The sequence below is a fragment of the Streptomyces sp. NPDC015661 genome (assembly GCF_043077765.1).
GTDB lineage: Bacteria > Actinomycetota > Actinomycetes > Streptomycetales > Streptomycetaceae > Streptomyces.
Window position 1 is genome coordinate 1 of sequence record NZ_JBIBST010000008.1, and the last position, 55,718, is coordinate 55,718.

53 protein-coding genes (1 of these 53 running past the window's edge) are annotated in these 55,718 nt (G+C 72.3%); 32 read left to right on the plus strand and 21 right to left on the minus strand.

All coding sequences use genetic code 11. From position 1 onward, the window contains the following. The first annotated feature begins 233 nt into the window (after nt 1-233). Genes ACF07V_RS21975 through ACF07V_RS21985 form a run of 3 tightly spaced genes read left to right on the plus strand, consistent with a single transcriptional unit; the run spans nt 234 to nt 3,658 of the window. A complete protein-coding gene (locus ACF07V_RS21975) occupies nt 234-1,256 on the plus strand; it encodes a carbohydrate ABC transporter permease (protein ID WP_392156442.1) in 1,023 nt (340 codons plus the stop codon). Nucleotides 1,257-1,288: 32 nt separating this feature from the next. Further along, nucleotides 1,289-2,125 (plus strand): carbohydrate ABC transporter permease, encoded by an 837-nt coding sequence (locus ACF07V_RS21980; RefSeq protein ID WP_392157045.1) that lies wholly within the window; start codon nt 1,289-1,291, stop codon nt 2,123-2,125. A 9-nt stretch (nt 2,126-2,134) separates the two neighbouring features. Next, nucleotides 2,135-3,658 carry a glycoside hydrolase family 3 protein gene (locus ACF07V_RS21985; RefSeq protein WP_392156444.1) on the plus strand — a complete coding sequence of 508 codons (1,524 nt, stop codon included), beginning with the start codon at nt 2,135-2,137 and terminating at the stop codon, nt 3,656-3,658. 66 nt (nt 3,659-3,724) lie between these two features. On the opposite strand, the gene nagB is transcribed toward ACF07V_RS21985, so the two are convergent. Together nagB and ACF07V_RS21995 are read right to left on the minus strand one after the other, a co-directional pair. Next, nucleotides 3,725-4,510, minus strand: a complete 786-nt coding sequence (nagB, locus tag ACF07V_RS21990; protein WP_392156445.1) for a glucosamine-6-phosphate deaminase — start codon at nt 4,508-4,510, stop codon at nt 3,725-3,727. A 183-nt stretch (nt 4,511-4,693) separates the two neighbouring features. Continuing rightward, nucleotides 4,694-5,458 (minus strand): SDR family oxidoreductase, encoded by a 765-nt coding sequence (locus ACF07V_RS21995; RefSeq protein WP_392156446.1) that lies wholly within the window; start codon nt 5,456-5,458, stop codon nt 4,694-4,696. 83 nt (nt 5,459-5,541) lie between these two features. Here ACF07V_RS21995 and ACF07V_RS22000 point away from each other — a divergent pair, with 83 nt between their 5' ends. After that, nucleotides 5,542-6,138, plus strand: coding sequence for a TetR/AcrR family transcriptional regulator (locus ACF07V_RS22000; RefSeq protein WP_392156448.1), 597 nt, complete (start codon nt 5,542-5,544; stop codon nt 6,136-6,138). A 454-nt stretch (nt 6,139-6,592) separates the two neighbouring features. Then, a complete protein-coding gene (locus ACF07V_RS22005) occupies nt 6,593-8,059 on the plus strand; it encodes a sensor histidine kinase (RefSeq protein WP_392157047.1) in 1,467 nt (488 codons plus the stop codon). A gap of 150 nt (nt 8,060-8,209) precedes the next feature. Here the strand turns inward: ACF07V_RS22005 and ACF07V_RS22010 are convergent, their stop codons facing one another. Together ACF07V_RS22010 and ACF07V_RS22015 are read right to left on the minus strand one after the other, a co-directional pair. After that, a complete protein-coding gene (locus ACF07V_RS22010) occupies nt 8,210-8,467 on the minus strand; it encodes a WhiB family transcriptional regulator (protein ID WP_003953983.1) in 258 nt (85 codons plus the stop codon). 316 nt (nt 8,468-8,783) lie between these two features. Beyond that, on the minus strand, nt 8,784-9,752 hold the full coding sequence (locus ACF07V_RS22015; RefSeq protein ID WP_392156449.1) for a diacylglycerol/lipid kinase family protein: 969 nt from the start codon (nt 9,750-9,752) through the stop codon (nt 8,784-8,786). A gap of 125 nt (nt 9,753-9,877) precedes the next feature. Between ACF07V_RS22015 and ACF07V_RS22020 the strand changes: the two genes are divergently transcribed. Continuing rightward, on the plus strand, nt 9,878-10,300 hold the full coding sequence (locus tag ACF07V_RS22020) for a hypothetical protein (RefSeq protein ID WP_392156451.1): 423 nt from the start codon (nt 9,878-9,880) through the stop codon (nt 10,298-10,300). Nucleotides 10,301-10,306: 6 nt separating this feature from the next. Here ACF07V_RS22020 and ACF07V_RS22025 read toward each other — a convergent pair whose 3' ends face one another. From ACF07V_RS22025 to ACF07V_RS22035, 3 genes are all read right to left on the minus strand, one after another. Then, the gene (locus ACF07V_RS22025) at nt 10,307-11,254 is read right to left on the minus strand and encodes a SigB/SigF/SigG family RNA polymerase sigma factor (protein WP_392156453.1); all 948 of its coding nucleotides are present in this window, start codon (nt 11,252-11,254) and stop codon (nt 10,307-10,309) included. A 77-nt stretch (nt 11,255-11,331) separates the two neighbouring features. Further along, nucleotides 11,332-11,745: an anti-sigma regulatory factor gene (locus ACF07V_RS22030; RefSeq protein ID WP_019889334.1), complete on the minus strand. Its 414-nt coding sequence runs from the start codon at nt 11,743-11,745 to the stop codon at nt 11,332-11,334. 260 nt (nt 11,746-12,005) lie between these two features. Continuing rightward, on the minus strand, nt 12,006-12,266 hold the full coding sequence (locus ACF07V_RS22035; protein ID WP_329851676.1) for a UBP-type zinc finger domain-containing protein: 261 nt from the start codon (nt 12,264-12,266) through the stop codon (nt 12,006-12,008). A 41-nt stretch (nt 12,267-12,307) separates the two neighbouring features. Between ACF07V_RS22035 and ACF07V_RS22040 the strand changes: the two genes are divergently transcribed. Then, the gene (locus ACF07V_RS22040) at nt 12,308-13,900 is read left to right on the plus strand and encodes a Na+/H+ antiporter (RefSeq protein WP_392156455.1); all 1,593 of its coding nucleotides are present in this window, start codon (nt 12,308-12,310) and stop codon (nt 13,898-13,900) included. Here the strand turns inward: ACF07V_RS22040 and ACF07V_RS22045 are convergent. Further along, nucleotides 13,897-14,793 carry a 1-aminocyclopropane-1-carboxylate deaminase/D-cysteine desulfhydrase gene (locus ACF07V_RS22045; protein ID WP_392156457.1) on the minus strand — a complete coding sequence of 299 codons (897 nt, stop codon included), beginning with the start codon at nt 14,791-14,793 and terminating at the stop codon, nt 13,897-13,899. The genes ACF07V_RS22040 and ACF07V_RS22045 overlap by 4 nt on opposite strands. Before the next feature lie 323 nt (nt 14,794-15,116). Then, nucleotides 15,117-15,707, minus strand: coding sequence for an N-acetylmuramoyl-L-alanine amidase (locus tag ACF07V_RS22050; RefSeq protein ID WP_392156459.1), 591 nt, complete (start codon nt 15,705-15,707; stop codon nt 15,117-15,119). A gap of 253 nt (nt 15,708-15,960) precedes the next feature. On the opposite strand from ACF07V_RS22050, the gene ACF07V_RS22055 reads away from it, so the two are divergent. Next, the gene (locus tag ACF07V_RS22055; protein ID WP_392156461.1) at nt 15,961-17,376 is read left to right on the plus strand and encodes a family 2B encapsulin nanocompartment shell protein; all 1,416 of its coding nucleotides are present in this window, start codon (nt 15,961-15,963) and stop codon (nt 17,374-17,376) included. Nucleotides 17,377-17,480: 104 nt separating this feature from the next. After that, the gene (locus tag ACF07V_RS22060) at nt 17,481-18,524 is read left to right on the plus strand and encodes a family 2 encapsulin nanocompartment cargo protein polyprenyl transferase (RefSeq protein ID WP_392157049.1); all 1,044 of its coding nucleotides are present in this window, start codon (nt 17,481-17,483) and stop codon (nt 18,522-18,524) included. An 11-nt stretch (nt 18,525-18,535) separates the two neighbouring features. Here ACF07V_RS22060 and ACF07V_RS22065 read toward each other — a convergent pair whose 3' ends face one another. Next, nucleotides 18,536-19,111 (minus strand): TetR/AcrR family transcriptional regulator, encoded by a 576-nt coding sequence (locus tag ACF07V_RS22065; RefSeq protein ID WP_392156463.1) that lies wholly within the window; start codon nt 19,109-19,111, stop codon nt 18,536-18,538. A 103-nt stretch (nt 19,112-19,214) separates the two neighbouring features. Between ACF07V_RS22065 and ACF07V_RS22070 the strand changes: the two genes are divergently transcribed. Genes ACF07V_RS22070 through ACF07V_RS22080 form a run of 3 tightly spaced genes read left to right on the plus strand, consistent with a single transcriptional unit; the run spans nt 19,215 to nt 20,555 of the window. Next, complete coding sequence (locus tag ACF07V_RS22070) at nt 19,215-19,796, plus strand: dihydrofolate reductase family protein (RefSeq protein WP_392156464.1); 582 nt, start codon at nt 19,215-19,217, stop codon at nt 19,794-19,796. Nucleotides 19,797-19,853: 57 nt separating this feature from the next. Next, on the plus strand, nt 19,854-20,093 hold the full coding sequence (locus ACF07V_RS22075) for a hypothetical protein (protein ID WP_392156466.1): 240 nt from the start codon (nt 19,854-19,856) through the stop codon (nt 20,091-20,093). 42 nt (nt 20,094-20,135) lie between these two features. Continuing rightward, nucleotides 20,136-20,555: a DUF6304 family protein gene (locus ACF07V_RS22080; protein ID WP_392156467.1), complete on the plus strand. Its 420-nt coding sequence runs from the start codon at nt 20,136-20,138 to the stop codon at nt 20,553-20,555. A 117-nt stretch (nt 20,556-20,672) separates the two neighbouring features. Here ACF07V_RS22080 and snpA read toward each other — a convergent pair whose 3' ends face one another. Further along, a complete protein-coding gene (gene snpA / locus ACF07V_RS22085) occupies nt 20,673-21,326 on the minus strand; it encodes a snapalysin (RefSeq protein ID WP_392156469.1) in 654 nt (217 codons plus the stop codon). A 184-nt stretch (nt 21,327-21,510) separates the two neighbouring features. On the opposite strand from snpA, the gene ACF07V_RS22090 reads away from it, so the two are divergent. After that, the gene (locus tag ACF07V_RS22090) at nt 21,511-22,479 is read left to right on the plus strand and encodes a LysR family transcriptional regulator (RefSeq protein ID WP_392156471.1); all 969 of its coding nucleotides are present in this window, start codon (nt 21,511-21,513) and stop codon (nt 22,477-22,479) included. Then, on the plus strand, nt 22,476-22,952 hold the full coding sequence (locus ACF07V_RS22095) for a GNAT family N-acetyltransferase (RefSeq protein ID WP_392156473.1): 477 nt from the start codon (nt 22,476-22,478) through the stop codon (nt 22,950-22,952). The genes ACF07V_RS22090 and ACF07V_RS22095 overlap by 4 nt, the downstream gene beginning before the upstream one ends. Before the next feature lie 15 nt (nt 22,953-22,967). Here ACF07V_RS22095 and ACF07V_RS22100 read toward each other — a convergent pair whose 3' ends face one another. Further along, nucleotides 22,968-23,378, minus strand: coding sequence for an SgcJ/EcaC family oxidoreductase (locus ACF07V_RS22100; RefSeq protein WP_392156475.1), 411 nt, complete (start codon nt 23,376-23,378; stop codon nt 22,968-22,970). 140 nt (nt 23,379-23,518) lie between these two features. On the opposite strand from ACF07V_RS22100, the gene ACF07V_RS22105 reads away from it, so the two are divergent. The 5 genes from ACF07V_RS22105 (at nt 23,519) to ACF07V_RS22125 (ending at nt 27,746) form a co-directional block, all read left to right on the plus strand. Then, nucleotides 23,519-24,511, plus strand: coding sequence for a sigma-70 family RNA polymerase sigma factor (locus tag ACF07V_RS22105; protein WP_392156477.1), 993 nt, complete (start codon nt 23,519-23,521; stop codon nt 24,509-24,511). A gap of 134 nt (nt 24,512-24,645) precedes the next feature. Beyond that, nucleotides 24,646-25,878, plus strand: a complete 1,233-nt coding sequence (locus ACF07V_RS22110) for a PP2C family protein-serine/threonine phosphatase (RefSeq protein ID WP_392156478.1) — start codon at nt 24,646-24,648, stop codon at nt 25,876-25,878. A gap of 114 nt (nt 25,879-25,992) precedes the next feature. Continuing rightward, nucleotides 25,993-26,445: a DUF6325 family protein gene (locus ACF07V_RS22115; RefSeq protein ID WP_392156479.1), complete on the plus strand. Its 453-nt coding sequence runs from the start codon at nt 25,993-25,995 to the stop codon at nt 26,443-26,445. Between the two features lie 33 nt (nt 26,446-26,478). Then, nucleotides 26,479-26,769: an SHOCT domain-containing protein gene (locus ACF07V_RS22120; RefSeq protein ID WP_392156481.1), complete on the plus strand. Its 291-nt coding sequence runs from the start codon at nt 26,479-26,481 to the stop codon at nt 26,767-26,769. A 179-nt stretch (nt 26,770-26,948) separates the two neighbouring features. Further along, complete coding sequence (locus ACF07V_RS22125) at nt 26,949-27,746, plus strand: leucine-rich repeat domain-containing protein (protein WP_392156483.1); 798 nt, start codon at nt 26,949-26,951, stop codon at nt 27,744-27,746. Here the strand turns inward: ACF07V_RS22125 and sodN are convergent. Continuing rightward, the gene (gene sodN, locus ACF07V_RS22130; RefSeq protein WP_041131199.1) at nt 27,700-28,095 is read right to left on the minus strand and encodes a superoxide dismutase, Ni; all 396 of its coding nucleotides are present in this window, start codon (nt 28,093-28,095) and stop codon (nt 27,700-27,702) included. The two genes, ACF07V_RS22125 and sodN, sit on opposite strands and share 47 nt — an antisense overlap. Nucleotides 28,096-28,257: 162 nt before the next feature. Here sodN and sodX point away from each other — a divergent pair, with 162 nt between their 5' ends. After that, nucleotides 28,258-28,692, plus strand: a complete 435-nt coding sequence (gene sodX, locus ACF07V_RS22135) for a nickel-type superoxide dismutase maturation protease (protein ID WP_392156484.1) — start codon at nt 28,258-28,260, stop codon at nt 28,690-28,692. Here the strand turns inward: sodX and ACF07V_RS22140 are convergent. Then, nucleotides 28,596-29,225 (minus strand): CGNR zinc finger domain-containing protein, encoded by a 630-nt coding sequence (locus ACF07V_RS22140; RefSeq protein WP_392156485.1) that lies wholly within the window; start codon nt 29,223-29,225, stop codon nt 28,596-28,598. The two genes, sodX and ACF07V_RS22140, sit on opposite strands and share 97 nt — an antisense overlap. Nucleotides 29,226-29,331: 106 nt before the next feature. Between ACF07V_RS22140 and ACF07V_RS22145 the strand changes: the two genes are divergently transcribed. Beyond that, the gene (locus ACF07V_RS22145) at nt 29,332-30,081 is read left to right on the plus strand and encodes a class I SAM-dependent methyltransferase (protein WP_392156487.1); all 750 of its coding nucleotides are present in this window, start codon (nt 29,332-29,334) and stop codon (nt 30,079-30,081) included. Nucleotides 30,082-30,173: 92 nt separating this feature from the next. Here the strand turns inward: ACF07V_RS22145 and ACF07V_RS22150 are convergent, their stop codons facing one another. Genes ACF07V_RS22150 through ACF07V_RS22160 form a run of 3 tightly spaced genes read right to left on the minus strand, consistent with a single transcriptional unit; the run spans nt 30,174 to nt 32,882 of the window. Next, nucleotides 30,174-30,941, minus strand: a complete 768-nt coding sequence (locus ACF07V_RS22150; RefSeq protein WP_392156489.1) for an amino acid ABC transporter ATP-binding protein — start codon at nt 30,939-30,941, stop codon at nt 30,174-30,176. Beyond that, nucleotides 30,938-31,888, minus strand: coding sequence for an amino acid ABC transporter permease (locus ACF07V_RS22155; RefSeq protein WP_392156490.1), 951 nt, complete (start codon nt 31,886-31,888; stop codon nt 30,938-30,940). The genes ACF07V_RS22150 and ACF07V_RS22155 overlap by 4 nt, the downstream gene beginning before the upstream one ends. Nucleotides 31,889-31,919: 31 nt before the next feature. Next, nucleotides 31,920-32,882, minus strand: a complete 963-nt coding sequence (locus tag ACF07V_RS22160; RefSeq protein WP_392156492.1) for an ABC transporter substrate-binding protein — start codon at nt 32,880-32,882, stop codon at nt 31,920-31,922. A 536-nt stretch (nt 32,883-33,418) separates the two neighbouring features. Here ACF07V_RS22160 and ACF07V_RS22165 point away from each other — a divergent pair. From ACF07V_RS22165 to ACF07V_RS22175, 3 genes are all read left to right on the plus strand, one after another. Further along, nucleotides 33,419-34,630, plus strand: coding sequence for an NADP-dependent malic enzyme (locus ACF07V_RS22165; protein WP_392156493.1), 1,212 nt, complete (start codon nt 33,419-33,421; stop codon nt 34,628-34,630). Nucleotides 34,631-34,899: 269 nt separating this feature from the next. After that, nucleotides 34,900-35,865, plus strand: a complete 966-nt coding sequence (locus tag ACF07V_RS22170) for a zinc-binding dehydrogenase (protein ID WP_392156494.1) — start codon at nt 34,900-34,902, stop codon at nt 35,863-35,865. A 93-nt stretch (nt 35,866-35,958) separates the two neighbouring features. Next, entirely contained in the window at nt 35,959-37,323 is a 1,365-nt protein-coding gene (locus tag ACF07V_RS22175; RefSeq protein WP_392156496.1) for a cellulase family glycosylhydrolase, read from the plus strand. Between the two features lie 494 nt (nt 37,324-37,817). Here the strand turns inward: ACF07V_RS22175 and ACF07V_RS22180 are convergent, their stop codons facing one another. Further along, nucleotides 37,818-38,732, minus strand: coding sequence for a helix-turn-helix transcriptional regulator (locus ACF07V_RS22180; RefSeq protein WP_392156498.1), 915 nt, complete (start codon nt 38,730-38,732; stop codon nt 37,818-37,820). 1 nt (nt 38,733) lies between these two features. Beyond that, nucleotides 38,734-39,609, minus strand: a complete 876-nt coding sequence (locus ACF07V_RS22185) for a DUF4097 domain-containing protein (protein ID WP_392156500.1) — start codon at nt 39,607-39,609, stop codon at nt 38,734-38,736. A 150-nt stretch (nt 39,610-39,759) separates the two neighbouring features. On the opposite strand from ACF07V_RS22185, the gene ACF07V_RS22190 reads away from it, so the two are divergent. After that, entirely contained in the window at nt 39,760-40,575 is an 816-nt protein-coding gene (locus ACF07V_RS22190) for a hypothetical protein (protein ID WP_392156502.1), read from the plus strand. 21 nt (nt 40,576-40,596) lie between these two features. Here ACF07V_RS22190 and ACF07V_RS22195 read toward each other — a convergent pair whose 3' ends face one another. Continuing rightward, the gene (locus tag ACF07V_RS22195; protein ID WP_024761804.1) at nt 40,597-40,782 is read right to left on the minus strand and encodes a DUF6104 family protein; all 186 of its coding nucleotides are present in this window, start codon (nt 40,780-40,782) and stop codon (nt 40,597-40,599) included. Between the two features lie 99 nt (nt 40,783-40,881). Here ACF07V_RS22195 and ACF07V_RS22200 point away from each other — a divergent pair, with 99 nt between their 5' ends. The 7 genes from ACF07V_RS22200 to fxsT all read left to right on the plus strand — a co-directional run bounded on the left by ACF07V_RS22200 (nt 40,882) and on the right by fxsT (nt 53,047). Next, nucleotides 40,882-41,505: a CU044_2847 family protein gene (locus ACF07V_RS22200; protein WP_392156504.1), complete on the plus strand. Its 624-nt coding sequence runs from the start codon at nt 40,882-40,884 to the stop codon at nt 41,503-41,505. After that, nucleotides 41,502-43,535 (plus strand): trypsin-like peptidase domain-containing protein, encoded by a 2,034-nt coding sequence (locus ACF07V_RS22205; RefSeq protein ID WP_392156505.1) that lies wholly within the window; start codon nt 41,502-41,504, stop codon nt 43,533-43,535. Before ACF07V_RS22200 ends, ACF07V_RS22205 begins: the two co-directional genes overlap by 4 nt. A 614-nt stretch (nt 43,536-44,149) precedes the next feature. Next, nucleotides 44,150-45,166, plus strand: a complete 1,017-nt coding sequence (locus tag ACF07V_RS22210) for an AAA family ATPase (RefSeq protein WP_392156507.1) — start codon at nt 44,150-44,152, stop codon at nt 45,164-45,166. 7 nt (nt 45,167-45,173) lie between these two features. After that, on the plus strand, nt 45,174-48,314 hold the full coding sequence (locus ACF07V_RS22215; RefSeq protein ID WP_392156508.1) for an SAV_2336 N-terminal domain-related protein: 3,141 nt from the start codon (nt 45,174-45,176) through the stop codon (nt 48,312-48,314). Nucleotides 48,315-48,404: 90 nt separating this feature from the next. Next, a complete protein-coding gene (locus ACF07V_RS22220) occupies nt 48,405-48,614 on the plus strand; it encodes a hypothetical protein (RefSeq protein WP_392156510.1) in 210 nt (69 codons plus the stop codon). 78 nt (nt 48,615-48,692) lie between these two features. After that, nucleotides 48,693-49,970: an aKG-HExxH-type peptide beta-hydroxylase gene (locus ACF07V_RS22225; RefSeq protein WP_392156511.1), complete on the plus strand. Its 1,278-nt coding sequence runs from the start codon at nt 48,693-48,695 to the stop codon at nt 49,968-49,970. Nucleotides 49,971-50,029: 59 nt separating this feature from the next. Next, the gene (gene fxsT / locus ACF07V_RS22230) at nt 50,030-53,047 is read left to right on the plus strand and encodes an FxSxx-COOH system tetratricopeptide repeat protein (RefSeq protein ID WP_392156513.1); all 3,018 of its coding nucleotides are present in this window, start codon (nt 50,030-50,032) and stop codon (nt 53,045-53,047) included. Between the two features lie 76 nt (nt 53,048-53,123). On the opposite strand, the gene ACF07V_RS22235 is transcribed toward fxsT, so the two are convergent. Then, nucleotides 53,124-55,718, minus strand: the 3' portion of a protein-coding gene (locus tag ACF07V_RS22235; RefSeq protein WP_392156515.1) for a multifunctional oxoglutarate decarboxylase/oxoglutarate dehydrogenase thiamine pyrophosphate-binding subunit/dihydrolipoyllysine-residue succinyltransferase subunit. 1,191 nt of this gene lie beyond the right edge of the window; the window shows 2,595 of its 3,786 coding nt (coding positions 1,192-3,786); its start codon lies off the right edge, out of view; the stop codon is at nt 53,124-53,126.

Sequence of the window (55,718 nt, forward strand, 5' to 3'; positions counted from 1 at the left end):
CGAAAAAATTCACCTTGCTCCTGCGGGGTGCGCCCCCCACGCGGGCGGGCGCGGCGCCCCACACGCAAAACACCGCCCCAAAAACCCCCAATAAACCCGCCCCCCGGGGGGGGCGGCGGGGGCCCCCCCGCCCCCACCACCGGCGCGTTGCAGCGATGCAGTGATCAGCGGCCCGCTCCCCCGGGCCGTGCCCCGGTGGGCGCGGGAGCCCCAGAACCGCGAGGAATAAGACCATGACCGTGGACTCCCAGGGGACGGCGACCGCCGGTCCCCAGGACGCGCCCGGGAGGGCGGCAGGGAAGTCTCAGACTCCGCCTCCCTCTTCGGGCCCGAAGGAAGTCCTTCAGCCTCCACGCGGCAGGCGCTCCCTGCCCAGCGGGGTGCTGCCGTATCTGCTCGTCGCGCCCGCCCTGCTGTCCATGGCGGTGCTGCTGCTCTACCCGCTGATCCGCAATGTGATCCTCTCCTTCCAGGAGCTCAACCGGAAGGAGTTCATCACCCGCGAGACGGTCTGGACCGGCTTCGACAACTACACCGAGCTCCTCGGCGACGGGGACTTCTGGACCGTCGTCGTCCGAAGCGTCGTCTTCACCGCCGTCAACGTCGCCCTCATCATGGCGATCGGCACCGGCATCGGCCTGCTGCTCAACCGCCTCGGCAAGAAGATGCGACTGGTCCTCTCGCTGGCCCTGATGTTCGCCTGGGCCATGCCGATCGTCGCCTCCGTCACCGTCTTCCGCTGGCTCTTCGACGAGCAGTTCGGCGTCGTGAACTGGCTGATGCGCACGCTGGGCTTCTCCGGCTACGACCAGCACAACTGGTTCGAGACCGGCTTCTCCACCCTCGTCATCGTCCTGATCCTGCTCGTCTGGGGCTCCGTCCCGTTCGTCGCCCTCAACATGTACGCCGGCCTGACCACCATCGGCTCCGAGCTGTACGAGGCCGCCAAGATGGACGGCGCCAGCGGCTGGCGCACCTTCTGGGCCGTGGTCTTCCCGAACCTGAAGTCCTTCTTCATGATCACGACGTTCCTGGAGATCATCTGGATCTTCAAGGCGTTCGCCCAGGTCTATGCCATGAACCTCGGTGGCCCCGACCGCGGCTCCGAGACCCTCCCGGTCTTCGCCTACATCGAGGGCGTCGGCCAGTTCCACTACGGTGTCGCCGCCGCCATCTCCATCCTGACGATCGTGATGCTGATCGCGGTCATGTCCTTCTACTTCCGCCTGATCCTGAAGGAGGAGGAGGAGCTGTGAGCGCCGCCACCACCACCCCGACTCCGCAGAAGCTGCGCACCAGGAAGCCGCTCACGGTCGCCGCCGTCGCCAAGAACCTCGGCGCCCTCGTGCTCGCCGTCGTGTTCATCTTCCCGGTCTACTGGATGTTCTCGTCCTCGCTGAAGCCGCAGCACGAGATCATGACGAAGGACCCGGTCTTCGTCTTCACCCCGACCTTCGAGAACTACTCGACCGCGACCGGCGTCGACCTGTTCTGGACGTACGTCACCAACAGCCTCACGGTCACCATCGGCGCCGTCCTGCTCGCCCTGGTCGTCGCCCTGGCCGCGAGCTTCGCGATCGCCCGCCTCCGGTTCCGGGGACGCAAGGGCATCGTCCTGGTCGTGATGATGGCTCAGATGGCCCCCTGGGAGGTCATGGTCATCGCGATGTACATGATCTCCCGTGAGAACGACCTGCTGAACAGCATCCCGATGCTCACGCTGATCTACTTCGTCATGGTCCTCCCCTTCACGATCTGGACCCTGCGCGGCTTCATCGCCGCCGTCCCGGTCGAGCTGGAGGAGGCCGCGCAGATCGACGGCTGCACCCGGGGCCAGGCCTTCCGCAAGGTGATCTTCCCGCTGCTCGCCCCCGGCCTGATGTCGACCTCGCTCTTCGGCTTCATCACCGCCTGGAACGAGTTCGCCATGATCCTCATGCTGAACAAGGAGAAGGAGTCGCAGACCCTGACGCTCTGGCTGACCCAGTTCCAGACCGCGTTCGGCAGCGACTGGGGCGCCACCATGGCCGCCTCCACCCTCTTCGCCCTCCCCGTGCTCGTCGTCTTCCTCTTCCTCCAGCGCAAGGCCGTCGGCGGCATGACCGCCGGCGCGGTGAAGGGATAACGGACCCCCATGACCACACTCGTACACGGCTCGGACACCCTGACCCGTGACGCGCTCACGGTCCTCCAGCCCGGCTTCGTCGGCACCACCGCCCCCGACTGGCTGCTCCGCCGCATCGGCGAGGGCCTGTCCTCGGTCGGCCTCTTCGGCCGGAACATCGTCGACTCCCAGCAGCTCGCCGCGCTCACCGCGCAGCTGCGCGCCGAGCGGGACGACGTCCTCGTCGCCATCGACGAGGAGGGCGGGGACGTCACCCGCCTGGAGGTCAAGCAGGGCTCGTCCTTCCCCGGCAACTACGCGCTCGGCAGCGTCGACGACGTCGAGCTGACCCGGGCCGTCGCCCGCGAGCTCGGCCGCCGGCTCGTCCAGTGCGGCGTCGACCTGAACTGGGCCCCCTCGGCGGACGTCAACTCCAACGCCGAGAACCCGGTCATCGGCGTCCGCTCCTTCGGACCGGACCCGGACCTGGTCGCCCGGCACACCGTGGCGTACGTCGACGGCCTCCAGGGCGTCGGGGTCGCGGCCTGCACGAAGCACTTCCCCGGACACGGCGACACCAACGTGGATTCCCACGACGCGCTGCCCCGGATCGATGTGGACCTCGCCACACTGCACGCCCGTGAGCTGGTACCTTTCCGCGCGGCCGTCGCCGCGGGTACCAAAGCGGTCATGAGCGCGCATATTCTGCTCTCCGCGCTCGACCCCCATCGTCCGGCCACCCTGAGCCCGCAGATCCTCACCGGTCTGCTGCGCCAGGAGCTGGGCTTCGAGGGGCTGATCGTCACCGACGGCATGGAGATGCAGGCCGTCGCGGCGACGTACGGCATCGAGCGCGGATCCGTACTCGCGATCGCCGCGGGCGCCGACGCCATCTGCGTCGGCGGCGGGCTGTGCGACGAGGACACCGTGCTGCGGCTGCGCGACGCGCTCGTCAACGCGGTACGGACCGGTGAACTGCCCGAGGAGCGGCTGGCCGACGCCGCGGCGCGCGTGCGCGCCCTGGCGGCCTGGACCCAGGCGCACCGGGCCAGGGGGGCTGGATCGGTGCCGGGCGCGGCAGTGCAGGAGGGGACCGCGCCCGGCACCGACATCGGACTCGTGGCGGCCCGCCGGGCCCTGAAGGTGACCCGCGGGGCGCACCCCCACACGCCGATGACCGACGCCCCCTATGTGGCCGCCTTCACCCCCGTCGCGAACTTCGCGGTCGGCGACGAGACGCCCTGGGGCATCGCCGCCGAGCTGGAGCGCCTGCTCCCCGGCACGGAGACCGGCTCGTACGACGAGTCGTCCGTGGCCGACGTCCTGGCAGCCGCGGGGGAGCGGCGGATCGTGGCGGTCGTACGGGACGCCCACCGGCACCCGTGGATGACCGAGGCCCTGGACGGCCTCCTCGCGGCCCGCCCCGACACCGTCGTGGTCGAGATGGGCCTCAACGAGGCGGAGCCCCGCGGGGCCCTGCACATCGCCACGCACGGCGCGGCCCGGGTCTGCGGCCGCGCGGCCGCGGAGGCCGTGGTCGGCACCGGCGCCTGAGAGCGACGACGAAGGGGCCCGGCACCTCGATCAGGTGCCGGGCCCCTTCCGTACGTGCACGGGGTCCTAGATGCCCTGCCAGGACGGCTTGTTCGCGAAGGTGTGCCGGAAGTAGTCCGCGAGCTTCAGCTTGGAGGCGGCCGCCTCGTCCACGACGACGGTGGCGTGCGGGTGCAGCTGGAGCGCGGAGGCCGGCACGAGCGCCGCCACCGGGCCCTCGACGGTCTGCGCCACGGCCTCGGCCTTGCCCTCGCCGGTGGCGAGGAGCACCAGGTGACGGGCCTCCAGGATGGTGCCGATGCCCTGGGTGATGACGTGGTGCGGCACCTGCTCGATGTCGTTGTCGAAGAAGCGGGCGTTGTCCACGCGGGTCTGCTCGGTGAGCGTCTTGATCCGGGTGCGGGAGGCGAGCGAGGAGCACGGCTCGTTGAAGCCGATGTGCCCGTCGGTGCCGATGCCGAGGATCTGCAGGTCCACGCCGCCGGCCTCGGCCAGCGCCGTGTCGTACGCCTCGCAGGCCGCCAGGACGTCCTCGGCGGAGCCGTCGGGGCCCATGAACGCCTCGGGGGAGAGTCCGAGCGGCTCGACGACCTGGCGCAGGACGGTGGAGCGGTACGACTCGGGGTGCCCCGCGGGCAGGCCCACGTACTCGTCGAGCTGGGCGATCCGCGCCCGGGAGGCGTCCACGGCGCCGGCGGACACCAGGGCGACGAGGGCGTCGTAGATCGGGATCGGAGTCGAGCCGGTGGCCACGCCGAGCAGCGCGTCGGGCTTGCGGCGCAGGAGGTCGGCGATGCCGTCCGCGATGAGCTCGCCGCCGGCCTTGGCGTCCTTGACGATGACAACTTCCACGCTGTGCCTGCCGATCTGGTGAGGGGCTGCTGAAAGGACCGTGTGGTATAGACCAATCTAAGTCCAAATCTAGCAGAGGGGAGGCCTTCCCCTCATGCCGTTCCGCCCCGCGGACGGCACCGTCTCCATCGTCGGCCGCCCCCGACCCACCAGCCACTCGAACCCCGCCCCGGGCGCCCCGCGTCAGGCCAGCGAGCCTCCCGTCACGTCGATCCAGTCGCCCGTCACCCAGCGCGCGTCGTCGGAGGCCAGGAAGGCCACCACGTCCGCTATCTCCGGCGGTGTCCCGACCGCGCCCAGCGTCGCCATCGCCGCCGCCCCGGCCCAGGCCTCCTCGTTCCCCCGCAGCCACCCCGCGTTGATGTCGGTGTCCACGATCCCCGGCGCCACCGCGTTGACCGTGATCCCTCGCGAGCCGAGCACCTTCGACAGGTAGCGCGTGAAGACGTCGAGGGCGCCCTTCGACATCGCGTACGCGATGAGGTCCGGCATGGCCGCCGCCCTGCTCAGGCCGGTCGAGATGTTGATGATCCGGCCACCGTCCCGCAGCCGCTCCGCACCCAGCTGCGCCAGGAAGAAGGGCGCCTTCGTGTTGACCGCGAAGATCCGGTCGTACTCCTCGTCGCCGATCGTCGCGAACGGCTGCGACGCCCCGATTCCCGCGTTGTTCACCAGGATGTCCAGGCCGTCGGCGTGCGCGTCGAACGCCCGCCACAGCGCCGCCGCGTCCCCCGGCACCCCCAGCTCCTGGCCCAGCGCGAAGGCGGAACCGCCGGCCGCCTCGATCGCGGCGACCGTCTCCTTCGCCGCCCCCTCGTTGCTCCCGTAGTGCACCGCGACCCGCGCCCCCTCGCGGCCGAGCCGCTCGGCGATGCCCCGCCCGATGCCCCGGCTGCCGCCCGTGACCAGTGCCGTCTTCCCGGCCAGCTTTCCGTCGAGCACGCCCATGGCGACGCCCCCCTAATTCTGTAGCGGTCGTTACGCAAAGACCGTACCCCACGATCCGTAGTGACCGCTATAGAATTCACTCCATGGTGACGAGACAGCGCGGCCGCCCCCGCTCCTTCGACCGGCTCACGGCCCTGGAGCAGGCGACCCTGGCCTTCTGGGAGCACGGCTACGAGACGACCTCCGTCTCCGACCTCACCCGAGTGATGGGCATCAGCGCCCCCAGCCTCTACGCGGCCTTCGGCGACAAGAAGACGCTGTTCGAGGAGGTCGTCGAGGCGTACGCGCTCGGCTACGGGGCCTACGGCGCCCGCGCCTTCGCCGAGGAGCCGACCGCCCGCGACGCTCTCGGGCGCATGCTGCGCGAGGCCGCCGTCCTCTTCACGGAGCCCGGCCATCCGCACGGCTGCCTGATGATCTCCGCCGCGATCAACTGCTCGACCCCCGAGGTCGAGGAGGCGCTGCGTGACCGCAGGAACGAGAACCTGGCGTCTTTCGAGGACCGCATCCGCCGCGACGTCGAGTCGGGCGAGCTGCCGGCCGGTACCGACCCCCGGGCGCTCGCCCGCTTCAGCGGCGCAGTCCTCCAGGGCATGTCCCAGCAGGCCCGGGACGGTGCGACGGCGGAGGAGCTGACGGCGGTGGCGGAGGCGGCGATGGGGGCCTGGCCGCAGGCCTGAGCCGGGGCGGCTCGGCAGGTGGCCTGGTCGGGCAGGCTCGGCAGGAGGTCCGAGCCGTCTGAGTCGGGGGAGGGGGCCAGGCCGGGGGAGGGGGTCAGGCCGGGGGAGGGCCCCAGGTCGGGGGAGGGGCCCGGAAAGACCCGCGGGCCGCGGCGCCCGGCGGGACCCTCAGCCCGCCCGGCACCGCAGCCCGGAGTTGCCCGGCCGGGGGTGTGCGGTCCCACGGCCGTGTGGGAGGTCTCGGCGCAGTCAGGGCAGAGAGCGCCGGGTACCTCGTTCCATCCTCCTGTGCGGGGAGGATGGAGGCTCTGTTGCATTCATTGTGGACTAGACCATTCTTGTCTGTCCATCCACAGGAACGCGGTCTTTCCCGGCCCATCCTCCAACACGGAGCCCCGGAGATCCAGGTTCGCAGCCCCTGTAATTCCGCAGGTACGCTCGCATCGTGCCCTCCATGAACGACCTCGTCCGCCAGCACACCGCTCTGAGCGACTCCGACCTCGAGTGGCTCCATCTGCTGGTGTCGGAGTGGCAGCTGCTCTCCGACCTCTCCTTCGCCGACCTCGTGCTCTGGGTCCCGACCCTCGACGGCACGCGGTACGTCTCCGTCGCCCAGATGCGGCCCAACACCGGCCCGACCTCCTACCAGGACGACATGGTCGGCCATCTGGTCCCGCGCGGCCGCCGCCCGCTGCTCGACGCCGCCCTCGACGAGGGCCGGATCGTCCGCGAGGGCGACCCGGAGTGGCGCGAGGAGGTCCCGGTGCGGGTGGAGTCCATCCCCGTGCGCCGCGAGGGCCGGGTCCTCGGCGTCATCGCCCGCAACACGAACCTGCTGACCGTCCGCACCCCCTCCCGCCTGGAGCTCACCTACCTCCAGTCGGCCTCCGACCTCGCCCAGATGATCGCCGCCGGAACGTTCCCCTTCCCCGGCGAGCAGGTCGACATGGACTCCTCGCCGCGCGCCGGCGACGGCCTCGTCCGCCTCGACGCCGAGGGCGTCGTCCAGTACGCCTCGCCGAACGCCCTCTCCGCGTACCACCGGCTCGGCCTCGCCGCCGACCTGGTCGGCCAGGACCTCGGCCAGATCACCGCGGAACTGGCCCCCTCCCGGGGCCCGGTGGACGAGGCCCTGGTCAAACTGGCCTCCGGCTACGCGCCCCGCGAGTTCGAGGTCGAGGGCAACGGCGGGGTGATCCAGCTGCGGGCGATCCCGCTCAAGCCCAAGGGCACCCGCATCGGTTCGCTCGTCCTGCTCCGGGACGTCACCGAACTGCGCCGCCGCGAGCGCGAGTTGATCACCAAGGACGCCACCATCCGGGAGATCCACCACCGGGTGAAGAACAACCTCCAGACGGTGGCCGCCCTGCTCCGCCTGCAGGCCCGCCGGATGGACTCCGACCGCGGCCGCGAGGCCCTCAACGAGGCCGTGCGGCGCGTCGGTTCGATCGCGATCGTCCACGAGACGCTGTCCCAGAACCTGGACGAGCGGGTGGAGTTCGACGAGATCGCCGACCGCGTCATCGCGATGGTCGCCGAGATCTCGCCGGGCAAGGTCACCTGCCGGCGCAACGGCCGCTTCGGCATCCTCGACGCCGAGGTCGCCACCCCGCTCTCCATGGTCCTCACCGAGGTCCTGCAGAACGCCCTCGAACACGCCTTCGCGCAGGGTGAGCAGGGCACGGTCGAGGTCAGCGCGGTCCGCGGCGAGACCCGGGCGGACGCCCGGCTCCTGATCACGGTTCAGGACGACGGCCGCGGTCTGCCCGAGGGCTTCGACCCGCAGCGGGCCGGCAACCTCGGCCTGCAGATCGTACGGACCCTGGTGGAGGGGGAGTTGGGCGGTTCCTTCGACATGCTGCCGGGCGCCGAGCGCGGCACGAAGGTGGTCCTCGACATCCCCGTACGGCCGCAGAAGTAGCCGTACGGGCAAGCGCACAGCAGCGAGCCCCGGACCGAAGGGAATCGGTCCGGGGCTCGAATGCTGTGGGTTACTGCTGCGCGCTGCGGCTCGGGGGCGGTGATTGCGTACGCGGTGTACGCGCCGCGTGCCTCAGGCTGTGCAGGTGGCTCAGGCGCTGGCGTTACGCGCCCGGTTGCGAGCGGCACGGCGCTTCATCGCGCGGCGCTCGTCCTCGCTGAGGCCACCCCAGACGCCGGAGTCCTGGCCGGACTCGAGCGCCCACTGCAGGCACTGCTCCATGACGGGGCAGCGGCGGCAGACGGCCTTGGCTTCCTCGATCTGCAGCAGCGCAGGACCGGTGTTGCCGATGGGGAAGAACAGCTCGGGGTCTTCCTCACGACAAACGGCGTTGTGACGCCAGTCCATGGCTGCTACCTCTCTCAGTGTTACGTGCGAGTTGCTTGTGAATGTGAACGCTTTCACGAATCCCCCCGCAAGGGAAGGGCCGACTGCCAGGTGAACTGGTGTGGTCCGTTACTGAGGAGGGGTTCTGGCTCTCAGTGGAGGCCGGTCTTGCGGGCCGTCCCGATCGCCAAGAAGAGACTCCCAAACCCCAGGGGCGGATACAACCCCTTCCGGAAAGTTTTTTTTGATTCCTCGGTGTCGGCTAGGTCACAGCCGTACTTCGTAGGGGTGGATGCGCGCCTAAACGTTCGAGTGAAAGGACTTTGGGCCCTTCCACTCACACAATCACACGCAGTGCACGGCGAACGCCTGTGAACGTCACGCTCGTACGCAGTCCGAGGTGGTCTCCGTCCATCTGCAGGGGGAGGGGCACCTTCGAATGCAAGGTGAAGTCGGTCAGGTCGTGCAGAGACACGGCATGCTTGCCGCGCGGACCCCGTTCCGGGGTCGAGGTGAGCAGCTGAGTGCCGTAACGGGCCACCGCCGGAGTGGAGAGCCGGCGCAGTCCGAGGACGTCGAGCGCGGTCTCGAAGGACGCCTCCGGGGACGCGTACACCGGACGATTGCCCAGGTAGGTCCAGGGGGAGGTGTTGCAGATTATGGAGAGGACCAGGTCCTCGACCGGCTCCGCGCCGGGGCGCTCCAGGGTGATCGTGCCGTGCCGGCGGTTCGGCTCCTCCAGGAACTGGCGCACCACCTGGCGCAGATAGAGGGCGTGGGTCGATCTCTTGCCGCGCTCGCGCTGCTGTTCGACCCGGCCGATGACGCTCGCGTCGAAGCCGAGTCCGGCACAGAAGGTGAACCAGCGTTCGGGTACGGATTCGTCCTCGGTGCCCGGCGTCCCGGACGCGAGCCCGAGGCTCACCGTCCGTGTCCGCCGCTCACGCAGCGCGTCGAGCAGGGCGCCGGTCGCCTCCACGGCGTCGTTCGGCAGTCCGAGCGCGCGGGCGAAGACGTTGGTCGAGCCGCCGGGGACCACCGCGAGGCTCGGCAGCCGGTCCGGATCGGGCCCCTCGTGCAGCAGTCCGTTGACGACCTCGTTCACCGTGCCGTCCCCGCCGAGGGCCACGACCAGGTCGATGTTCCCGGCGTCGGCGGCCCGCCGGCCCAGGTCGCGCGCGTGTCCCCGGTACTCGGTGGTCACCGCCTCCAGCTTCATCTCGCTGGCCAGCGCGTGGATGAGCACGTCACGGGTGCGGGCACTGGTGGTGGTGGCTGCCGGGTTGACCACGAGAAGTGCGCGCATGGTCGCCAGCGTACCTACCCGGCGGTACCGGGCGCAGTCCAGCCCAGCCCCCGGACACCTCCGCCGGAGCCCCCGGCCGGGGTCCCGGACCCTGCTCTCCGGCCGCCCCCGTTACGCTGCCCTCCATGAGCAGTACGGAGCAGACCCCCCGCCCCGCCCGCCTGGCCGCCGCCGCGGGCGTGGCCCTCGTCGAGGCCCTCGGGCTCCTCGCCGGAGGCGTCTACATGCTGGTGCGGGCCCTCCTCGACGGGGGCTCCGGCGGCGGAGACCTCACCAGCGGGGTGACCGGCGGTGCGACCGTGATCGCGCTCGGCCTGATCCCGCTCGCCGCCGCCCGCGGCCTGTGGCGGATGCGCTCCTGGAGCCGCGGCCCGGCCGTGATCACGCAGATCCTGGCCCTGCCGGTCGCCTGGCAGATGCTCCAGACCGACGGCGTGATCCCCTACGGGATCGCCGTGGCCGCCCTCGCCGTGACCGGGCTCGTCCTGCTCGTGAACCCGGCCACGACCGAGGCGCTCGGCATCCGGCGCCCCGGTCAGGAAGCCTGACGAGGACTACTCCTCCACGAGGAGCTTCTCCCTCAGCTGCGCCAGGGTCCGGGCCAGCAGCCGGGAGACGTGCATCTGTGAGATGCCCACCTCCTGGGCGATCTGCGACTGGGTCATGTTCCCGAAGAAGCGGAGCAGCAGAATCCGCTTCTCCCGGGGCGGCAGGTCCTCGAGCAGCGGCTTGAGCGACTCGCGGTACTCGACCCCCTCCAGGGCCTCGTCCTCCGCGCCCAGCGTGTCCGCCACCGCCGGCGACTCGTCGTCCGTGTCCGGGACGTCCAGGGAGAGCGTCGAGTAGGCGTTGGCCGATTCCAGACCCTCCAGGACCTCCTCCTCCGAGATCCCCAGCCGCTCCGCCAGCTCGTGCACCGTCGGCGAGCGACCGTGCTGCTGAGAGAGCTCCGCCGTCGCCGTGGTCAGCGAGAGCCGCAGCTCCTGGAGCCGCCGCGGCACCCGGACCGCCCACCCCTTGTCACGGAAGTGGCGCTTGATCTCGCCGACGACCGTCGGCGTCGCGTACGTGGAGAACTCCACCCCGCGCTCCGGGTCGAACCGGTCGACCGACTTGATCAGGCCGATCGTCGCCACCTGCGTCAGGTCGTCCAGAGGCTCGCCGCGGTTCCGGAAGCGCCGGGCCAGATGCTCCACCAGCGGCAGGTGCATGCGCACCAGCCGGTTGCGCAGCTCGGCCTTCTCCGGGGAGCCCTCCGGCAGCTCGCGCAGCTGGACGAAGAGGGCGCGGGCGCCGCTCCGGTCGTGCGGGTCCGGGACGGCGTGGGCGTCCGGACCCTCGTCGTCCTCCTCGGCGTCGTCGGCCTTCTCCACCACCTCGGCCTCCTCGGCGTCGTCGGCGGTCAGCGCCTCGGGAGCCTCGGAGGAGCCCTCGGAACTCGCGGGGGCCTCGGAGACTCCTGGTGTCTCGGGAACCTCGTGGTGCTGCTCGTGCTCGCTCATGTGGTCCGCCTGCTCCGTAGCGACCCTGTTCGGCCGCGCCTGCTGCTCAGGGATGCCGGCCGTCGCGTCCCCGCTCCTCACGCCGGGCCTGGCCCCGCGCCGCGCTGTTTGTACAGGCTGATCGAAACCGTACGGTCATCGGCCACCGACGACTCCACCTTCCCGGCGAGGGCCGACAGCACGGTCCACGCGAAGGTGTCCCGCTCGGGCGCCCTGCCGTCCGTCGTCGGGGCGGAGACGGTCACGTCGAGGGAGTCGTCGACCAGCCGGAAGACACAGCTGAGGACGGATCCCGGTACGGCCTGCTGGAGCAGGATGGCGCAGGCCTCGTCGACCGCGATCCGCAAGTCCTCGATCTCGTCGAGGGTGAAGTCCAAGCGCGCCGCGAGGCCGGCCGTGGCCGTACGCAGCACGGACAGATAGGCACCCGCAGCGGGCAGCCGGACTTCCACGAAGTCCTGGGTCCCGGGCTCGCCTGCGATCTGGGACACCCTCACCTCCAAGGTGGCACAAGCTCATTCGGGGTCCGGGGGGAGAGGCCCCCGGACCGGGCGGTACGCAGGGAGCCTGCGCGGTCCGCCGTGACGCTATCGCGATCCATCCTGCCGTGTCGCCGGGAGCCCCGGAGACCAGGTGGTCCCTCGCCCCCGCCCCCGGCGGCCGCGGAGAACCCGCGGAGGGGTGACGTACCCAGCGTCCGGGCGGTCGAACCGTCGGTGACCGTGCCGGCCGCGGAGCGGCACACCGGCCGTCAGACGATCGAACCGTCGACGAAGCACCAGCGCCAGGCCTCGCCCGGCTCGAAGGTCCGCATCACCGGATGCCCGGTCGACGAGAAGTGCCCCGTCGCGTGGCGCCCCGCCGAGGAGTCGCAGCAGCCCACGTGCCCGCAGCTCAGACAGAGCCGCAGCTGGACCGGGTGTGTACCGTCCGCGAGGCACTCGGGACAGGTGTCGGCCAGCGGCGCCGGTTCGGGGCGCGGCATTTCTGCTACGTGCGGGCACTCACTCATGATGGCCAGGTTACGTTGCGGCACGGGACGGGGTCGGGAGCATGGACGCACTGCAGCTGGTGGCACTGGTGGCGGCGAGCGCCGCCGTGGCCGGGTTCGCCCGCAGGACCCCGGTGCCCGCCCCGCTGCTCCTCGTCGCCGTCGGCCTCGCCGCCTCGTACCTCCCGGGGGTCCCCGACTACACCCTCGACCCGCACATCGTGCTGCCGCTGATCCTGCCGCCGCTCCTCTACACGGCCGCCGTCGACTCCTCGTACCTCGACCTGCGGGCCAACATCAGGCCGGTCGCGCTGCTCTCCGTCGGGTACGTCCTCTTCGCCACCGTGGCCGTGGGCTGGCTCGCGTACGTCCTCGTGCCCGACCTGCCGCTCACCGCCGCGCTCGTGCTCGGCGCCGTGATCGCACCGCCGGACGCGGTCGCCGCCACCGCCATCGCCCGCAGGCTCGGCCTGCCGAACCGGATCACCACGATCCTCCAGGGCGAGTCCCTCGTGAACGACGCCACCGCGATCACCGCGTACAAGGTCGCCCTCGCGGCCGCCGTCGGCGAGGGCATCAGCTGGGCCGGCGGCCTGTGGGAGTTCGTCCTGGCCTCGGTCGGCGGCATCGGCGTCGGCCTGGTCCTGATGGTGCCGATCCACTGGCTCCGCACCCATCTGCGCGAGGCCCTGCTGCAGAACACCCTCTCCCTGCTGATCCCCTTCATCGCGTACGCCGCCGCCGAGGAGGTCGGCGCCTCCGGCGTCCTCGCCGTCGTCGTGGTCGGCCTCTTCCTCGGGCACAAGAACTGGAAGGTCGACTTCGCGACCCGGCTCCAGGAGGAGGCCGTCTGGAAGATGGTCGCCTTCGTCCTGGAGTCCGCCGTCTTCGCCCTGATCGGCCTCCAGCTGCCGTACGTCGTCAAGGGACTCGGCCGGTACGGCATGGGGGAGGCGGCCTGGTACGCGGTCGGGGTCTTCGTCGCCGTGGTCGTCGTCCGGTTCGTCTGGGTCTACCCGGCGACCTTCCTGCCCCGCTGGATGTCCCCGCGCATCAGAGAGCGCGAGCCAGAGGTGGACTGGCGGGCCCCGCTCGTCGTCGGCTGGGCCGGCATGCGCGGCGTCGTCTCCCTGGCCATCGCCTTCTCCATCCCCGTCGTCACCGACGGCGTGGAGTTCCCGGCCCGCAACCTCGTCCTGTTCCTCACCTTCACCACCGTGATCGGCACCCTCGTCGTGCAGGGCCTCACCCTGCCGCCCCTGATCCGGCTCCTGAAGCTGCCCGGCCGCGACCGGTACGCCGAGACCCTCGCCGAGGCGCAGGCCCAGAGCGAGGCCTCGCGGGCCGCCGAGGAACGCCTCGAAGAGCTCCTCGCCGACGAGCGCAACGCCCTGCCCAAGCCCCTCGCCGACCGGCTCCGCACGGTCATGGAGCGGCGCCGCAACTCCGTGTGGGAGCGCCTCGGCGCGGTCAACGAGGTCACCGGGGAGACCGCGGACGACACCTACCGGCGGCTCTCGCGCGAGATGATCGACGCCGAGCGCGCCGTCTTCGTGCAGCTGCGTGACGCCCGCCGGATCGACGACGAGATGATGCGCACCCTGCTCCGCCGCCTCGACCTGGAGGAGGCGGCGGCGTACCGGGAGGCGGACTAGCCGGTGACCTCCGGCGCGCCCGTGATCACCGCCGCGAGCCGGGTGCCCGGCGGGAAGGCGCCCTCCTCCGCGAGGGTCGTCAGGCCGTACAGCATTTTGGCGACATACAGTCGCTCGATGGCGAGTCCGTGCCGCGCCTCGAAGTCCTGTGCGAACGCCTCCAGGGCGGGAGGCACGCGCGCGTAGCCGCCGCCGTGGAAACGCTCGTCCAGGGTCCACTCCCCGCGCGGGCCGCCGAAGGCCGTCTCCTGAAGGGTACGGACCTCCCCGCCGAGGAAACCGCCCCTGAGGACCGGGACACCGAGGGTCCGGCCCTCGAATCCGGCGGCGAGCCCCGCCAGGGTGCCGCCCGTGCCGCAGGCGACCGCGACCGTGTCCGCCGCACCGGCGAGCTCCCGGCCCAGCTCCACGCAGCCGTGGACGGCGAGCACGTTGCTGCCGCCCTCCGGGACCACGTACGCGCCCGCGGGGGCGCGCTCCAGGAGCGCCGCGCGCGTGGCCGGGTCGTTCTTCGCGCGGTACGTGGCCCGGTCCACGAACTCGAGCCGCATCCCGTCCGCCGCGCACCGCGCGAGCGAGGGGTTGAGCGGCCGCCCGGCCAGCTCGTCGCCCCGGACCACCCCGACCGTCGGGAAGCCGAGGAGCCGGCCGGCGGCGGCCGTCGCCCGCAGGTGGTTGGAGTAGGCGCCGCCGAAGGTGAGCACGGGCCGGCCGGCCGCCTCGCGCAGGTTGAGCGCGAGCTTGCGCCACTTGTTGCCGGGCAGGTCGGGGTGGATGAGGTCCTCGCGCTTCAGCAGCAGCGTCAGCCCGCGCCGGGCGAAGCGCTCGTCCTCCACCGGCTCCAGGGGCGAGGGGAGCCGGGGCCGCAGACGGGAGAGGTCGAACGCGTTCACCCGGCCATTCTCGCCGGTCGAAGGCGTTCACCGGCTGCCCGCCCCGCGGGCCCGGCGCGGGAGGCCCGCCCCTTCGGAGCTCGGCTGAGGGAGGTCCGCCCCTTCGGAGCTCGGCTGAGGGAGGTCCGCCCCTTCGGGGCCCGGCGCGGGAGGCCCGCCCCTTCGGGGCCCGGCGCGGGAGGCCCGCCCCGCGGGCCCGGCGCGGGAGGCCCGCCCCTTCGGAGCTCGGCTGAGGGAGGTCCGCCCCTTCGGAGCTCGGCCGCGGGAGGCCCGCCCCCTCGGGGCTCGGCCGCGGGAGGCCCGGGGCGCCGGCCTCCCGGAGCTCAGCGCAGCAGGTCCGCGATCCGCTCGCGCATCGACGCCATCGTGAAGCCGCGCGGGTCCACCTTGCCCGGCTGCCACTCCAGGTGCCCGATGACCGAGCGGTGCGTCCAGCCGTGCGCCCGGCAGACGGCGGCCGCCGCCTTCGCGATGGCCTCCAGCTGGACCTTCGGCCACGGGTCCTCGCCGTTGCCGAGGTTCTCGCATTCGAAGCCGTAGAAGTGCCGGTTGCCGTCCGTGGTGGCCTCGTCGTCCGGCGGCAGGCGCCGCTCGGCGATGACCGCCCGGAGGACCTCGTCGTCGCCGAGCCCCGCGTGGTTGGCGCGACCGTAGCCGACGAGGTGGACCGTGCCGTCCTTGGCGATCACGCCGTGACAGAGCGGCCCCGGCAGGGCCTCGTAGCCGTCCCGGCAGATCCGGACGGTGTTGGCGGTGCCGCGGGTCACGGTGTGGTGGATCATCACGCCGTGCACCGGGCCCCAGGGGCCCTTGTGGTTGCGGTTGTGGGTGGACCAGTCGCCGACCTGGACGACCGCGAGGCCCTCGCCGCGCAGCGCGCGGAGAAACCTGTTCGCGGACATGGGTGAGGCCATGACCGACTCCTTCCGGAGGACGGGGTGAACCTCCGGAGTACCGGAGTCCGCCACTCCGCTGCCATGCGTTCGGGCCGTGTGCGAGCCGATCCAGACAGATCGTCAGGGGACGGGTGGGGCTGCGCTGTTCGGATGGAAATCGTGCGACATACCCCGAAGATCGTCGAACAGTCCCACCCGAATGTGTAATGGCGGCGACACGCTCCGTGCTGAAAGGCTTCTCGCGCAACTCAGTCATACGAGAGGGAGTTCCATGTCCGTTGGTTCGGTTGACGGCGAGGTCCGCGCGGAGCAGCAGGCCCCGCAGCAGAGTCTCGGCACCGCCGCCGCGCGGAACCTCGCCACGACCACCAAGTCGGCCCCGCAGATGCAGGAGATCACCTCCCGGTGGCTGCTGCGGACACTGCCGTGGGTCCAGGTGCAGGGTGGCACGTACCGGGTGAACCGCAGGCTCAGCTACTCCGTGGGTGACGGGCGCGTCACCTTCGTCCAGACCGGAGAGCGCGTCGCGGTGATCCCCGCCGAACTCGGCGAACTCCCGGCACTGCGCGGCTACGAGGACGAGAGCGCGCTGACCGAGCTCGCGGCCCGATGCACCCAGCGGGAGTACGCGGCGGGCGAGATCATCGCCGTGGCGGGCGCCCCCACCGACCGGGTGTACCTCCTCGCGCACGGCCGCATCGAGCAGATCGGCGAGGGGCCCTACGGCGACGAGGCCGTGCTCGGCGTCCTCGCCGACGGTGCCTACCTCGGCGAGGCCGCGCTGGTCGGCGCGGACGCCACCTGGGACTGGACCGCCCGGGCCGCCACCGCCTGTACGGTCCTGGAGCTGACCCGGGACGACGTCCGGAACCTCGCGGACCGGGCCGGCTCGCTCGCCGCGCACCTCGCGGGCGTGGCCTCGGCGCCGGACCGCAGTACCAACACGTACGGCGAGGCCGCCATCGACCTCTCCGCCGGCCACGTCGGCGAGGCGGTCGTCCCGCACACCTACGTCGACTACGACGCCTCGCCCCGCGAGTACGAGCTGAGCGTCGCCCAGACCGTGCTGAAGGTCCACAGCCGCGTCGCCGACCTCTACAACCAGCCGATGAACCAGACCGAGCAGCAGTTGCGGCTCACGGTCGAGGCGCTCCGCGAGCGCCAGGAGCACGAGCTCATCAACAACAAGGAGTTCGGCCTCCTCGCCAACTGCGACTACGGGCAGCGGCTCCAGCCGCACGACGGCGCCCCCAGCCCGGACGACATGGACGAGCTGCTCTCCCGCCGCCGGGGCTCCAAGATGTTCCTCGCCCACCCGCGCGCGATCGCCGCCTTCGGCCGCGAGCTCAACAAGCGCGGCCTGGTGCCCGAGACGATCGAGATCGCGGGCAACCGCATCCCGACCTGGCGCGGTGTGCCGATCTACCCGTGCAACAAGATCCCGGTCTCGGACGCCCGGACCACCTCGATCATCTGCATGCGTACCGGCGAGGCCGACCAGGGCGTCATCGGTCTGCACCAGACCGGCCTCCCCGACGAGATCGAGCCCAGCCTCTCCGTCCGCTTCATGGGCATCGACGAGCAGGCGATCATCTCCTACCTGGTCACGGCCTACTACTCGGCGGCGATCCTCGTCCCGGACGCCCTCGGCGTCCTGGAGAACGTCGAGGTCAGCCGCTGGCGTTGAGCCCTCGATGCCCGGGGGCGGGGCCGAACCCGCCCGCCCCCGGGCACTCCCGGCCGATCGCCGAGCGGACCGCCGCGAAGGATGCGAAGGAAATGACCGTGACCATGACCAGCGTGGACGCCGTCGCCGACGGACAGGGCGCCGTGACGCTCCTGGACCGGACGCGCACGGCCGTCAATCCCCGACTGCGCTCGACCATCGAGTCCCTGCCGGCCTCCGTACGGCGGGTGGCGATGTACCACTTCGGCTGGGAGCGCGCCGACGGCAGCCCCGACGCCGGGCAGCCGGGCAAGGCGATCAGGCCCGCCCTGGTCCTCGCGGCGGCCCGCGCCCTCGGTGCCGACGACGACCGCGCCGTGAACGCCGCGGCGGCGGTGGAGCTCGCGCACAACTTCACCCTGCTCCACGACGACATCGTCGACGAGGACCCGACCCGGCGGCACCGGCCCACCGCCTGGACCGTCTTCGGCATCCCGGACGCCCTCATGGCCGGGGACGCGATGAGCGCGCTGTCCCTGCGGCTCCTCGCCGAGGACCCCCACCCCGCCTCCGCGGCGGCCTCCGCGCGCCTCGCCGCCTGCGTCATCGAGCTCTGCGCCGGCCAGCAGGCCGACTGTGCCTTCGAGCAGCGCGATCCGCGCGAGGTCTCGCTCGACGAGTGCCTGGCCATGGCCACCGCCAAGACCGGTGCCCTGCTCGGCTGTTCCTGCGCCCTCGGCGCGCTCTACGCGGGCGCGGGGGAGGAGGAGGTCGCGGCGATGGACGCCTTCGGCCGGGAGGCCGGTCTCGCCTTCCAGCTGATCGACGACCTCATCGGCATCTGGGGTGACCCGGACCGCACGGGGAAGCCGGCCGGCGCCGATCTCGTCGCCCACAAGAAGTCGCTTCCGGTGGTGGCGGCGCTCACCTCCGGCACCCGCGCGGGGGAGGAGCTGGCCGAGCTGTACGCGCTTCCGGTCCTCGACGCGGCGGCGGTACGGGCGGCGGCCGACGCCGTCGAGCGGGCCGGCGGCCGCGACTGGGCCCAGGCCCAGGCGGCCGAGCGCATGGGCCGCGCCGTCGAGCACCTGGCCCGGGCGGTGCCGGACCTGGCGGCGGCGGAGGACCTGCTGGCCCTCGCGGAGTTCGTGACGCGGCGTACGCGCTGACGGCCCGGTCCTCACATGTCGGGGACGATCCGGGTGACCACGGTCTCGATCATGTCGTCCAGGTCCCGGTCGCCGAGGAGGCCGGGGACGGTGAAGTGGTCGAGGAGCAGCCCGGTGAGGGCGACGTAGAGCACCCGGACGGTGTCCGCGTCGCCCGGCATGCCGGAGTCGAGGTGGAGCCGGATGTTCAGGTCGAGGTCGGCCCGGAGCACCTCGGTGAACCGCTTCTGCAGCTCGGGGCGGCGCGCGGCCTCCAGGCGGAGCTCGAAGAGGCCCAGGTAGCAGGTGCGCTCGGCGGTCATGCGCCGGGCGAGCCAGCGCATCAGCTCGACGACCAGCGCGCGGCTGGGCGTCGGCAGCAGCGCGGCGTCGATGGCGCCGGGCTCCGGGGTGAGCCGTACGAAGATCCGGTCGGCGACCTGGGAGAGCAGCTGGTCCCGGTCGCTGAAGTAGTTGGACGAGGTGCCCGTGGGGACCCCCGCCCGGGCGTCGACCGCCCGGAAGGTCAGCCCACGGGCGCCTTCGTCCGCCAGGACCTCGATCGCGGCGTCGAGCAGTGCCGTACGGCGCTCCGGGTTTCTCGCCATGTTCGGACTCCTTCTGAAAAAGTCTTGCGCAACCACTACACCTGAAGCACTATAACTGTCGTGGTTGCGATCGCGGCCGCATCCCAAGACGAAGAGGACCGGTTTGCGCAAGCTCACCTACTACATCGCCTGCACCATCGACGGCTTCATCGGCGACCCCGAGGGCGATGCCGCCTCCATGTTCAAGTACGCGGAGGGGGCGTACATGGCCTGGATGGGCGCCGAGTACCCGGAGACCATTCCGACGCAGGGCCGGGAGATGCTCGGCGTCGACGGCGCGAACAAGCACTTCGACACCGTCATCCAGGGACTCGGGTCCTACCAGCTCGCCCTGGACATCGGCGTCACCAGCCCGTACAACCACCTGCGCGAGGTCGTCGCCACCCGCTCGCTCGCGGAAGCGCCCCACCCGAACGTCGAGCTGATCGCCGACGACCTCGTCGGCCGCGTCCGCGAGCTCAAGGCCGAGGACGGCCCCCTGGGCATCTGGCTCTGCGGCGGCTCCACCCTCGCCGGCGAGCTCATCGAGGAGATCGACGAGCTGGTCATCAAGACGTACCCGCAGGTCTACGGCACCGGCATGCCGATGTTCGGCGCCGGCTTCGAGCCCCGGGACTTCGACCTCGGCGACGTCCGCGCCTTCGAGAACGGCGTGCTCGTCCGTACGTACACCAGGAAGCGGTAGCGGGCGCGCCCCCGGCGGCGGCAAGCGCTCGGGTGCGGGGCGACCTACCCTGGATGCATGGGTGACGAGGCGCCTCACACGACGCGGGACCCCCTGGCCGAGCGCCACTGCCCGGCCTGCGGCGGACCGCTCACCGTGCTGGCCACCCGGCACAAGGTCCTCGGGGCCTGGGTGCCGGAGTGGGAGGTGCAGCCCTGCCGCAACCCCGAGTGCCCGCTCCACGAGGGGGCGGAAGCCGCCACCACGCACGTGACCGGCAAGAACGGCGAGATCGGGAGAAGTCCGGCCCCGGGGTGACCGGACGCGCGGCGGAGCCGGTCATACCGCTACAGTCCGCGCATGTCATCGGAGTCGACAGAAGTCTGGACCGGTTGGTACCGGGACCGCAGCGGCGCGGAAGCGATCGTCATCACGGCCGACGGGCGGCACGTCGCCACCCGGATCAGGGGGACCGAGTACACCGGCGAGAGCTTCGCCGCGCTCGCCGCCGCCGAGGAGGGCGGGCGGCCCCTCACGAACTGCGTCCTGGAGTGGGACCTGCCGCTCCCCGTCGTCGTGGACGGCGCCGCCCAGCAGGCCACACTGGCCTGCCTGCTGACGCTCGGTGAGCGCGCCGACCTCAGCCTGACCCTGCACTACGGCGGCGCCGCCTTCGAGGCGTGCGTCGCCGGGGGCGACTTCGAGGGAGCCCTGGAGCGGGTGCGGCGCCAGCTGCCGCCCGGCGCGGACTTCGGCCGCAGGCTCCTCCAGGCGGCCTGAGACGCGGGACGGCGGCGCCCCGGGGAGGGGGCGCCGCCGCCGTACGGGGCTTCGCGCGAGCTCCCGAAGGCGGAGGGGGCTGCGCGTCAGCCCTTCGAGGGCGTACGGGTCTTCGCGTCAGCTCTTGAAGGCGGAGGCGAGCCCGTAGCGCCACAGCTGGTCGACGCGGGACCGCTCCTGCGCGTTCGGCTGGGCGTTCTGGCAGGACGTGCCGGGGCCGCCGCCCGACATCAACTCGCTGCACGGGCCGCTGTAGTGGTCCGGGAGCCCGAGGACGTGCCCGGTCTCGTGGGCGGTGACCCGGGTCGAGTTGTACTGCTGGTTCTGCCGGTAGTCGAGGAAGATGTAGCCGCTGCCGTGGCCGTCGGTGCTGGCGTACGAGCCACGGGAGTCGTTGCCCTCGTAGTACGCGAAGTCCGGGTTGCTGCCCTCGACGAGCCGGACGTTCACCACCGAACTGTTCCATATCTGCGCCGAGCGGGCGATCTGGGTGCGGAAGCTCGGCGCGTTCGCCGTGCTGTAGACGACGGTGACGGCGGTCGCGCCCGGCGTCGCGGCCCGCTTCTTCGCCACCGACTTCACGACGGCGTCGAAGAAGGCCTGGTTGGCCTTGGCCTCCTCGGCCGAACCGGCGTACGCCACGGCGGCGTTGCCGGCGGCGACCGTGGTGTCCGTGCCGACCGCCGCGGCCGGGGCCGTACCGAGAGAGGCGGCGAGACCGAGGCCGAGAGCGGCGGTCAGCACGGAGGTGAGGACCTTGGGGTGAGTCATGGGGGGCTCCTCCTGTTGGGTTCGGAGAGAGTCTCCGGGGAGCCGGCCCGCGAGCGGATGATGCCAGCCCCCGATAGCCCCATCGCATCACCGCGCCGAAATGCGTCAACTCCCTTGGAATGAAAGGTGATTGAAGGGTTCCGGGTGTCTGGTGCGACTCCGGGAGCCGTCCTACGCTCGGGGCATGGAGCTGGAGGTGAGACATCTGCGCGCGCTCTGCGCCATCGCGGACACGGGTAGCCTGCACAAGGCGGCCCGGCAACTGGGCATGAGCCAGCCCTCGTTGACCACCCAGCTGCGCCGCATCGAGAACTCCCTCGGCGCCGAGCTCTTCTCCCGCGGCCGCACCGGCTGCCGCCCCACCCCGCTCGGCCGCTCCCTGCTCAGCCGGGCCCGCCCCCTCGTCGCCGACATGGCCGCGCTCGTCACCGAGACCCGGGCCGCGGCCGCCCGCGCCGACGGGCCCGGACTCCGCGTCGGCTCCACCGCCAGCCGGGCCCTGCCGGGCTGGCTGCGCCGGCTCCGCCAGCGGCTGCCCGGCACCGACGTCGGCCTCCGGGTGGACGTCTCCGCCGGCGCGCTCCTGCGCGCGGTCGCCACCGGGCAGCTCGACGTGGCCTTCGTGCACGAGGTGGAGGGCTGCCCGCTGCGGGTCCCCGAGGGCCTCACCGGCCGGGTCCTCGTCGCCCGCGAACCGCAGTTCGTCTCCATGGCCCGCGACCACCCCGCCGCCGCCCGCCCCGTCGTGGACCTCGCCGACCTCGCCGCCGACCACTGGATGGTCGACCCGAGCGTCGACGGCGAATGGGACGGCCTCCGCCGGGTCCTCGGCGCCGCCGGCATCGACCCGCCCCTGCTGCACGGCGACTACCACACGGCCGCCTCGCTCATCGTCCTCGGCGAGGCCGTCGCCCCCTGCCAGCCCACCTCCGTCCCGCGCGAGGACATGGCCGTCCGCCCCCTGCGCGGCGACCCGCTCGGCGTCCGCCTCCTCCTCTACGCCCGCCCGGCGGCGCCCCTGGACGTCCTGTACGCCGAACTCGCGGCGGCCTACCGGGAGGTGGCCCTGCGGTCGGCCCCGTACCGCGAGTGGCTCCGCCGCCAGGGCGCGACGGCCACGCTGTCGGTGGGACCGTGCATGATGACGGCATGAGCGAAGATCCCGCCCCGGCAGAGGTACGCCACGCACGCCCGGAGGACCTGCCGCGCGTCGTCGAACTGATCGCCGAACACGCCGCGTACGAGAAGGCGGCACCCCCGGCCCCCGGCCTCGCGGACCGGCTGGCGGGCCTCCTCTTCGGCCCCGAGCGGCCCCGCCTCCGCTGCTTCGTCGCCGCGCTCCCCGACGGCACGCTCGCGGGCTACGCCACCTGCGCCCCGGAGCTCTCCACCTGGGACGGCACGGAGTACCTCCACATGGACTGCCTCTACCTCACGGAGTCCTCCCGAGGCCACGGCCTGGGCCCCCTCCTGATGGCGGCCCTCCGCGAGGAGGCCCGCACCCTCGGCCTCCCGGAACTCCAGTGGCAGACCCCCGCCTGGAACGAGAACGCGATCCGCTTCTACGACCGCCTGGGCGCCACCTCCAAGGAGAAGCGCCGCTACTCGCTCCCGGCGGGGGCGTAGAGCCCTGCGGGGCGGTCAGTCGGCGCAGTTGTGGTACGCCGCGACCTGCCAGACGCCGTCGCCCGTGCGCTCCAGCGCCCAGGTCGCGCGGACCCAGCGGTCGTCCGGAACCTCGGTCTCACCGGCGAGGACGACGGCGTTGCGGGCGACGGCGACGGCCGCGTCGCGGCACTCGCCGAGGAACCGCACGCCGTCGATCCCGCCGCGGACGGTCGAGCCCTTCAAGGGGCCCTCGAACCCGGCCGCCATCGCGGCGCGGATCTGCTCGCGGCCGTCGCGGAAGGATCCGGGCAGCGCGGCGGTCGCGTCGGGGGTGTAGACGGCGACGAAGGCGTCGGCGTCGTTGGCCGCCCACGCGGCGTACACGGCGTCGATCACGGACCGCACCTGCTGCTCGGCGACGTCCTGCGTGGTCGTCGTGGCCATGGTGTCCTCCTGGAATGCTGAGGGATGTCGCCGGTACCTACCGCCGACGCCGCCGGAATTCATCGCGACCGGCCCACGGATCACCGATGAATTCCGGGACGGTCGCCGGTACGTACGTCACCGCACCGAGAGAGGCAGGCATGGCCACCACGAGCCCGTACACCGACGACCCGGCCGCAGAGTTCGCCCGGCGCACCGACCCGCACCGCCGGGAGCTCCTGGCCTACTGCTACCGGATGCTGGGCTCCCTGCACGAAGCCGAGGACCTCGTGCAGGACACCCTGCTGCGCGCCTGGCGCGCCTTCGACCGCTACGACGCCCGGCGGGCGAGCGTGCGCACCTGGCTGTACCGGATCGCCACCAACGTGTGCCTCACCGCGCTGGACACCCGCACGCGCCGTCCCCTGCCCAGCGGCCTCGGCGCACCCGACGAGGACCCACTGACACCGCTGGAGTACGCACCGGAGGTGCCCTGGCTCCAGCCGGTTCCGGACGCGTGGCTCGCGGACCCCGGCCAGGTGGTCGCCGCCCGCGGCACCCTGCGCCTGGCGTGGGTCGCCGCCGTGCAGTACCTGACCGCGCGGCAGCGGGCCGTGCTCATCCTGCGCGACGTCCTCGACTGCTCCGCCGCCGAGACCGCCGCGCTCCTCGACACCACCCCGGCGGCGGTCAACAGCGCACTCCAGCGCGCCCGGGCCCGGCTCGCCGACACCGGCGTCACCGAGACGCGGGTGACGGAGGAGGCCGCGGACCGGCTGGTGGTGGACCGGTACGCGGCGGCCTTCGAGAAGGCGGACATCGGTGCGCTGACCGCGCTGCTCGCCCACGACGCCATCCTGGAGATGCCGCCGGTCCGCACCTGGTTCACCGGCCGCGACCGGTACGCGGGCTTCATGACCTGGGTGTTCGCGGCGAACGGCACCGACTGGCGCGTCCTGCCCACGGCGGCGAACGGCCAACCCGCGATGGCGGCCTACGTACGCCGCGCCGCCGACGACCCGGCCGGCCACCGGCTGCACACCCTCCAGGTCTTCGACGTCGCGGACGGCCGCATCACCCGGAACACCGTCTTCCAGGCCCCCGCCGACCTCACCGCCTTCCATCTCCCGGAGACCCTCCCCCCATTTCCCTGACCGACCCACGGCGGAGAACACCGACGGCGGTGCGTGGCAGGAGACTCGCAGGGAGTGGTGGACCGGCGACGTGGCGTTTCCCCTCCTATCGTGGAACCTCAACACCATGACGCCGGTGCCGAGGGGGGCAGCACATGAGGGAACCGCAGATCGACTACGCCGCGGTCTTCCACGCACTGCCCGGCATGGTGGCGCTGCTCACCCCCGAGCTGGTGTACGCCGACGCCAACGAGGACTTCCTCAGGCTGGCCGGCCGCACCCGCGAGCAACTGCTGGGCCGCTACATCTTCGACGTCTTCCCCGAGAACCCGAACGACCCGGCCGCGGCCGGCATGCGGGAGACCCGGGCATCGATGCTGCGCGTGGTGGCGACCGGCGAGCGGGACACCATGGCGCTGCTCCGTTACGACATCGAGGACTCCGACCGGCCCGGACGCTGGGTCGAGCACTTCTGGAGCCCGGTGAACGCGCCGGTACTGGACTCGGACGGGCACGTGGTGCTGCTCGTGCACCGGGTGGAGGAGGTGACCGAGCTCATCCGCGCCCGACGCGGCACCGGCAGCGACAGCAGCCGGGCCCATGTGCTGGAGGCCGAGCTCTACACCCGCTCCCGCGAACTGCAGCAGGTCAACGAGCGCCTGCGGCAGGCCCACGCGCGCGAACGCGAGGTCGCCCTGGCCCTGCAGGCGGCGATGCTGCCGGCCCCGACGCCGGTCGGGCACCACCGGGCGGCCGTCCGCTACCGGCCCGCCGTCGGCGCCCTCAACGTGTGCGGTGACTGGTACGACCTCGTCGACCTGCCCGGGGACCGCATCGCGGTCGCCGTCGGCGACGTCGTCGGCCACGGCCTGGAAGCCGCGGGAGTCATGGGGCAGCTGCGCAGCGCGCTGAGCGCCGCCGCCCGCGTCGCCGACGGTCCGGCCCGGGCGCTGGACGCCCTCGGGCTGTACGCCCGCCACGTCCAGGGCGCGGAGTCGACCACGGTCGTGAAGACGTACATCGACTGGGACACCCACACCCTCACGTACAGCAGCGCGGGCCACCCACCACCCGCCCTGCTCCACCCCGACGGCACGGTGACGTTCCTGGACCGGGCCACCGACCCGCCCCTCGGCGCGCGCCCGGAACACGTTCCGCGGCCCGAGGCCAGTACGGCCTTCACCGAGGGCGCCACCCTGGTCCTCTACTCGGACGGCCTGATCGAACGCCGCGACGAGGACATCGACGTCGGCCTGGCCCGCCTCGCCGACTCCCTCGTCCGGCACGGCCGGGCCAACCCCGAAGACCTGGCCGACGCACTCCTGGCCGACCTCCTCCCGTCCCGGGGCAGCATCGACGACACGGCCCTGGTCATCATCCGCCTGTGAACCGTGCCGTCGACCGGCGCACCGAGATGCGACGGGCGGGGCCCGATGCTGCAATGGGACTGTGCCACGCGGGGGTGTCAGCGGGGGAAAGCCACGAGCAGCAGAGGTGACGCCTTGAGTGACGCAAGCGAGGAAACGGCCGAAGTGGGCCCCATCGACTACCTGATCGTCGAGTTCCCCGGTAACCGGATGACCGGCGAGGGATTTCCTCTCCTCGTCGATCTCGTGGACCGCGGCCTCATCCGGATCCTGGACCTGACGTTCGTCAAGAAGGACGACGACGGAACCGTGAGTGGCATGGAGATCGCCGACTTCGACGGCGACGGCGCGCTCGACCTGGCCGTCTTCGAGGGCGCTTCGTCAGGGCTCCTGGGCCAGGACGACCTCGAAGAGGCGGCCAAAGCGCTGGAGCCCGGCAGCTCCGCCGGAATCCTGGTCTACGAGAACCTGTGGGCCGCCCCGTTCGCCGCGGCCCTGCGCCGTGGCGGAGCCCGGCTGGTCGCCTCGGGGCGGATCCCCGTCACCGACCTCGTCGCCGCCCTCGACGAGACCGAGGCCGCTCGCTAGACATTCGTTCACCAGCGCAGAAGGGACACAGCCATGCCAGGTCTCCTCCGCGGGGTCGCGCGCACCGCTGTCGTCGCCGGAACGGCGACCGCCGTGTCGAACCGCGTGTCGCGCCGTCAGGCGGGACGATGGGCGGCGCAGCAGGCGCCCCCGCAGCAACAGGCATACCAGGCCGAACCGCCCCCGCCGCCACCCCCGGCGCCGGCCGCCCCGGACATGAGCAGCAAGATCGAGCAGCTGAAGCAGCTCGGCGAACTGAAGGACCAGGGCGTGCTCACCGAGGCCGAGTTCGAACAACAGAAGCGCACGATCCTCGCATCATGACCGCCCCCCGGCGGCGGACACCACAACAGGCGCCCGCCGCCGGAGACGTTCGCCGGGATCCTGAACACATCCCTCTCGACGGGGACTGGGCCTTCATGGCCCGCGCTCTCCGCGCGGCCACCATGTACGAGTAGAGCGGCGCTCATCGCGTACGAGAGCCCCGGTGATCCGCCGAGAAGGTGAAGCCGAACCGCGCCTCGACCCTGATCGAGTTGAGCCCGGAGGAGCGCCGACAGGTCATCACCCTGCCGTCGAGCATCGCCAAACTGACGGTGGTCAAGCACCTCGTGCTCTACGGCAGCAACCTGGTCCGGGTCCCGCCCGAGATCGGGGCCATGAGCGGCCTGGAGGAGTTCACCCCGTACACCTCCTACCGGTTGCACTGGTTCCCCTACGAGATCACCCGCTGCCGACGGCTGGCCCGCAGCACGGTGAGCACGCGAGCCCTCTTCGGCAACTTCAGGCTCAGGCCGCCCTTCCCGAAGCTGACGTCGTCCCCGGACTCCCTCGCGGGCCTCGATCCGGAACGTCCGGATCCCGGGCGTTGGGGTCCCACAGCCCTCCAGGGCTGCAGTGTCTGCGACGGCCCGATCGAGCGAGGCGGACTCCGGCAGGTGTGGATCTCCCTGCGCGTGGCCACAGACGTGCTGCCGCTGCTGGTCAACGCCTGCTCGCCGGAGTGCGTCGCCTCCCTGCCCGGTGGTGCTCGTGACCACATCCCCACGCTCACAGAGGCGGCCGGGTCGACCAGCCCCCGCCCTACTGAGGCGAGCGTCGAGCAGCCGCAGTTCGGCCTCGGGTACGTGTCCGCCGTCAGTGCCCTGCGGCTCTGCGCGCTCCTCCGGCCCCGGAAAACACCGCACCCGGCCCGCCAAGGGCGCCGTTGTTCGGCGACCGGCGGACCGGGTGCGGTCGGGGACCGGGCGAAGGTCAGGCCTTCTTGGTCTCCCAGAAGATGCGGTCGATCTCGGCGATGAGCTCCAGCGCCTTCTCGCCCGTCTTCGGGTCGGTCGACGCCTTGGCGGCCGAGAGGGCCTTCAGGGTGTCGTTGACCAGCTGGTTGAGCTCGGGGTACTTCTCGAAGTGCGGGGCCTTGAAGTAGTCGCTCCAGAGCACCGAGACGTGGTGCTTGGCGAGCTCCGCGCGCTGCTCCTTGATGACCGTGGCGCGCGCACGGAAGTGCGGGTCCTCGTTGGCCAGGTACTTCTCCTGGACAGCCTTGACGGACTCGGCCTCGATGCGGGCCTGGGCGGGGTCGTACACGCCGCACGGGAGGTCGCAGTGGGCGCTGACCTTCACCTTGGGGGCAAACAGGCGGGAGAGCATTGAGCCGTCCTTCCTCGTGATCGTCTTCTCAGGTGGGACATTACTCGGTGAGAAGGGCGTTTTCGCGGGCGCCCCCTGGGGCTTAGGTCAAAAGTCCAGGGTCACCATGGGACTCGTGTACGAGTGGACGAGCGGACGCACGAGCGGATCGGGAGGTGCCGGATGGCGCGGTCGGGGCGGGAGCAGGCGGGGGAGGCCGGTGCTCCGTTCGGGATCGCCGAGGTGACGGGGATCTCGATGGTGCCCACGTTGCTGCACGGCGACCAGCTGCTCGTGCAGTACGGGGCGCGGCTGCGGGCCGGGTGCGTGGCCGTGCTGCGGCATCCGCTCCAGCAGGATCTGCTCATCGTGAAGCGGCTGATCGAGCGACGCGACGGCGGCTGGTGGGTGCTGGGTGACAATCCGGACGCCGAGGGGGACAGCCGCGTCTTCGGGGCCGTACCGCCCGAGCTGGTTCTCGGGCGGGTGCGGGCGCGGTACCGGCCGGTGACGCCGGGGCGTCAGCGTTCGGCGGGCGTGGTGCTCTCCTGGCTCGTGTCGGCGGTCAGGCCGGTGTGGTCCGACCGTTCGGCCTCCAGGCGCTTGCGGGCCCGGTAGGCGGCCACGTTGGCCCGGGTCGCGCAGCGGTCCGAGCAGTAGCGGCGGGAGCGGTTGGTGGAGGTGTCCAGGTAGGCGTTGCGGCAGGGCGGTGCCTGGCAGAGACCGAGCCGGTCGGCGCCGAACTCCGTCAGGTGGAAGGCGAGGCCCATCGCCGAGATGGCCGCGTAGCCCGTGGTCGCGTTCGAGGAGTGGTCGGCGAGGTGCATGTGCCAGCGCGGCCGGCCCTCCTCGTCGAGGGTGTCGTGCCCGGAGATCTGCGGGCTGACGGGGAACTCCAGGAGGAGCGAGTTGAGGAGGTCGACCGCCCCCGTGTGGTCGCCCTCGTCCGCCGCCGTGAAGACCGCCCGCAGGCGCGCGCGTACCGCGCGGAAGCGCGGCAGGTCCGCCTCGGTGACCCGCCGGGCCATCTGGGTGGCGGGGCCGAAGAGGTCCCGGAGCACCTCGACGGAGGTCAGGGTGTCCTTGCTGCGGGCCGGCTCCTCGGTGTTGACCAGACGTACGGCGAAGTCCGAGTAATGGGCCAGTTCCACTTGTAGTCCTTACTTCGGCGGGCTAGTGTCTCGGTCGGAGGGGGTAACGGCTGTTTCCCCTTCGAGGGTATTACGAATGGTAGGGCCGACGCGGGGAGGAACGACCATGACCGGAACCGACTGGGCGGGCTGGCAGCAGAGCTGGGACCGTCAGCAGGAGTGGTACATGCCGGACCGTGAGGAGCGGTTCCGCGTGATGCTCGACATGGTCGAGGCGCTCGTGGGGCCGGAGCCCCGCGTCCTCGACCTCGCGTGCGGTACGGGGAGTATTACGAGCCGGCTCCTCCAGCGGTTCCCCGGCGCGACCAGTACCGGCGTCGACCTCGACCCGGCCCTCCTCGCCATCGCCGAGGGCTCCTTCGCGGGCGACGAGCGCGTCACCTTCGTGACCGCCGACCTCAAGGACCCCGCGTGGGCCGCGAGCCTGCCCCACGGGACGTACGACGCCGTCCTCACCGCCACCGCCCTCCACTGGCTCCACAGCGGGCCCCTGACGGCCCTCTACGGGCAGCTCGCCGGTCTCGTCCGGGACGGCGGGGTCTTCATGAACGCCGACCACATGATCGACGAGGAGACGCCCCGCATCAACGCCGCCGAGCGCGCCCAGCGGCACGCCCGCATGGACCGCGAGAAGGCCGCCGGGGTCCTGGACTGGGCCGACTGGTGGGCCCTCGCCGCCAAGGACCCCGTCCTCGCCGATCCCACCGCCCGCCGCTTCGAGATCTACGGCGAGCACGCCGACGGCGACACCCCCTCCGCCCGCTGGCACGCCGACACCCTCCGAGGAGCCGGCTTCGCCGAGGTCCGGCCGGTCTGGGCCTCGCCCTCCGACAGCCTGGTCCTCGCCGTGAAGTAGTCGGTGAAGCAGCAGTTGAAGTAGCCGGTGAAGTGGCCCGGATGCGTGAAAGGGGCGGTACGGAGAGTCCGTACCGCCCCTTTTCGCGCGTCTTACAGCACCTTCGAAAGGAACGCCTTCGTCCGGTCCTGCTGCGGGTTCGTCAGGACGTCCCGCGGGTTGCCCGACTCGACCACCACGCCGCCGTCCATGAAGACCAGCGAGTCGCCGACCTCACGGGCGAAGCCCATCTCGTGCGTGACGACGATCATCGTCATGCCCGACTCGGCCAGGTCCCGCATGACGTCGAGGACGTCACCCACGAGCTCCGGGTCGAGCGCCGAGGTCGGCTCGTCGAAGAGCATCAGCTTCGGCTCCATCGCCAGCGCGCGGGCGATGGCCACACGCTGCTGCTGGCCGCCGGAGAGCTGCGACGGGTAGTTCCCCATCTTGTCCCGCAGGCCGACCCGGTCGAGCAGGCGCTCGGCCCGCTCGCGCGCCACCGCCTTGGACTCGCCCTTCACCTGGATGGGCGCCTCCATGACGTTGGCCAGGGCCGTCATGTGCGGGAAGAGGTTGAAGCGCTGGAAGACCATGCCGATGTCACGGCGCTGGACCGCGACCTCGCTGTCCTTCAGCTCGTAGAGCTTGTCGCCCTTCTGCTTGTAGCCGACCAGCTGGCCGTCGACGGACAGCCGGCCGCCGTCGATGCGCTCCAGGTGGTTGATGCACCGCAGGAAGGTCGACTTGCCGGAGCCGGAGGGGCCGACGAGGCAGAAGACCTCGCCGTTCTGCACCTCCAGGTCGATGCCGCGGAGGATGTGGGCCGCGCCGTAGGACTTGTGGACGCCTTCGGCCTTGACCATGGGCTGACCGGTCATGCCGCACCCTCCGGGGAACGCTTGAACGTGAGCAGGTTCGCCTTGACCCGCTGCAGCGGAGTCGGCGGCAGGTTGCGCGTCGAACCGCGGGCGAAACGGCGCTCCAGGTAGTACTGGCCGACGCTGAACACGCTGGTCAGCGCGAGGTACCAGATGGAGGCCACGAAGAGCATCTCCATCACGGCGCCGGCCGTGTTGCCGATGTTCGACGAGGCTCGCAGGAGCTCGGTGTACTGCACGGCCGAGACCAGGGACGAGGTCTTCAGCATGTTGATGAACTCGTTGCCCGTCGGCGGCACGATCACCCGCATGGCCTGCGGGAGCACGATGCGGCCCATGGTCTTCGTCGAGGACATGCCCAGCGCGTGCGCCGCCTCGGTCTGGCCCTCGTCGACCGACTGGATGCCGGCGCGGACGATCTCCGCCATGTAGGCGCCCTCGTTGAGGCCGAGACCCAGCAGCGCCACCATGAACGGCGTCATGACGTCCACGGTCTCGTTCTTGTAGATCGGCCCGAGGTTGATGTAGTGGAAGATCAGCGACAGGTTGAACCAGACGAGCAGCTGGACGTAGACCGGGGTGCCGCGGAAGAACCAGATGTAGAGCCAGGCGACCGCGCCGGTCACCGGGTTCTTGGAGAGCCGCATCACGGCGAAGACGATGCCGAGGACGAGACCGAGGGCCATCGCCGAGATGCTGATGATGATGGTGTTCCACATGCCGTCGATGACGGAGGGGTCGAACACCTTGTCCCACACCGTGTCCCAGACGACATCGCCCTGGGAGAAGGCGTAGACGAGCCACCCGAGGAGGACGACGACCACCACGCCACTGACCCAGCGGCCGTAGTGGCGCACGGGGATGGCCTTGATCGCCTCGTACGGGACGCCCGAGGGGGTGGGACCGGCCGGAGCGGCGGCCGGTTCCTTGCTGATCTTGTCAGTCATGACGACTGCCCTTCAGTGGTACGAGGAACGGTCACTTGCCGGCGTTGATCGTCGCCGACTTGACCGCGCTGTCCTCGACGTCCCACTTCTTCAGGGCCTCGGCGTAGGAGCCGTCCTTGATGGCCGCGTCGAGGGCTTCCTTGATGGCATCGCGCAGCTGGGTGTTGTCCTTCGAGACGCCGATGCCGAAGAGGCCGACGTCGCTCTGGCTGCCGACGACCTCGAAGTCGTTGCCGCCGCCCGAGGTCTTCGCGATGTACGCGGCGACCGGGTAGTCGTTCAGGTCGGCGACCGCGCCGCCGGCCTTCACGCGGGTCTGGGCCTCGGCGTCGGTGTCGAAGGCCTGGATGGTCAGCTTCTTGTCGCCGCACTTGGTGGCCTGCGCCTTGAAGGTGTCCTCGTAGATCGTGCCACGCTGGACGGCCACGGTCTTGCCGCAGAGGTCGTCGAGGGAGTTGATGCCCTGCGGGTTGCCCTTCTTGACCAGCAGGGAGACGCCGGAGCTGAAGTAGTCGACGAAGTCGATGCCCTTGCCGATCTTCTTCCCGTTGTCGTCCAGGCCCTCCTGGCGCTTCTTGTTGTCCGTCATCGCGGACATGATCAGCTGCTGACGGCCGGTGTAGATCGAGGTGATCAGGCCGTCGAAGGTGCCCGAGACGAACTCGAACTTGACGCCGAGCTGCTTGCTGAGGGCCTGCGCGATGTCCGGGTCGACACCGACGATCTTGCCGCCCTCGGTGAACTCCATCGGGGCGTACGAGGCGTCGGTGCCGACCTTGATGACGCCCGACTTCTGGATGTCGGCGGGGAGCTTCGAGAAGAGCGGGGCCTTGCTCGCGGAGGCGGAGCCGGTCTCCTGGGTGGAGCCGCCGCTCTCGGTCTGGTCGCCGCAGGCGGTCAGCAGCATCGAGCCGGCGACCGCGATGGCGGCGACCGCGGCAAGACGGGAGGTGCGGGTCTTGGCGGTCGTACAGCGCGTGGAGCGTGCGGTCATGGTCGGGTTCCTCCGGCGTGTGAGGGAGCTGCCAGGTGTCGCGTACGTCTCTTCGAGTGTCGCGACCTCGTGTGATTACGGCATCTTGCCATTCGGACTGCCACAAACCGACGGCCTCGGATGTCAAAATCGGATAACGGGTGACCCCGAAATCCCGACAGGCCGGTACATCAGGGCCGGATCTTCTTCGGAATCACTTCCCCCTCACCGAAAAATCTGCGGTTCATCTCGCCATTCGGACGATTGGAAGGCCGCCAATCGGGTGCGGAAACCATCTATCGGGACATCGGGTGACGTGTCGTTCTCCGTCCGTGTCCGGATGCGCTCGGTATGAGTCGCGTCACCGAGCGGATATGGACTCGTCTGCGGTGCCGTCCGTCCGGTAAGAAGGATCCTTACACCCCTCATCCGGGGCTCAGGGCGCGTTGTGCGGCGCGCCCGCGCGGCTGCCAGACACGGCGGCCGCGGGACCCGCCCACCGCTCCACACCAGGAGCGGCCAACCCTCAAATGAAGCAGACTTAAGGGGTCATCCCAATGGCAGCGGAGATCGTCAATCCTCGCAATGACAGTGGTACGGAAGGGGCTCCCGAGGAGCCCTTCGATCCTGTCTTCGCCCTTCACCGGGGCGGCAAGATGGCCGTGCAGGCCACCGTCCCCGTCCGGAACAAGGACGACCTGTCCCTCGCGTACACGCCCGGCGTCGCCAAGGTGTGCACCGCGATCGCCGAGCAGCCCGAGCTGGTCAACGACTACACCTGGAAGTCCAACGTCGTCGCGGTCGTGACCGACGGGACCGCGGTGCTCGGTCTCGGCGACATCGGCCCGGAGGCCTCCCTCCCGGTCATGGAGGGGAAGGCCATCCTCTTCAAGAACTTCGGCGGCGTGGACGCGGTCCCGATCGCCCTCGCCACCACCGACACCGACGAGATCGTCGAGACCGTCGTCCGCCTCGCCCCGTCCTTCGGCGGAGTGAACCTGGAGGACATCTCGGCCCCGCGGTGCTTCGAGATCGAGCGCAAGCTCCAGGAGCGCCTCGACATCCCGGTCTTCCACGACGACCAGCACGGCACCGCCATCGTCACCCTCGCGGCCCTGCGCAACGCGGCGAAGCTGACCGGCCGGACCCTCGGCGACCTGCGCGGTGTCATCTCCGGCGCCGGCGCGGCCGGTGTGGCCATCGCCAAGTTCCTCCTGGAGGCCGGCCTCGGCGACGTCGCCGTCGCCGACCGCAAGGGCATCGTCAGCCGCGACCGCGAGGACCTCACGGACGTCAAGCGCGAGATCGCCGAGCTCACCAACAAGGCGGGCCTCAGCGGCTCCCTGGAGAGCGCCCTGGCCGGCGCGGACGTGTTCATCGGCGTCTCCGGCGGTACGGTCCCCGAGGCGGCCGTCGCCTCCATGGCCCCGAACGCCTTCGTGTTCGCCATGGCCAACCCGAACCCCGAGGTCCACCCCGACGTCGCGCACAAGTACGCGGCCGTCGTGGCGACCGGCCGTTCGGACTACCCGAACCAGATCAACAACGTCCTCGCGTTCCCCGGCATCTTCGCCGGCGCGCTCCAGGTCCGGGCCTCCCGGATCACCGAGGGCATGAAGATCGCCGCGGCCAACGCCATCGCCGACGTCGTCGGTGACCAGCTCGCCGCCGACTGCGTGATCCCGTCGCCGTTCGACGAGCGGGTCGCCCCGGCCGTCGCGGCCGCGGTCGCCGCCACCGCCCGCGCCGAGGGCGTCGCGCGCCGCTGACGCGCTCCAGGTACGCCGAAGGGCCCTGCTCCTGTCCGAAAGGACCGGACGGGGCCCTTCGGCGTACGGGGTGAACGGGGGTACGGGGGTGGGTGTACGGGTGGGGCGGACGGATCTGCCGTACGGGTGGGGCGGACGGACCTGCCGTGCGGGTGGGGCGGACGGATCTGCCGTGCGGGTGGGGCGGACGGATCTGCCGTGCGGGTGGGGTGTGCGTCACAGCCAGGTGCGGTTCCGTCACGCACCCGCGGGCCCCTAGGGTCGGGGCCATGTTCGCTGCCTACGCTGCCCGAATCGACCGCGACCAGCCCCTGAACGGCCTCGAATTGGGCGAACGCCCCGAGCCCGAAGCGCGTCCCGGCTGGACCACCGTCACCGTCAAGGCCGCCTCGCTCAACCACCACGACCTGTGGTCGCTGCGCGGGGTCGGACTGCCCGAGGAGAAGCTGCCGATGATCCTCGGCTGCGACGCCGCCGGCATCGACGAGGACGGCAACGAGGTCGTCCTGCACTCCGTCATCGGCCAGACGGGTCACGGCGTGGGGCCGAACGAGCCCCGCTCCATCCTGACCGAGCGCTACCAGGGCACCTTCGCCGAGCGCGTGAGCGTCCCCTCCTGGAACGTGCTGCCCAAGCCGAAGGAGCTGTCCTTCGAGGAGGCCGCCTGCCTCCCCACCGCCTGGCTCACCGCGTACCGCATGCTCTTCACCAACGCCGGCGTGCGGCCCGGGGACTCCGTGCTCGTGCAGGGCGCGGGCGGAGGCGTCGCCACCGCCGCGATCGCCCTCGGCAAGGCGGCCGGCCTGCGGGTCTTCGCCACCAGCCGCGACGAGGCCAAGCGCAAGCGGGCCGTCGAGCTCGGTGCCGTCGAGGCGTACGAGCCGGGGGCGCGGCTCCCGCAGCGGGTGGACGCCGTCATCGAGACCGTCGGCGCCGCCACCTGGTCGCACTCGGTCAAGTCGCTGCGGCCCGGAGGCACGCTCGTCATCTCGGGCGCCACGAGCGGCGACCGGCCCTCGCACGCGGAGCTGACCCGGATCTTCTTCCTGGAGCTGAAGGTCGTCGGCTCCACGATGGGCTCGAAGGACGAGCTGGAGGACCTGCTGTCGTTCTGTGCGGCGACGGGCCTGCGGCCGGTGATCGACGAGGTCCTGCCGCTGGACCGGGCCCGGGAGGGCTTCGAGAAGATGGCCTCCGGCGAGCTCTTCGGAAAGATCGTTCTGAAGACCTCCTGACCAACCTCTTGAACCAGGTCGGTTGACCTGATGAGATCTCCGGCACGCGAAACATGAACATCTCTCACCTTGTCGTGCCGGAGGTCTCCCTTGTTGCGCACCACCCTTGCCGCGACCGCCGTCGTCGCCGCACTCCTCGCCCCGACCGCCGCCCACGCCGACACGGGTGATGCGATACCGGTCCTCACCGACGCCAAGGGGCGCACCCTCCAGCTGCGCGGCTGGAACCTCGCGGACAAGTCCCACCGGGGCGAGCAGGCCCTCTCCGCGATCACCGAGAAGCACTTCCGCGACATGCGAGCCAAGGGCTACAACTTCGCCCGGCTGCTTGTCTTCTGGGACGACCTGGAGCCCAGGCCCGGCCATTACAGCGAGGACTACCTCCGCAAGATCGAACGGGTCCTGGACTGGGCCCGGAAGTACGACGTGAAGGTCCTCCTCGACGCCCACCAGGACGTGTTCGGGCCCGCGTTCGGCAGCCGGGGCATCCCGGCGTGGGCGACAAGGACCGACGGGCTGCCCTTCACCCCGCACCCCGACGACTGGTTCTCCGAGTACTTCGAGCCCGCCGTCCAGCGCGCCTTCACCCACCTGTACGAGGACGAGGACCTGCAGCGCGCCCAGGCCCGCATGTGGCGGGTGCTCGCCGACCGCTTCGAGGGCCACCCGGCCGTGTTCGGCTACGACCCCATCAACGAGCCGATGGGCGAGCTGCGCGAGGGCGAGGACCTGGCGACGGCGGCCCGCCGCATCGAACGGGAGCAGCTCACCCCCATGTACAACCGGATCGCGGACGCGATCCGCGCGGTCGACGACGACAACTGGGTCTTCGTCGAACCGACCCCCATCGTGGGCGAGGGCGTGCCGACGGGGCTCGGCCGGATCGACGACCCGAAGATCGTCTACGCCCCGCACTTCTACAACGGCGTCATGGAGGCCGGCGGCGACTACGACCCGTCGGCCGGCTGGATCGAGAACTACGAGGCGGCGGTCACGCAGTACCCCAAGGAGTACAAGGTGCCCGTGGTCGTGGGGGAGTGGGGCCCCCTCAACAACTCCCTTCCGAACATGAACCGCTTCTACCGCGAGGCCATGGCCTCCCTCGGCCGCTACAGCTCCGGCTGGACCGGCTGGGAGTGGTGCTACGGCGGCGGCTACTGCGCGGTGGACGCCGCCGGGGCCTTCCGTACGAACAAGGAGCTGACCGCCGAGCCGTACGCGGAGGCGGTCGCCGGCACGGTCCGATCCGCGTCGTACGACCCGGGGGCCGGGGTCTACCGCCTGTCGTACGACGCGGCCGGCCGGCGCGGCTCCCGCCTCACCGAGCTCTCCCTGCCGCCCGGCGACTGGCGGGTGACGGCCCGCGGCGGCGCACTGGTCCTGCGCAAGGACCGCACCCGCCCCTGGATTTTCGCGACCCCGAACGCCCGGGTAACGGTCACGGCGACACGGGGCTGACGGTCCCCGTGTGGGGTTGGGTGCTCGACGGGTGACGCGGGGACGCGGGGACGCGGGACACGGTGACGTGGTGACATGGTGACGCGTGACCGGGCCGGCGCGGTCAGGGCTCAGCGCGGTCTGGCCCGTGCCCGGCCCGGCTCTGCTCGGCTCGGCTCGGCCCGGCTCGGCCTGGCTCGGCCTGGCTCGGCCCGGCTCGGCCTGGCTCGGCCTGGCTCGGCCTGGCCCGGCTCGGCCTGGCCCGGCTCGGCCTGGCCCGGCTCCGCCTGGCTCGGTCCGGCCTGGCTCGGTCCGGCCTGGCTTGGCCCGGCCCGGCCCGGCCCGGCACGGCCCGGCTCCGCCTGGCCCGGCCCGGCTCTGCCCGGCCCGGCCCGGCCCGGCCCGGCTCGGCTCGGCTCGGCCCGGCTCCGCCTGGCTCGGTCCGGCCCGGCCCAGCCCGGCTCTGCCCGGCTCGGTCCAGCCCGGGCCCGGCCCGTCCGGTCCGGGCCCGTCCGTCAGGGCTTTCTCTGCGGGTTCAGCAGGGTCTTGATGTGGAGGGCCGTCGTCGACAGGTGGCGGCGGGTCTCCGTCAGCTGGTCCTGGGTCACCCCGTGGTCGCGGGCCGCGTCGCGGATCTCGTCGCGGAAGCGGTCGAGCAGCCGGTCGAGGTCGCGGGCCGGGTCTCCCGTGCCCGCCGTGTCCCGCGCCCACTCCGGCGCCTCCTCGGCGGGGGCCTCGTCGGAAGCGGTCTTCGCGAACGGCGGCTCCTGCGAGGCGGCCTTCGGGTGGGTCGTGCCCGCCACCAGGTCGCCGAGCTGGGCCGTGATGCCCGAGATCCCCTCCCAGACCCCCTTGGGCCAGTCGCCCCGCGAGAACCGGTCCTGGACCTCCTCCTGCACCTGCTGGGCGATCCGCTGGAACTCCTTCGCCTGGCGCCGTGCCGACCTGGCCTCCTCGCGGGCCTCGCGGGCCTGCTGCTTCCACTCCTGCTTGAAGCGGCGCATCTCCTCCTTGGCCTCGGCGAACGAGGGAGGATCCACCGTGCGGCTCTGTCCCGCGGCCGCGCGCATCTCGCTGCGGACCCGGCCGGCCGCCCCGCGCACGTCCTCACGGATCTCCGCCGCCAGCTCCGAGACCGACTCGCGGATCTCCCGCTCCAGGTCGTCCAGTTCGGCGTCGCGCCCGGCCAGCTCGGCGCGGCCGGCGTCGGTGATCGAGTAGACCTTGCGGCCGCCCTCGCTGGCGTGGGTGACGAGGCCCTCGGCCTCCAGCTTGGCGAGGCGCGGGTAGACCGTGCCCGCCGAGGGTGCGTACAGCCCCTGGAAGCGCTCCTCCAGGAGCCTGATCACCTCGTACCCGTGGCGCGGGGCCTCGTCGAGCAGCTTGAGGAGGTACAGGCGGAGGCGTCCGTGGGCGAAGACGGGCGGCATGTCAGAGCACCTTTCCGGTCGAGGAGGCAGCGGACGAGGGGGTGGCTTCGCCGTCGTCCTCGGGCTCGGGGCGGCGGAGCAGGGCGATGGATCCGGACACGGTCGTCGCCTTGAGCGTGCCCCGGCCCGAACCGAGCGTGCCGGTGATGGACTTGGCGCCCCACTGGCCTCCCACCCGCAGGTCCTCGAAGGCGTTCGACACGGCGCCGCTCGTGGTGCTCGCCTCGACCCGGGCGTCGGCCGGGTGCGGCAGGCGGATGGCGACCTCGCCGGAGACGCTGGTGAGCCGGATGTCGGCGGGCGGGCCGTCGAGCCGGGCCGGGTCGAGGTCGATGACCATGTCACCGCTGACCGTGTCGGCCTTCACGGACGAGCCCGCGCCCTCGATCACCGTCACGTCGCCGGTCACGGAGTTGACGCGCAGCGCGCCGGTGACGGACTGGGCCTCCAGACTTCCCGAGACGCTCTCGGCACGGACCGGGCCGGAGAGCCCGAGGAGGGTGGTGTCGCCCGTGACGCCGCGCACCTCCGTACGCCCTCTGATCCCCGTGACGACCGCCTCCGCGCCGACCACGCCCACCTCGACGTCGACGCCCGCGGGAACGGCGACGGAGACCACGGCCCGGCGCCGGTACTCCCTGCGCTCGAACCACTTGAGGATGCTCTTCCAGTGCAGGTCCTCGTAGGTCACGGTCAGCGTGGAGCCGTCCTGCGTCACGATCAGCGGAGGACCCTCGATCTCGGAGATCTCCACTCGGGCGGAACTCTCGTCCGTCCCCACCACGTTCACCGCGCCGTTGACGATGCGGACCTGCAGAAGCGTCACGGGGTCGGCCGGAGCCAGCTTCGTCGGCTCGGTGACGGACCACTCTGTCATGGTGCTGACCTCCCGTATCGGCAACGCAACATATCGCGTCTCTCGATAGACACGATATATCGCGGCCAAGGGGAGTCAACCCTGATTCATCCCTGACAGGGGAGGGGTAATACGCGTCGTACACGGACAAATTGGCCTAGCGTAGGGCCCATGAACGCGACATCCGGACCGCACCCCGTCGGAGCGCTGCTGCTCTGCCGCGCCGAGCCCCCGGCGGTCCGGCCGTCGGCCCAACTCCTACGGGAACAGCTGCTCCTCGCCGCCGCGGGCCCCGAATGGAGCGTGCTCGTACCGGAGGGGAAGCCCTGGCTCCACGGCGGGGAGCCCGTCGAACAGGTCGTCACCGGCTGGGCCACCGCCCTCGCCGTCTCGGCCGCCGGCTGGCCCGTCGTCGCGCTCTGGTGGGACCGCGACCGGGCCGGTCTCACGCTCGCCGCCGGCTTCCGCCGTACGGTCGGCTACACCTGGCTCGCGGACGGCACCCCCGTCGGCGAGGACGAGGCCATGCGCACCTTCGCCGCCCGGCTCGCCCTCGATCCCGTCCTGGACGCGCAGGCCCTCGAACCGCTCACCGAGCCCGACCCGGACGCCGACGCCCACACCCGGCTCCTCGGCGTCGTCGCGGTCCTGGCCCGCGCCGGACTCGCCCTGCCCACCGGGATCGTCCCGGGCGAGAACGCCGACCGGCTCCGCTCGGTGGCCCTCGCCCAGGGTGCCGAGCAGCTCGAATGGTCGGGCTGGAGGGATGCCGTGCGCGCGGAGCTGGACGTGGTGGAGGGCGGTCCCCTCGGCCCGTACCTGCGCGGTCCCAAGGCGCGCGTACTGGGCGGGGCGCAGCTCCTCGCGGGGGTGCCGCTGCTGGTCTGGGGTGCCGCGCGGCGCAGCGGCGGCTGGGCGACGGCCGGGGCGCTGCTCGTCGCGCACGGCGCGCTCGGGCTCGCCTACGACCGGCTGCGGGAGCGGTGACCCCGCAGCCGGAGGAGCTTCCTACTCGTCGTCGTCCTCGTCGTCGTCCAGACGGGCCAGCCAGGTCGCGAGGCGCTCGACGGGCACCTCGAAGTCGGGGTTGAGGTCGACGAACGTCCGCAGCTGCTCGGCGAGCCACTCGAAGGTGACCTCCTCCTCGCCGCGCCGCTTCTCCAGTTCCTCGATGCCACGGTCGGTGAAGTACATGCGATCAGGATAGGCCGTACCCCTCAGGTCCCCTGTCGCCCGTCAGTCCCACCGATTAGCCTTCTGGATCCAACATCGCTTCGGGGAGCGGGGGCCGCTGTGGCACACGGGATCGCTCGGATTCGACTGGACGACGGCACGCCCGTCTGGGCGCGGGTCAGCGACGCGGAGGAGCTCGGCAGGGGCGGCGGCTTCCAGGACACCGGGGTCAGGGACCGGGTCGTCTCGATGGCCGGCGGGCTCACGGACGTGGTGCGCGGGGTCGTCGGCTCCCTGCGCGCGGGGCTCGACCCGCAGGGGCCGGTGGAGGTCGCCGTCAGCTTCGGCATCGAACTGTCGGCGCAGTCCGGCAAGGTGATCGGCGTCCTCGCGGACGGCGCCGGCAAGGCCTCCGTGAACGTCTCCCTCACCTGGACGGAACCGGGTCCGGCCACCGCCCCCGCGGCGACGGCCGAAACGAGCCCGGCAACGGAACCCGCGACGGTCTCCGCGTCCGAGCCCGCGACGGTTTCCACGTCCGGATCCGCAGCGGTCTCCGCGTCCGAACCCGCGACGGTCTCCACGTCCGGATCCGCCGACCCCGCGCCCGGATCTGCAGGACCCGCGCCCGGATCTGCAGGACCCGCGACCGGGGCCGCGCCCGGCTCCGCCGGGTCGGAGGTCGCGGAACGGCGCTCAGGCATCGTCCCGCAGCGGCGCCCGGCGGCCGATGGCACCGCATGAGCGCCTTCGACGCTCTCGTGCGCCCCGCACTCGTACGCATCGGCGCTCCCGACGGCGGGTATGACCCGCACGGCGACCAGTTCTGGGGCACCGGCTTCTTCATCGCCCCCGGCTGGGTGCTGACGTGCGCCCATGTCGTGGCCGAGGGGGGTGGCGAGGTGTGGAGGAAAGAGCCGGCCGTCGGCATCACCTGGCAGGACGGCAGGACCACGCGCCGGTCCATCGGCACCGTGGTGCTCGCCCTGCCCCGGCCCGAGGACCCCGACACGCGCCCCGAACCCTGGGGCTTCCCCGACGTCGCGCTCGTGCGCGTGCCCGGCACCGGCAAGGCCTCATGCGTCCAGCTCGCCGAGCTGCCACCGGCCCGGACCACCGAGGTCGGCCTGCACGGCTGGTCCCGGGAGACCGGGGAGCTGGGCATCCGCCAGGTCCACGGCAGGCTGAGCGGCGTCGACGCCCGGGCCCTCGTGACGGAGGGGGTGCTGCCCGTCGAGGGCTGCTCCGGCGGCCCCGTCGTCGATGACGCCACCGGCGCCGTGATCGGCTTCAACAAGGGACGCTGGTCCGACCAGGGCGCCCTGGTGCCCCTCACCGCGCTGCGCCGCCTGCACGACGCTCCCGGGGGCGAGTTCTGGGCCGAGGCCCTGCGGGAGCACGACCGCCATCACCTCGACCACTACCTCCAGTCGCTGGACGACGGATCCGACTGGACGCGCGCGCAGGAGCGCCTCGACGGTCCGCACCGGTTGAGCCCGCGCCTGCGCACCCGGCTGCGGGGACAGCTCGCCGCGCTGCCCCCGCCGATCAACGCCGGCGAGATCATGGACCTGGTCGACCAGGTCAAGGCCTGGATCAGGAACACCACGACCCCGGACGCGTTCGAGGACGACCCGCGGACGTGGAGCGAGGGCGCCGCCCTGCTGTACGGGCTGCGCGCGCCCGACCGCAGCGATCCGGGCGACCCCGGCCTCGACGCCGTGCTCCTGTACGCGGCCCATGTCGTCCGACGCGTCTCCGGGCGCCCCGGCGGCCTGGCCGACGAGGCCGCCTTCCGGGGCTGGATCATCGACCGGGCCGCCGACGCGGGCCCGTTCCTCCGCCGCGAGATCGACGACCTGATCGGCGTCGGCCGCTCGGCGTCCCCCGTGTCCGTCCGCGAGCGCCGGGCACGCGCGGACGTGCTCCTGGAGATCGACACGCCCCGCTGGGGCCGGCGTTACCCCTGGCGCGTGAAGCTGCTCCGCGACGGGCACATGGTCACCCCGCTCCACGGCGACGACCGCGGCGTCGAGCGGGCCCAGCTCAAGGAGACCCTGCGCGGTCCGCTCGCCGAGGCCCTCCGGCTCGGCGACAACGGGCCGCACCTGGCCTCGGTGGAGGCGGTGCTGCCCCGCGAGCTCTTCGACGAGCCGCTCGACACCTGGCGGCTCGAACCCCCGCAGGGCCCCGACGAGGCATGGGGGTCCATCACCCTCGGGCAGCGCCGCATCGTGGTCATCAGGGACGCCCGGCGCCACGGCAAGGACGCGTCGCCCGAGTGGCGGGAGCGCTGGGAGGCGGGGGAGCGCGGGCCGTTGCGCGCGGTCCCGCTGCGCGCCGAGGTGCCAGGCGCGGGCCCGGACGCCCACACCCCGCGCGTGCGCCGGGAGATATGGGCGGAGACGTACGACCGGCTCCGCGAGGCGGAGGGCGGCACCGTTCCCGTCTACTGCGGCCCGGTGGGCAGCGGCGACGGGCTCATGGCGATGAACGCGGCCCTCACCGCCGGCCATCCGCTGGCCCTCTGGCGGACCGGCGCCCACGACCACACCGACTGCGCGGACTTCCACGCGCGGGCCGAAGGGCTGCTCGCGGAGGCGCGTACGGCCCAGGGGCTCGGCAAGCCCGTCCGCTCGCTGCGCACCCTGGCGCCGGAGCGGGCCGACCTCGCCTGGGCCGAGACCATCGCCGTCCTGTACGACCCGCCCGACCGCCCGCCGCACGGCGGCCGCCTGGAGGCCCCGCCGCTGCTCGGCGAGGAGGACCAGTGACGGCGCCCCCGCGCGCGTTACGCGCCTTACGCGCCTCACGCCCGGAGCGGCCCCGGGCCCGGTCCGGCCCGCCCCCGCGCGCCTCGCGCCCGGAGCGGCCCCAGGACCCGTCCCAGGCCCGGTCCGGCCCGCCCCCGCGCGCTTCGCGCCAGGCGTGGCCCCAGGACACGTCCCGGGCCAGGTCCGGCCCGCCCCCGCGCGCCTCGCGCCCAGTCCCGTCCCCGGATCCGCGCCAAGCCCCGCCCCCGCGCGCCTCGCGCCCGGACCGGCCCCAGGACCCGTCCCAGGCCCGGTCCGGCCCGTCCCCGCGCGCCTCGCGCCCAGTCCCGTCCCCGGATCCGCGCCAAGCCCCGTCCCCGCGCCTCGCGCCCAGTCCCGTCCCCGGATCCGCGCCAAGCCCCGTCCCCGCGCGCCTCGCGCCCAGCCCCGTCCCCGGATCCGCGCCAAGCCCCGTCCCCGGATCCGCGTCCGGACCCGTCCGGCCCGGCGTCGACCGCGAGTCCAGCGTCTTCAAGTCCCGGCCGGGACGACCGGTTTGGGGGTCGGCAGGGGCGGCCCCCGGGCGGTACGTTCAGGAAGCCCGGCCAGCACACCACAGCCAGGAGGAGTCCATCGTGAACGATTGGCGGATCTACCGTGGGGCCGGGCATCCGCACGACGAGATACGGCGCCTGCCCGCCCCGCCGCCCTGGCGCGACTTCTCGACGGGCGGCGCCGACGACACCCTGGCCGGCTCCGACCGGCGGCTCGGCGTCAAACGCCGACTCGTCCAGAACCACCACCCCCGGCCCGCCGAGACCGACGCCGTCAACGCCGCCCTGTACCTGCGGCGTCCCCTTCTCGTCACCGGCAACCCCGGAACCGGCAAGTCCACCCTCGCGCACGCCGTCGCCCACGAACTGCGCCTCGGCCGCGTGCTGCGCTGGCCCATCGTCAGCCGCTCCACCCTCCAGGACGGCCTCTACCGGTACGACGCCATCGGCCGCCTCCAGGACGTCCAGCTGGAACGCGCCCAGGCCGGTGCGCCCGGCTCCGCCGCCGCGGCCCCGGCCGGCATCGGCTCGTACATCCGGCTCGGACCGCTCGGCACCGCCCTGCTCCCCTCCGAGCAGCCCCGCGTCCTGCTCATCGACGAGCTCGACAAGAGCGACCTCGATCTGCCCAACGACCTCCTGAACGCCCTGGAGGAAGGCGAGTTCGCCATCCCCGAGCTGGAGCGGCTCGCCGACCGGGAGCCCGTCGTCGAGGTGCTCAGCGACGACGGCCGCAAGGTCCCGGTGCAGGGCGGCCGGGTCCGCTGCACCACCTTCCCCTTCATCGTGCTCACCTCCAACGGCGAACGGGACTTCCCCGCGGCCCTGTTGCGCCGCTGCATCCGCCTGGAGCTCGAACCGCCCGGCGAGGAGCAGCTCGGCGCCATGATCGAGGCCCACCTCGGCACCGACGCCGCCGCGGGCGACGGCGAACAGGGCCTCGTCCAGCGCTTCCTGAACCGTGAGCCCGGCGAGGTCATCGCCACCGACCAGCTGCTCAACGCGCTCTACCTCACCCAGCACGCCTCCCGCGCCGAGCGGGTGACCAGGGAACGCATCGCGGACATGCTCATGCAGCCGCTCGATCAGCCGAGGTGATGACCGGATGCACCGGACGCACCGGATGCCTCTGGAGGAGCTGACCCGCAGACTGCGGGCGGGCGGGGTGGACCCGTCCGCCGAGGCGGTCGCGGACGCGCTCTGGCTGTCCCAGTGGCTGCCGGAACCGGAAACCCCCGATCCGGAGCCGCCGTCCCGCGCGGACGACGGGAGCACGGGGACGGCCCGGCCCGCCGACGAGGGGCGAGATCCGGCCAATAGCGAGGAGGTGCCCCCGCGCACGTCCCCGCACAAACCCGCGCAGACCGGAGGCCACGAGTCCGTCGCCCTCCACATGCGCGCCGGAGCCGCCCCCGCGGCCGGAGCGCGCTCCGGCGCGGGCGGGGGTACGAGGCGGGGCGCGGCCCTGCCCGTACGCGCGCCCGGCGCCAACGCCCTGCCCGGACTCCTCGGCCTCCAGAAGGCCCTGCGCCCGCTGCGGGGGTACGCGCCCGCCCCGCCGCGCCCCGGCGAGGGCCCCCTCGACGAGGAGGCCACCGCCGAACGCAGCGCCGCCGCGGGCATCCTGACGCCCGTCCTGCGCCCCGCCGCCGGCCGCCGCCCCGACATCCAGCTCCTCATGGACACCGGCCCCGCCATGGTCGTCTGGGACCGCATGGTCGAGGAACTCCGCCAGGCCTGCCAGCAGTCCGGCGCCTTCCGCGACGTCCAGGTGCACCGCCTGTACGACACCGGCGAGGGACCGCCGCTCGTCACCACGACCAGCGGCACCGACGGCAGACCGCGGCTCCGCCCCGTCGACCAGCTCCACGACCCCACCGGGTGCCGCCTCACCCTCGTCGTCAGCGACTGCGTCGGCCCCCTGTGGCAGCGCGGCGCCGCCCAGCGCTTCCTGCACGACTGGCCCCGCCACTCGCCGCTCGCCCTCGTCCAGCCCCTGCCGCCGCGCCTCTGGCCGCGCACCGCGCTCCCCGCCGAACCCGGCACCTTCCAGCGCTCCGCGGCCCCCAGGGGCCCCGCCGTCTTCCGCTCCGACGACGAACCCTGGGCGGCCCTCGACCCCGCGCGGCGGGCCGTGCCCGTGCTCACCCCCACCCCCGAGGCCTTCGCCTCCTGGGCGCGGCTCCACACCGGCCACGGCGGCGACACCGTTCGCGGCTGGGCCGCCTGGCTCACCCCCGAGCCGGCACGGCCGCAGACGCCCAGGGCACCCCGGGTCCCGCGCGGCGACGAGGAGGTCCTGCACGCCTTCCGGGCCGGCGCCTCACCGGGCGCGCTCCGGCTCGCCGTCCACCTCGCGGCGGCCCCGCTCACCCTCCCCGTCATGCAGCTCGTCCAGCGCGCGATGCTGCCCGACACCGGGCCCATGGAGCTGGCCGAGGTGCTGCTCAGCGGACTCCTCCGCCGACTGCCCGGCCCCGCCCCGTACCCCTGCTTCAGCTATCCGCCCGGCATCCAGCAGCTGCTCCTCGGCTCGCTCGATCCGGGCGCCGCCGCCCTCGTTCTCAAGCACTGCTCGGCCTACGTGGAGCGCAACTTCGGCCAGGGCATGCGCAACTTCCCGGCGCTCGCCGCCGCCCGCCTCGCCGGCCACGGCCCGGGCGCCGACGGCGAGGGCGGACCCGGCCTCGTCACCCCGCCCGACGACACCGAGGACCCCACCGGCCCCGAGGGGGCCGAGGCGGAACTGTTCGCCCGCATCCCCGCGCGCGTGCTCCGCTTCTACCACCCCGACCTCGTCACCCCCGACCCCCTCACCGAAGCCCGCCGCCTCCTCGAACAGGGACGCGCCCAGTCCGACCCCGCCCTCCTCGCCGCCGCCCGCGAACGGGCCGAGGAGGCGCTCCCCGCCGCGCCCGTCGCCGCCCGGATCCTCCTCGGCCGCATCCTGTACGCGGAGGCGGGCACCGGCGCCGCCCGGCGTGCCGGCCGCCGCCGCGAGCTCCTCACCCGGGCCGCCGACACCCTCGTCCACGCCGGGGAGCTGGCCAGGCCCGGAGACGAGCACTGGGCCGAGGCCCGCCTCGAACGGGCCGCCGTCCACCACGCCCTGTGGCAGGAGACCGAGGACCCCGGACAGCTCGACGCCGCCCTCGCCGTGCTCGCCGAGGACGCGGACCGCTGGCCCCCGGCCGCCCGGCCCACCCTGCACCTGCGCCGGGGACGGCTGCTCCTCGCGCGCGGTGACGGCGCCGCGGCCGCCGAGGAGCTCACCGCCGCCCTCGCCCTCGGGGAGAGCGCCGCCGCCCTGCTCGACCTCGCCGACGCCCTGCAGCTCGCCGAGGCCGGAGCGGACCGCGTCGCCCCCGTCCTCGACCGCGCGGAGGCGCTCCTCGGCGACGGGCGCGCCCTGAGGTTGCGTCACACCGCCGCCCGGGCCCGCCTGTACGACACGGCGGGCGACGGCACGGCGGCGGACGAGGCGTACGAAGAGGCCACCCTGCTCGCCCCCGTCGAGAACGGACAGCGCGGCCGGCTCCTGCTCACCTGGGGCGCCTCGCTGCTGCGCCGCGCCGCCTCCGGCACCGGGACCCGGCCGGTCGACCGCGCCGAGTCCGTGCTGCGCGAGGCCCTCACCTGCCTCCCCGCCGGCGCCGCCGACCGCGAGCGGGCCCGGATCCTCATCGGCAGCGTCCTCGCCCTGCGCTTCGACCGCGCGGGCTTCCTGCCGGACCTGTACGAGAGCCGCCATCTCCTCGACGAGGCCCTGCGCGCCACCCGCGACCCGGCGATCCGGGCCGAGGTATGGCTGCAACTCGGCTGGGTGCAACTCCAGTTGAGCGAAGCGGCGCGGGACGGACAGCTCGTCGACGCCCTCACCGCCTTCCGGCGCGCCGCCGACGAGACCCGCTCCGCCCGCGGCGACACCCCGGGCACGGTCACCCTGGCGCGGGCGCTCCACGCCCAGGGGGCGGTGCTGTACCTGATGGACAGCGTCGGCAGCGCCGCGACCGTCCTGGCCGAGGCCGCCGAGCAGTGGCGGCGGCTCGACGGGATGCTGGTGGCGGTCGACTGGGCGGACGTGGACCGGACCAGGGCCCTGCTCGCCGAGGTCGGCGCCGACGCCCGCCCGCGCCCGGACCGGTTGTCCCGCGAGGAACGGCGCCGGATCGCCCCGCCCTGGTGGGCGTGCGGCGAAGGGGAGCCGGAACGGCTGGATAACGGGGGCGCGCATGGGCGCAGTTGAGTCGAACGGGTTTCTGGCTTTCGGACGTCGGGAAGAACCGCTCCGCCGCTACGACCGTGGGGGACAAGGGTCGGTGAGGAGGAGCCGAGGGTGTTGGAGCACACGCAGCGGGTCGCAGGCGTCGACGGGGAAGGCGAACGGCCATGGGGCCTGCCCGACCTCACCGGCGTGGACCTGCGGACCTTGCGCTTCATGGACGATCCCGAGCTGGCGGCCGCCGTCGAGCGGGTGCTCTGGCATCCGCAGGAGCTGGGGGCTTCCTGGTTCGTCGAGGGCGGCTCGGACGGCATCCACGGCTGACATCCGGTGGAGTGGCCGCGCCGACCGGCCGTTTTCGGTCAGATGCGCGCCGCCCGCCGCGGGCCCCTGGAGGCGGGAATGAGCACTGCGCCCCTGCCCGCGCCGGTTTTCGCCCGACTGGCCCGGATCAGCTCCGCCCCGGACGGGCTCTCGCTGCTGCGATCCGCCCTCCATGCCCGGCGGTTGCTGCTCCTCAAAGCGCTCCTGGTGCGCGTGCACAGGCACCGAGTGTCCGTCGAACCGGGCGCGCTCGGCCGCTTCGAGCGCTCCTGGGAACTCCTCGAACGGGTCGAGCGGCGCCATCCCGCCGTGGTCCGGGACGTCCTCGACTATCCGACGACCGGGGCCTGGCTGGCCGGCGCGCTTGCCGAGCCCGCCGGGCCGGCCTTCGACAGGCTGCTCGGCCACCTCGACAACCTCGCGGTCACCGCCGCCCTGCGCGGCGGCGGTCCGCTCGACCTGACCGTGGAGACCCCGGACGGCCTGCTCCCGCTGCCCGGCGTGGGCCGGCTGGGAGTGGCCGCGGACCGCGTCCGGATCAGCGCCGGCGAGCGGACCGTACGGTTCCACCCGGACGGTGCCCGCCATGCCGCGCCCGCAGTCCTGAAGCTGACCGGCCGCCGTCACGGCGTCCTCACGGGCCGCGGGCCCGGCTGGCGCGCGGTCAGCCCCCTCCCCGGCGGCGCCGCGGGCCTGGACGATGTCGACCCGTACCGGGTGCCGTCCGGCGTGGGCGGCGGTACGGCGGTCACCGCGGCCGACCCCGCCGACACCGACCACGCCGCCTGGTCCGCCACCATGCACGCCGCCCAGGACCTCCTCGCCAGAACGGACCCGGGCCGGGCGGCCGAGGTGGCCCGCGGCGTCCGCGCGGTCGTCCCCGTCGTTCCGCGCGGCCCCCGGCACCTGGGTGCCACGCTGAGCGCCGCCCCCGGAGCCGTACTCACCTCGCTGCCCGCGGAGGGGCAGGGAATGGCCGAGACCCTCGTGCACGAGCTGCACCACAGCAAGCTGGCGACCCTCCATGAACTCGTGCCGCTGTACGGCCCCGGGCGGGACGCCGTGCACCGGGTGGGCTGGCGCTCGGACCCGCGGCCCATCGCCGGTGTGCTGCACGGTGCCTACGCGCACCTGGCCCTGTCCGATCTGTGGCGGCGTGCGGTCACCGCCGACGGGGTGCCCAGGTCCTGGCGGTCCGCTGCCGGGCAACAGTTCGACGACATCCACGATCAGGTGGGCGAGGCCCTCCTTATCCTGCTTGAATCCGATGAACTGACCGCGAACGGGCGGGAGTTCGTTCGCCAAATGAGGCTGCATCACGCGAGCCTCGGCGCGACCCCCCTGGTCGCTGGGTAACACTGTGCCCACGGCACATGACACTGCGTTGCGCGGTTGCGGGACGGGAGACACGACAGATGGCGGAACAGCGATCGGGCGGTGCGGGGGACCACGGAGCCAGAAGCGCGCCGGAACATGTCCTCGTGGTCTTCCCCGGCTATCACCGTCCGTGGGCGACCTGGATCAATCAGCGGCTCGACGCGTACGGGGTGCGCGCGAGCCTCCAGCGCTGGGACCCGCCGCGCGAGGTGCCCCTGGAGGACTCCCTCGGCGACCTGCTGCTCGCCCGCGGCCAGGTGCTGCTCGTCCTGGACGACTGGTTCTTCCAGCTCGGCCCGCGCGCGGCCGGTGAGTGGAACGACGTCCTGCGCGGCTTCGTCGCCGCCCACTCCGAGCGGTTCGCCGCCGTCAACCTCACCAACCGGACCCTGCTCCCGGCCACCGCCGTCCTCGAACCCGTCAGCCTGTGGGGCGTCGGCGAGGAGGAGGCCGAAGTCCGGCTGCTCAGCCGGCTCGGCGTCGAAGCCCGCCGCCCCTCGGGCCGCCGGCTGCCCGCCGGATCACTCGTCCGCTTCCCGGACACCCCTCCCGAGATCTGGGGCGAGATCCCGCGCCGCAACCCGCGCTTCACCGGCCGCGACGACCTGCTCAGCGAGCTCCAGGAACGGCTCATGGACGCCGAGCGCGGCAATGCCGCGTGCACCCTGCTCGGCATGTCGGGCATCGGCAAGACCCAGATCGCCGCCGAGTACGCCCACCGATTCAGCTCCGACTACGACGTCGTGTGGTGGGTCAGCTCCGACGACCGCAACGTGCAGCGCGACCGCTTCGGCGAGCTCGCCGCCGAACTCGGACTCGCCACCGGCAACGAACCCGGCGAACGCATCCGCGCCGTCCGCGAGGCCCTGCGCCGGGGCGACCCGCACTCCCGCTGGCTCATCGTCTTCGACGGCTGGGACGACACCGACGGCGCCAACGTCATCCTGCCGCACGGCCCCGGCCACGTCCTCGTCACCTCACGCAACCGCGGCTGGGGCGACTACACCGACATCCTCGAAGTCCCCGGCTTCGACCGCGCCGAGTCCACCGGCTATCTGATGCGGCGCGCCCCGCACGTCACGGCGCCCGAGGCCGACGAGGTCGCCTCCGAGTTCGGCGACGTGCCCCTGCCGCTCGTCCAGGCCGCGGCCTGGCTCGGCGAGTCCCGCATGGAGGTCTCCGAGTACCTGCACATGGTCCGCGAAGGACGGATCTCCGCCGTCGAGCCCTCCGGCGACGGCTTCCCCCAGGCGTCCCTGACCTCCTGGTCGATACTGATCAACCGGCTCCGACGCGCCCAGCCGCAGGCCATCGACGTGCTCAGCCTGTGCGCCTCCTTCGCCCCCGGCCGCATCCCGCTCGGCCTCATCCGCGCCTACCCGCAGGCGGACCTCCCCGAGGACCTGCGGTGGATGGTCACCGACCTCGCCGCCTGGTCCCGGGCCCTGGACACCCTGGTCAACTACTCGGTACTCACCCGCGAGACCCGGGGCCCCGTCAACAACGCCGAGGTGGGCCCGCACCAGGAGTCCGTGCACATGCACCGGCTCGTCCACGACATCGTCGCCCGGCTCACCGAGGGCGACCACCGCGCCGCCCACCGCCAGGCCGTCCGCACCCTGCTCGCCGAGGCCGACCCCGGCAACCCCATGGACAGCCGGCACTGGCCCCGCTACGCCGAACTCCTGCCCCACCTGGAACCCTCCGGCGCGCTCCTCAGCCACAACCCGCGCACCCAGACAGCCGTGCTCAACTGTCTGCGCTACTGCTTCCGCAGCGGCGAGTTCAGGGCCGGCATCCAGCTCGCCGAGAAGATCCGGGACAACTGGTCCACCTTCATGGACCCGCTGGACCAGCCCATGCTGGACCTCACCACCCAGCAGAGCAACATCCTGCGCTCCTTCGGCCGCTTCCGCGAGGCCTACGACCTCGACCTCGCCCAGCGGGAACGCCTCGCCGCAGCCCAGCCGCCCAACGAGCTCGGCACCCTGCTCTCCAGCAGCGCCATCTCCAGCGACCTGCGCTTCCTCGGCCAGTACAAGGAGTCGGAACGGCTCCAGCGCCATGTCCTCGCCGACGCCGAACGCCTCCTCGGCGACAGCGAGTTCTCCACCCTCGTCGCCCGGCACAACCTCGGCGTCACCCTGCGGCAGCTCGGCCGCTTCCAGGAGGCGTACGAGTCCGACGCCGAGACCCTCGCCCTCAGCGAGCGGGTCCTCGGCAAACGCCACTCCCACACCCTCAACTCCAGCAACGCCCTCGCGCACGACCTGCGGCTGCTCGGCCAGTACCGCGAGGCGCTCGCCCGCCAGGAGGCCAACGTCCTGCGCCATGTGCAGGTGCTCGGCCCGCAGCACCTGCAGACCCTGTACGCCCGCACCCAGCTGGCCCTGTGCCGGCGCCGCGAGGGCGGCTTCCAGCAGGACCTCGGAGCCACCATGGCCAGCCTGCTCGACCAGCTGGAGCAGGTGCACGGCCGCACCCACTACGTGACGCTCTCCTCCCTCAACAACTACGCCAACTACCTCCGCGAACACGGCGACCTCGACCACGCCCGCGAACTCAGCCGCGAGGCCGAGGCCGGCTACCGCGCCCTCCTCGGCCCCGCACACCCGGTCGCCACCGGCGTCCTCGCCAACACCGCCCTCGTCCTCCAGGCCTCCGGCGAACGCGCGGACGCCCTCGCCATCCTGGAGGCCGCCCTCGCCGGACTGACCTCCTCGCTCGGCTCCGACCACCCCTGGGTGCTCGGCTGCGCGCTCAACGCCTGCGCCGCCCGCAACTTCAACGGCCGCGTCCACGACGCCGCCGAGCTCAGCCGGGACACCCTGCGCCGGGCCCGGCACACCCTCGGCAACGAGCACCCGCTCACCCTCTCCTGCCAGGTAGCCCTCGCCACCGACCTGCGCGGGCTCAGGGAGACCGAGGAGGCCGGGAAGCTGGAGGAGGACGCCCTGCTCACCCTCACCCGCACCCTCGGCGCCCAGCACCCGCACACCCTGTCGGCACGCCAGCGCAACCGGCCCTACTGGGACTTCGAGGCCAACCTGGGCTGAGCCCCGTACAGCAGGCGGAAACGCCGGAGGCCCGGCACCCCTTCCGGGGTGCCGGGCCTCCTCACGCGGTACGAGATCAGGCGTCGAAGACCTCGTTGACCAGCTGCTGCTGCTCCGCCTGGTGGCGCTTGGCCGAGCCGACCGCCGGGGAGGAGGAGTGCGGACGCGAGATCCGGCGCAGGCGCTCGCCCGCCGGGATGTCCGCGCCGACCGCCAGGTCCAGGTGGTCGATCAGGTTGAGCGCGATGAACGGCCAGGCACCCTGGTTCGCCGGCTCCTCCTGCGCCCAGATGTACTTCGCGGCGTTCGGGTACTTGGCGATCTCGGCCTGCAGCTCGGCACCCGGCAGCGGGTACAGGCGCTCCAGACGGATGATCGCGGTCTCCGTGTCACCGCGCTTCTGACGCTCGGCCTCCAGGTCGTAGTAGACCTTGCCCGCGCAGAAGACGACCTTGCGGACGTTCGCCGGGTCGACCGTCGTGTCACCGATCACCGGGCGGAAGCCGCCGGTGGTGAACTCCTCCACCTTGGACGCCGCGGCCTTCAGACGCAGCATCGACTTCGGGGTGAAGACGATGAGCGGCTTGTGGTGCGGGTTGTGCACCTGCCAGCGCAGGAGGTGGAAGTAGTTCGACGGCAGCGTCGGCATGGCGACCGTCATGTTGTCCTGGGCGCACATCTGGAGGAAGCGCTCCGGGCGCGCGGACGAGTGGTCCGGGCCCTGGCCCTCGTAGCCGTGCGGCAGGAGCAGCGTGACGCCGGAGGTCTGGCCCCACTTCTGCTCGGCCGAGGAGATGAACTCGTCGACGACGGTCTGCGCGCCGTTGACGAAGTCACCGAACTGGGCCTCCCAGATGACCAGGGAGTCCGGGCGCTCCAGCGAGTAGCCGTACTCGAAGCCCATCGCCGCGTACTCGCTGAGCAGCGAGTCGTAGACGTTGTAGTGGGCCTGGTCCTCGGTCAGGTAGAGCAGCGGGGTGTAGTCCTCGCCGGTCTCCTGGTCGACCAGGACCGCGTGGCGCTGGCCGAAGGTGCCGCGGCGGGAGTCCTGGCCCGACAGACGGACCGGGGTGCCCTCCATGAGGAGGGAGCCGATGGCGAGGGTCTCGCCGAAGCCCCAGTCGATGGTGCCGTCGTCGATCGAGGCGGCACGGCGCTGCATCTGCGGGAGCAGACGCGGGTGGACCGTGATCCGCTCCGGGACGTTGACCTGCGACTCGGCGATCCGCTTCACGACCTCCTGGGAGACCGCGGTGGTGACGGCGACCGGGAACTCGGCCTGAGCGTCCGGGACGGTCGTCGCGGCCGGGGCGGCGGTGGCCTCGCGGACCTCCGCGAACACCTTCTCCAGCTGGCCCTGGAAGTCCTGGAGCGCCTGCTCCGCCTCTTCGAGGGTGATGTCGCCGCGACCGATGAGCGACTCGGTGTACAGCTTGCGCACCGAACGCTTCTTGTCGATCAGGTTGTACATCTGCGGGTTGGTGAACTGCGGGTTGTCGCCCTCGTTGTGACCGCGGCGGCGGTAGCAGATGAGGTCGATCACGACGTCCTTGTTGAACGTCTGGCGGAACTCGAAGGCGAGCCGCGCGACGCGGACCACGGCCTCCGGGTCGTCGCCGTTCACGTGGAAGATCGGCGCCTCGATCATGCGGGCCACGTCGGTCGCGTACATCGAGGAACGCGAGGACTCCGGGGCGGCGGTGAAGCCGACCTGGTTGTTGATGACGATGTGGACCGTGCCGCCGGTGCGGTAGCCCCGCAGCTGCGACATGTTCAGCGTCTCGGCGACGACACCCTGGCCGGCGAAGGCCGCGTCGCCGTGGAGGGCGACGGGCAGGACGGTGAAGTCCGTGCCGCCCTTGTTGATGACGTCCTGCTTGGCGCGGACGATGCCTTCCAGGACCGGGTCGACCGCCTCCAGGTGCGAGGGGTTGGCGGCCAGGGAGACCCTGATCTGCTCGCCGTCCAGGCCGGTGAAGGTGCCCTCGGCGCCCAGGTGGTACTTCACGTCGCCGGAGCCGTGCATCGACTTCGGGTCGAGGTTGCCCTCGAACTCGCGGAAGATCTGCGCGTACGACTTGCCGACGATGTTCGCCAGGACGTTCAGGCGGCCGCGGTGGGCCATGCCGATGACGACCTCGTCGAGGCGCGACTCGGCGGCGGAGTCGATGACCGCGTCGAGCAGCGGGATGACGGACTCGCCGCCTTCCAGGGAGAAGCGCTTCTGGCCGACGTACTTCGTCTGCAGGAAGGTCTCGAAGGCCTCCGCCGCGTTCAGTCGGCGCAGGATCCGCAGCTGCTCCTCGCGCTCCACGCGGGAGTGCGGGCGCTCGACGCGGTCCTGGATCCACTTGCGCTGCTTCGGGTCCTGGATGTGCATGAACTCGACGCCGGTGGTGCGGCAGTACGAGTCGCGGAGCACGCCGAGGATGTCGCGGAGCTTCATCATCGACTTGCCGGCGAAGCCGCCGACCGCGAACTCGCGCTCCAGGTCCCACAGGGTGAGGCCGTGCTCGGTGATGTCCAGGTCGGGGTGCTTGCGCTGCTTGTACTCCAGCGGGTCGGTGTCGGCCATGACGTGGCCGCGGACCCGGTAGGAGTGGATCAGCTCGAAGACGCGCGCGGCCTTGGTGACGTCGTCGTCGTGCGAGGCGTCGATGTCCCGGAGCCA

Coding starts and splice junctions, on each gene's coding strand:
- ACF07V_RS21975 (WP_392156442.1), top strand. CDS start 234: ATGACCGTGGACTCCCAGGGGACGGCGACCGCCGGTCCCCAGGACGCG.
- ACF07V_RS21985 (WP_392156444.1), top strand. CDS start 2,135: ATGACCACACTCGTACACGGCTCGGACACCCTGACCCGTGACGCGCTC.
- ACF07V_RS21995 (WP_392156446.1), bottom strand. CDS start 5,458: ATGGGCGTGCTCGACGGAAAGCTGGCCGGGAAGACGGCACTGGTCACG.
- ACF07V_RS22000 (WP_392156448.1), top strand. CDS start 5,542: ATGGTGACGAGACAGCGCGGCCGCCCCCGCTCCTTCGACCGGCTCACG.
- ACF07V_RS22005 (WP_392157047.1), top strand. CDS start 6,593: ATGAACGACCTCGTCCGCCAGCACACCGCTCTGAGCGACTCCGACCTC.
- ACF07V_RS22010 (WP_003953983.1), bottom strand. CDS start 8,467: ATGGACTGGCGTCACAACGCCGTTTGTCGTGAGGAAGACCCCGAGCTG.
- ACF07V_RS22015 (WP_392156449.1), bottom strand. CDS start 9,752: ATGCGCGCACTTCTCGTGGTCAACCCGGCAGCCACCACCACCAGTGCC.
- ACF07V_RS22020 (WP_392156451.1), top strand. CDS start 9,878: ATGAGCAGTACGGAGCAGACCCCCCGCCCCGCCCGCCTGGCCGCCGCC.
- ACF07V_RS22025 (WP_392156453.1), bottom strand. CDS start 11,254: ATGAGCGAGCACGAGCAGCACCACGAGGTTCCCGAGACACCAGGAGTC.
- ACF07V_RS22035 (WP_329851676.1), bottom strand. CDS start 12,266: ATGAGTGAGTGCCCGCACGTAGCAGAAATGCCGCGCCCCGAACCGGCG.
- ACF07V_RS22040 (WP_392156455.1), top strand. CDS start 12,308: ATGGACGCACTGCAGCTGGTGGCACTGGTGGCGGCGAGCGCCGCCGTG.
- ACF07V_RS22050 (WP_392156459.1), bottom strand. CDS start 15,707: ATGGCCTCACCCATGTCCGCGAACAGGTTTCTCCGCGCGCTGCGCGGC.
- ACF07V_RS22055 (WP_392156461.1), top strand. CDS start 15,961: ATGTCCGTTGGTTCGGTTGACGGCGAGGTCCGCGCGGAGCAGCAGGCC.
- ACF07V_RS22060 (WP_392157049.1), top strand. CDS start 17,481: ATGACCAGCGTGGACGCCGTCGCCGACGGACAGGGCGCCGTGACGCTC.
- ACF07V_RS22065 (WP_392156463.1), bottom strand. CDS start 19,111: ATGGCGAGAAACCCGGAGCGCCGTACGGCACTGCTCGACGCCGCGATC.
- ACF07V_RS22075 (WP_392156466.1), top strand. CDS start 19,854: ATGGGTGACGAGGCGCCTCACACGACGCGGGACCCCCTGGCCGAGCGC.
- ACF07V_RS22080 (WP_392156467.1), top strand. CDS start 20,136: ATGTCATCGGAGTCGACAGAAGTCTGGACCGGTTGGTACCGGGACCGC.
- snpA (WP_392156469.1), bottom strand. CDS start 21,326: ATGACTCACCCCAAGGTCCTCACCTCCGTGCTGACCGCCGCTCTCGGC.
- ACF07V_RS22090 (WP_392156471.1), top strand. CDS start 21,511: ATGGAGCTGGAGGTGAGACATCTGCGCGCGCTCTGCGCCATCGCGGAC.
- ACF07V_RS22095 (WP_392156473.1), top strand. CDS start 22,476: ATGAGCGAAGATCCCGCCCCGGCAGAGGTACGCCACGCACGCCCGGAG.
- ACF07V_RS22100 (WP_392156475.1), bottom strand. CDS start 23,378: ATGGCCACGACGACCACGCAGGACGTCGCCGAGCAGCAGGTGCGGTCC.
- ACF07V_RS22105 (WP_392156477.1), top strand. CDS start 23,519: ATGGCCACCACGAGCCCGTACACCGACGACCCGGCCGCAGAGTTCGCC.
- ACF07V_RS22110 (WP_392156478.1), top strand. CDS start 24,646: ATGAGGGAACCGCAGATCGACTACGCCGCGGTCTTCCACGCACTGCCC.
- ACF07V_RS22120 (WP_392156481.1), top strand. CDS start 26,479: ATGCCAGGTCTCCTCCGCGGGGTCGCGCGCACCGCTGTCGTCGCCGGA.
- sodN (WP_041131199.1), bottom strand. CDS start 28,095: ATGCTCTCCCGCCTGTTTGCCCCCAAGGTGAAGGTCAGCGCCCACTGC.
- sodX (WP_392156484.1), top strand. CDS start 28,258: ATGGCGCGGTCGGGGCGGGAGCAGGCGGGGGAGGCCGGTGCTCCGTTC.
- ACF07V_RS22145 (WP_392156487.1), top strand. CDS start 29,332: ATGACCGGAACCGACTGGGCGGGCTGGCAGCAGAGCTGGGACCGTCAG.
- ACF07V_RS22150 (WP_392156489.1), bottom strand. CDS start 30,941: ATGACCGGTCAGCCCATGGTCAAGGCCGAAGGCGTCCACAAGTCCTAC.
- ACF07V_RS22155 (WP_392156490.1), bottom strand. CDS start 31,888: ATGACTGACAAGATCAGCAAGGAACCGGCCGCCGCTCCGGCCGGTCCC.
- ACF07V_RS22160 (WP_392156492.1), bottom strand. CDS start 32,882: ATGACCGCACGCTCCACGCGCTGTACGACCGCCAAGACCCGCACCTCC.
- ACF07V_RS22165 (WP_392156493.1), top strand. CDS start 33,419: ATGGCAGCGGAGATCGTCAATCCTCGCAATGACAGTGGTACGGAAGGG.
- ACF07V_RS22170 (WP_392156494.1), top strand. CDS start 34,900: ATGTTCGCTGCCTACGCTGCCCGAATCGACCGCGACCAGCCCCTGAAC.
- ACF07V_RS22180 (WP_392156498.1), bottom strand. CDS start 38,732: ATGCCGCCCGTCTTCGCCCACGGACGCCTCCGCCTGTACCTCCTCAAG.
- ACF07V_RS22185 (WP_392156500.1), bottom strand. CDS start 39,609: ATGACAGAGTGGTCCGTCACCGAGCCGACGAAGCTGGCTCCGGCCGAC.
- ACF07V_RS22190 (WP_392156502.1), top strand. CDS start 39,760: ATGAACGCGACATCCGGACCGCACCCCGTCGGAGCGCTGCTGCTCTGC.
- ACF07V_RS22195 (WP_024761804.1), bottom strand. CDS start 40,782: ATGTACTTCACCGACCGTGGCATCGAGGAACTGGAGAAGCGGCGCGGC.
- ACF07V_RS22205 (WP_392156505.1), top strand. CDS start 41,502: ATGAGCGCCTTCGACGCTCTCGTGCGCCCCGCACTCGTACGCATCGGC.
- ACF07V_RS22215 (WP_392156508.1), top strand. CDS start 45,174: ATGCACCGGACGCACCGGATGCCTCTGGAGGAGCTGACCCGCAGACTG.
- ACF07V_RS22225 (WP_392156511.1), top strand. CDS start 48,693: ATGAGCACTGCGCCCCTGCCCGCGCCGGTTTTCGCCCGACTGGCCCGG.
- fxsT (WP_392156513.1), top strand. CDS start 50,030: ATGGCGGAACAGCGATCGGGCGGTGCGGGGGACCACGGAGCCAGAAGC.